Here is a 57671-nt window from a genome sequence, read left to right on the forward strand (position 1 = left end):
GAGGCACGGTGACCACGCGCGCACCGCTCGACGCCTCCGCGGTGTCCGAGAGCGTGCCTGAAGCCCCCTTGAACCTAAGGGAGTTCGAAAGCGTGGCGCGTGGCGTGCTCGACCCGGTGCACTACGACTACGTGGCCGGGGGCGCGGACGACGAGGTGAGCCTGCGGGCCAACGAGGCCGCGTTCGCACGGATCGCGCTGCTGCCGAGGGTGCTGCGCGGCGCCGAGCGACGCGAGACGGGCATCACGCTGTTCGGCCGGCGGGCGAGCCTGCCGGTGGTGTTGTCGCCCACCGCGTTCCACCGCCTGTTCCACAAGGAGGGCGAAGTGGCGACCGCGCGGGCGGCCGCGCGGGCCGGAGTCGTGATGATCACCGGCATGGCGAGCACCGTGGCGGTCGCCGACGTCGTCGAGGCCGCGCGGGCCGCCGCGCCCGACCGCGACCCGGCCGTGTGGTTCCAGCTCTACCTGCAACCCGCGCCCGGTGTCACCGAGGCCCTGGTGCGCCGCGCCACCGAGGCGGGGTGCGCGGCGCTGGTCGTCACCGTCGACTCACCCGTCCTCGGCGCCCACACCCGCAACGCCCGCAACGGTTTCCACGACCTGCCCGAGGGACTGGCCTGCGAGAACCTGCGCGACCTGCTCGACGGCGAGCCGGGCCACGTACGCCAGATCGCCATGTCGCCGACGCTGGACTGGGGCGACTTCGACCGGCTGCGCGCCTCGACGTCCCTGCCGCTGCTGCTCAAGGGCGTGCTGCACCCGGACGACGCGAGGATCGCGCTCGACCGCGGTGCGGACGGGCTGCTGCTGTCCAACCACGGCGGGCGCCAACTCGACACCGTGCCCGCTACGATCGACCTGCTGCCCGAGGTCGCCGCGGCCGTCGCCGGCCGCGTCCCGCTGCTGCTGGACGGCGGAGTGCGGCGCGGTACCGATGTCGTCAAGGCGCTGGCACTGGGCGCCACCGCCGTCGGCATCGGGCGGCCGGTGGTGTGGGGACTGGCGGCCGGCGGCGAGGGCGGGGTGGCGCGGGTACTGGACATCCTGCGCCGCGAACTCGACCACACCCTGGCACTGTGCGGCGCCACCGGAATCGCCGACCTGAGCCCCGCGTCGGTCCGGCCCGCCACGCACTGGGCGGGACCGCGGTGAGCGCCGCCGCGCGGGCCGCCCGCGCCGCCGCCGCTGTCGTCATCCTCGGCTCCCTGCCGTACTGGCTGCCCCCGGCCGTCGTGCGTCTGCGCGTGCGGATCTTCGCCCGGGTCAACGGCGAGGAAGGCGTGCCGGTGCCGGGACCCGAAGTGGGCGCGGAAGCGTTCGAACGCCTCTACGCGCACCCCGCGGCCAACGGGCGCAGCCGGGGCGCCGCGCTGTCTGACCTGTTCTGGTACTGGCTGGCGCCCGGGCCCGAGGTCCACCAGGAACACCTCGAACCCGGGCCGCGCTACGACGCGGTGGCCCGCACCACCCGCCGGGTCCTGACCGCCGTCCGCCGTCAGGAGTGGGAGCGGATCGTGCGCCACCGCGCCCGCGACGTGCTCGAACCGCTCACCGGCGGCGGCACGCGCGCGGTGCGGCTGCGGGACCTCGTGATGCCGTTGTGGGTGGCCGTCCACCACGAGGTGGTCTTCCGCGAACCGTGCCCCGACGACGTGCGCGACCTCATCGTGGGAAACGCCGACGACGTCGTCAGCGCGCTCAAGTGCACCGGAGTACGGCACATGGACCGCCGCGACCGGCTCACCCGCTACCTGCTCGGCCGCGTTCGCGCCGGGGACGTCCCGTTCGAACTGCCCGAGGGCCTGTCCGACCACGAGAGCGCCTGCTACCTGCAAGGGACGTTCTTCAACACCGCCGTCGTCCAGATGTCGGAGGCAACCGCACACGTCCTGCTCGCCATCGCCACCCGCCCCCAGGTCCGCGAACGCCTGCGCCGCGAACCGGTGGACAGCGCCTATCTGGACCACGTGATCGAGGAGACGCTGCGCTACTACCCGCTGTTCGGCGTCGCGCACCGGATCACCACCGACGCCATCACCCTCGACGCGGACGACCCGCAGGACGCGACGCCCGCCACGAAGCTGCCCGCCGGGTCCGTGCTGCTCTTCGACTACGCCCGCTACCATCGCGGCGGCGTTCCGGACGCCGACCGCTTCGATCCCGACCGGTGGGCGCGGCCCCGGCCCTCGGACCTGCGCCACATCCCGTTCGGGGTGGCAGCCAACCGGCCCTGCCCGGCCCGTGGCATCGCGCCGTTGACGCTGCGCACGGCGGTCGAGGAGGTGCTCAAGCGGTTCGAGCCGGTCTCCTCCGCGCGCCACGACCGCTCGATGCCCAACCGGGGGCCCTGCCTGCTCGTCCCGCGCGAGAACCCAACCAGGCGCCGAGGTAGGGCGGTTCGGCTCGCGGCGATGAGAGCGCGCGACCGCTGGGAGGACGTCACGCGCAGTCTGGCCCAACTCGCCTACGGAAGCTGGATGGTGGCGGACGCCCGCAGGCAGCGGCTGTGCGGGAGCTACTTCGAGCCGGCCGCGGAGCCCACCTCAGGGACACAAGGGGGCGGCGGCGCCGCCCGCTGCCCGGTCGCGGGGGAGGGCGGCCGGTGAGCGCCACCTCTCTCGCGCCGGCCTTCCTCGGCGCCGCGATCGTCGTCCTGCTGGCCTGCCGCCTCGTCGCGTGGGCGCTCTCGCGCGCCGGACAGCCGCCCGTGGTGGGCGAGATGATCGCGGGCGTGCTGCTCGGGCCCTCGGTCCTCGGGGCGCTGGCCCCCCGCGCGGAGCACGCCGTGTTCCCCACCGCCCTGCTGCCGCTGCTCTACGTCGCCGGGCAGATCGGCCTCGTCGCGTTCATGTTCCAGGCGGGACACGAGTTCGCCGGGCGGCTCGGCGAGCGGATGGCGGGCACCGCGGCGGCCGTGTCCGCGGTCGGGATCACGCTGCCGCTGGCGCTGGGCGTCGGCGTGACCGTGCTGGCCCGCGGGCACGCGCCGGTCTTCGTGCCCGGCGTCCCGCTCGGCGTGAGCGCCGCGTTCGTGGGCGTCGCCCTCGCCATCACCGCGTTCCCGATGCTCGCCCGGATCATCACGGAACGCGGCCTGTCCGGCACCCGGTACGGGGCGCTGGCGCTGGCCGGCGGGGCGCTCGACGACGTGGTGGCGTGGTGCCTGCTGGCGGCCGTGCTGAGCGCCGCGACCGGCAGGGTCTGGCCGGTGGCCGAGGCGGTCGGCGGAGGCGCGCTGTTCGGCGTGGTCCTGTTCACCGTGGTGCGGCGGGGGCTGGCGCGGGCGATGGCGTACCCGTCGCTGACCGACGAGGGCAGGCTGCTGCTGGTCGTCGTCACGGTGTTCGCCGCCGCCTGGTTCACCGACGAGATCGGCCTGTACGCCGTGTTCGGCGCGTTCTGCGTCGGCGTCGTGATGCCACGAGGGCCGGTCGCGGAACGCACGGTGAGCACCGTCTCCCACGTGCCGAGGGTGGTGTTCCTGCCGATGTTCTTCGCCTACTCCGGCCTCAACACCCGCTTCGGGCTGCTGGGCGACCCGGCGCTGCTGGCGTTCGCGGCGGCGGCGCTGGCGGCGGCGGTCCTGGGCAAGTTCGGCGGCTGCTGGGCGGCGGCCAGACTGCGCGGCGAACCGCCCGCGCTCGCCCTGCGCCTGGGCGCGCTGATGAACGCGCGCGGCCTGATGCAGTTGATCGCCCTCAACGCGGGGCTCCAGGCGGGCATCGTCGACCGGCAGTTGTTCGCAGCCCTCGTCCTGGTGGCACTGGTGACGACGCTGATGACGACACCCGTGCTGTCCTGGCTGGACCGGCGGGCCCCGCTGAAGGACGCCTCACATCCCCCTGCGGCGCTGCCACGCGTCGTCGAGGGCCAGCCAGAAGACCGCGTCGGACGCGGACTGCCCGGGTGACGACGGGACCCGGGTGCGCGGCGGGATCGCCGCGGCCCGGGACCCGCCGGCGCGGCCACCGCGCCGGCGCAGGAAGGCGAGGGCGAGTAACGCGTGAGCACGCATCGTCAGGCCTGCGACGAGCCGAGTTCGAGCACCGCGCGGACCGCGGACTCCAGGGCGTACGTCATGGAGCCGCCGTTCGGCTCGAACGCGGTGTGTTCGCCGGCGAAGTGCACGCGTCCCTCCGGCCGCCTCATGTCGGGCATGAGCGCGGTGTGTCCCACCTCCGGCAGGATGTACGCGCCCTCGATGTACGGCTCGCGGTCCCACGCCACCGACGTGCCCACCTCGAAGTGGTCCTTGGCGCCGGGGAAGATCCGCTCCACCTGCTCCAGGGTGAAGCGCACCCGCTCGTCCGGCGGCATCGCCGTGACCGCCTTCGCCCGCCAGCCCGACATCAGGCATTCCAGAACGGCACGCGGGCCCGGCAGTTGGGGCGTCGCGTCGCGCACCCAGCGGATCGGCAGGTCCGTCGAGACGCTCGCGCGCGGCGAGGTCCAAAAGCGCCGGCGCATCTGGAGGTAGACGCGCACTATCGACACGTACCGCAGGCGGCGGATCGCCGCGTGCTTGGCCGGTGACAGGCCCGCGTTCGACAGGTCGATGCGCCGCATCGCGCTGAACGGCACGGCCAGCACCACCCGGTCGGCCTCCAGCGTGTGGAAGCCGCCCGAGTCGACGAACGTCACCCGGGCCGCCGTGCCGTCCTGGGTGACGCGCACGACGGGCTTGGCGTAGTGGATGCGGTCGCGCAGGCGGTCGGCGAACGCGGCGGGGAAGCGGTCGGTGCCGCCCCGGATCTTGGCCCAGCGGGCGTCGGCCAGGGTGAGCGAGCGCGGGCCCGACTCGTGCCGCAGCCACGACAGCGCGGACGCGGTGTCCAGGTCGCCGCCGCGCATCTCCAGGAACATCGGCTCCAGCAGCGTGATGGCCGCGTCCGAGGCGCCGCGCTCCTTGAGGACCTCTATGACCGAGCGGTCGTCGAACGGCGCGAGCCGGTCGGTGACCTCCCACTCGGGCGTGCCCAGGTCGGGCTGGAGCTCGCGGCACAGCGAGCGGACGTAGCGCTCCATCATCATGCCGACGTCCAGGCCCTTCTCCTCGCCGCTCAACGGCAGCCCGCTGTCCGCGAGGTCGGCGACGTCGGGGCGGACGAAGCGGGAGCCGAGGAAGTAGGAGAAGTCCGCGTCGAGCAGGTCGGAGGGCTCCAGGCCCACACCGAGTTCCTTCAGGTAGTGCGTCACGTAGTGGCAGTGCGGCGTCACCGTCATGGCGCCGGCTTCCGCGTACAGGCCGTCGGCGAACGGCTCGCGCACGGTGTACGCGCGCCCGCCGGCCCGGGTGGAGGCTTCGAGCACCGTGACGTCGCAGCCGAGGCGGGTCAGTTCGTAGGCGGTGCCGAGGCCGGCCAGGCCCGCGCCCACCACGACGACCCTGCCGGGCGGCCTGAGTCCGTCGAGCCCTTGGTCGAGGGCGCGGCGCACCTCGGTCTGAGTGGGCTCACGCATGGTCGGTCTCCTCGTTCGGTTCCGCGCCGCCGCCCCGGAAACGGGCAGCAATGATTTCCCTGCGGAAACCACATTGCATGGACGCCTTAATTACGTCAAGATCTGGCCGGTGCCGAAGTGGCGTGGGCAATGCGGAAGGAATTCCCCTGAGTTGTACCCGGGGTGACGGTTTCCTGTGGAACGCTGCTTCCGTTCAGTCCGGACCGTAAATCGTGATATATTTCTTGCGATTCACCGTTCCGTGATATCGAGCAGACCAGGAGTGAGACGAATGACAACCAGCGGCGAGTCGTCCGTCAAGCGGGCCGGTCTGCGGACCGAGATCGAGGACGCCCTGGCCTACCTGACGTGTTCGCTGGTCGCCCGCAGGACGCGCGCCACACCCGAGCGCGTGACCTGGCAGCAGTACGACGTCCTGGAACTGCTGCGGCTGCGCGGGCCGATGACCCCCTCGGTGCTCAGCGAGTCCCTCGGCGTCTCCCGGCAGACCATGTCGAAGGCCCTGCGCATTCTGAAAGACCAGGAACTCGTGGAACAGTCCGCCCAGAGCGCGGACAAACGCGAGCAGACCACCTCGATCACGATGCGCGGGCACGAGTTCCTGGCCCGCGCGGCCCGGGGGCGCCGGGAAAACGCCAAGGTCGTCGAAGGCGCCCTGTCGGCGGAGGAGCAGGCCGCTTTCGTCGAACTGTGCGGCAAGGTCGCGAACGCCCTGAACGCCGCCCCTCAGCCGTTCCCGGTCCGCGATCTGTGAGCAGACGGACGCCCGCCTGCCACCGGGGCGTCCCCGCGCCGAAGCGGTGGGTCCGCGGCCCGGCGACGCAGCCGCGGACCCACCGCCCGCCTGAGCACACGCCACGACGCGCGCCCTACCAGCTCCAGCCGCGTTCCGCCGGCGGCGTCCAGACGTCCGCCTTCTCCAGGTAGGGGAAGACCTGGCCGATCAGCTCGATGTCCTGCGCCGCGTACAGCGACGGCAGGAACATGAAACCGCGGATGCCGGTCTCGCGGTGCATGTCGAGGATCTGCTCCGCCACCGTGGACGGCGACCCCACCAGCACCTTGCTGCCGCAGGCGATGCCCAGGGTCCGGGCGACGTCGTCGAACTCGCCCTCGTAGTTGGCCTTGTAGGTCTCGCTGCCGCCCATCAGCTCGGTGGCGATGTCGCGCGCGCAGTCCATGTCCAGGGACTCGCGCACCCAGTCGTACTTCTCCTGCGCCTCGCGGTCGGACCGGCCCAGGATGATCCCGGTGGCCCCGGCCATGTTGACCTCCAGCGGCGAGCGGCCGTGCCGTTCCGTGCGTTCGGCCAGGCTTTCCACCATGGCGCGCATCTTGGCGTAGTCGTCCGGCAGCGGGGTGAACGCGAAGTCGCAGGTGTCCGCGATCAGCTCCTGTGCCACCGGTGAGACGCCCGCGTTGAACAGGCACGGTGGGTCCTGGACCGGGTGCGGACTGATCATCTTGCCGTGCAGGCGGAAGAACTCGCCCTCGAAGTCCACCTGTCCGCCCCGGGCTGCCCACAGCCGCTTGACCGCCTCCACCGCCTCGGCCGTGGTGGCGTAGCGGGTCTCGTGGCTGCTGTCGGGCACGGTGATGCCCAGCAGCGACAACTCGTCGGGCTTCCAGCCGGGCACGATGTTCCAGCCCCAGCGGCCGCCGCTGAGCACGTCGAGGTTGGCGCCGAGGCGCGCGATGACCGCCGGTGGGAAGTAGCGGGTGTGGAAGGTGGTGACCACGCCGATGTGCCGGGTGGCGGCCATGACGACCGGCGCGAAGACCGGCGCGGACATGTGGGGTTCGGCGTGGCCGATGCGCCAGCTGTTCTCGCCGTGGGGTATGTAGCCGTCGGCGAAGAAGACGTAGTCGAACCCGGCGTCCTCGACGCGGCGCGCCAGGTCCATCTGCGCGTCCACGTCGAACGGGTCGGGGTTGAGGTCCGCCACCTCCTTCGACGTGGTGGTGGGGGTGGGGGAGCTGAGCCACATCAGTCCGAACCGCATCCTGTCGTCGGCCAGACGCGGCTTGAGCGTGCCTTGGGGCATTCCCGTCCTGTCCTTTCGGAACGTGAGCTGTCGCGGAGCGTGAGCCGTGCGGGCGCGGGGGGAGCCCCCGGCGTTTCACCTGCCCGCTCGGGCGAGGTCCTTCTTGAGGTAGGTGGCGGTGAACGAGTCCTTCGCGTGGGTGAGTTGGCGCGGGGTGCCCTCGAACATCAGGCGGCCGCCGTCGCGCCCCGCGCTCGGGCCGATGTCGATGACCCAGTCGGCCCGCTTGACGACGTCGAGGTCGTGCTCGATCACCACGACCGTGTTGCCCTTGTCCACGATGGTGTCGATCAGGTCGACCAGCCGGTCGACGTCGGCCATGTGCAGGCCGGTGGTGGGCTCGTCGAAGACGAACAGCCCCGACGACTCGTCCAGCCGGTCGGCGAGTTTGATGCGCTGCAACTCACCGCCCGACAGCGTGGACAGCGGCTGGCCGAGCGTGATGTAGGACAGGCCGACGTCGCTGAGCGTGGTGAGCCGGCGGACCACGGACTCCTCCGTGAAGAACTCCAGGGCCTCCTCGACGGTGAGGGCGAGCGTCTCCACGATGTTCCTGCCGTGGAAGCGCAGGTCCAGCACCTCGTCGCGGTAGCGCCGCCCCGAGCACCGCTCGCAGGTCGTGGTCACCGGCTCCATGTAGGCCAGGTCCGTCTGGATCTCGCCGCGGCCCTGGCAAGCGGGGCAGGCGCCCGCCGAGTTGAAGCTGAACATGCCCGGTTCGCTGTGCGTGGCCTTGGCGAACAGCTTCCGCACGGTGTCCATGATGTTGACGTACGTCGCGGGCGTCGAGCGGGCGGAGGAGCCGATCGCGCCCTGGTCGATCACGATGGCCTCGGGGAACTGCGGGATCAGCGCGCCGTGCACGAACGAGCTCTTGCCGGAGCCGGCGACACCGGTCACCACGGTCAGCACGCCCTGCGGGATGTCGACCGAAAGGTCCTTGAGGTTGTGCAGGCTGGTGCGCCGCGTGGTGAGCTTGCCGCGCGGCGTGCGCACCCGCTCCTTGAGGCCGGTCTCGCGGCTCAGCCGGCGCCCGGTGACGGTGTCCGCCTCGCGCAGCTGCTCCGCCGTGCCCTCGAAGACCACCTCGCCGCCGTGCGTACCGGCGCCCGGCCCCATGTCGACCACGTGGTCGGCGATGGCGATCACGTCGCGGGAGTGCTCCACGACCAGCACGGTGTTGCCCTTGTCCCGCAGCGCGAGCAGGAGCTCGTTGAGCCGGTGCACGTCACGAGGGTGCAGGCCGACGCTGGGCTCGTCGAAGATGTACGTCAGGTCCGTGAGGCTGCTGCCCAGGTGGCGGACGATCTTCAGGCGCTGGCCCTCACCGCCGGAGAGCGTCGAGGTCTCCCGGGCGAGGCTCAGGTAGCCGAGTCCCACCGACTCGATGCGCCGCAGCACCGACAGCGCCGCGTCCACCACGGGCTTGGCGGACGGCGCGTCGATGGCCTCCAACTCCGGGACGAGGTCCCCGATCTCCATCGCGGTGAAGTCGGCGATGTTCTTGCCGTTGATCCTCGACTCGCGGGCCGCCTCGTTGAGGCGGGCGCCGCCGCACACGTCGCAGACCCCGGCGCTGACCACCTCCTCGACCTGGCGGCGCTCCTTGTCCTTGAGCCTTTCCAGGCCGTTCTTGAGATAGCGGCGGTTGAAACGGACGACGATTCCCTCGTACTCGTTGGAGTACGTGAGTTTCTTTCCCGGGCGCTCCACCTTGAATCCCTCGCCGTACAGCAGGAGTTCCCGGTCCTTCTTGCTGAATTCCCGCAGCGGCTTGTCCGGGTCGAACAGTCCGGACTGCGCGTACAGCTTCCACTGGAAGCCTCCCACGGCGAACAGCGGCGAGCGGATCGCGCCCTCGTTGAGCGACCTGTCCTCGTCCAGCAGCCGCCCGAGGTCGAGCCGCGCGACCCGGCCGAGCCCCTCGCACTCCGGGCACATCCCGTGCGGGTCGTTGAACGAGTAGGCGCTCGACTCACCGGCCGACGGCCGGCCGTGGCGGGAGAAGAGCACGCGCAGGGCCGGGTTGACCTCGGTCATCGTGCCGACCGTGGAGCGCGAGTTGCCGCCGATGGGGCGCTGGTCCACCACGATCGCGGTGGAGAGGTTCTTGATCACGGCCGCGTCCGGGCGCTCGTACTTCGGCAGGCGGTTGCGGATGAACCAGCTGTACGTCTCGTTGAGCTGGCGCTGCGACTCGACCGCGACGGTCCCGAAGACGACGGAGGACTTCCCGGAACCGGACACGCCGGTGAAGACGGTCAGCTCTCCTTTGGGGATGCTGAGCGAGACGTTCTTGAGATTGTTCTCCCGGGCGCCCCGGATAATGATGCAGTCTTCGGAGCTGCGCTTGCGCTGGCCCGCCATGAAATCGTTCCTCCCGCCGAGGACGGCCGTCCGCCCGGCCCGCGAACACTATGGTTTCCTCTTGGAAACCAAGTTAACATCCGGCGGTTCAGCGAGCCACCGCGTACGCCTGTTCGCCGCGCGGACTCGCGGCGCCGAAGACCAGGCCGTCGCCGGTCCTGCCGGTGGCGCAGACCTTCCCCAGCGAGCGCTCCGGGGCGATCCGCACGACGTGGCCGCGACGGCGCAGCTCGTCCACGACCTCGTCGGGGCAGCCCTTCTCCACGACGACGCTGCCGGGGATGGCGACGTGCGGGGTGAAGGACGAGGGCACCGCGTCGGTGTGGAACGCCGGCGCCTCCACCGCCTCCTGCGCACCCGCCCCGAAGTCCACGTGGCGCAGGAAGAAGTTGAGCGTCCACTGGTCCTGCTGGTCGCCGCCGGGCGTGCCGAACGCCATGTACGGCTCGCCGTCGCGCAGCACGAGGGTGGGGGACAAGGTGGTGCGCGGGCGCTTGCCGGGCGCGACGGCGTTGGGGTGGCCGGGGAAGAGGTTCGCCATCTGGCCCCGGGTGCCCAGCGGGAAGCCCAGTCCCGGCACGACCGGGGAACTCTTGAGCCAGCCGCCGCTGGGCGTGGCGACCACCATGTTGCCCTCGCTGTCCGTGGCGCTGACGCAGCAGGTGTCGCCCTTGGCCTGGGTGAGCCGCACGATCGCCGGGATGCCGTCGCCCAACTGCCGCATCCACTCCGGGCCTTCGCCCGTGTCCGGCTCGGACACGTCAGGCATCACCGGCACCCGGCCGTGCGGCGACCCGGGCCGCAGCTCCATCGCCGCCCGGTCGCCCACGAGCGCCCGCCGCCGGTCCGCGTACCCGGCGCTCAGCAGCGTCTCCAACGGCACGTCGGTGTGGTCCGGGTCGCCGTACCACGCCTCGCGGTCGGCGAACGCCAGCTTCGCGCACTCCACCACCGTGTGCAGGTGGTCGGCACCGCCCGGCCGCATGCCGGACAGCTCGAACCCTTCCAGCAGGACGAGTTGCTGGAGGAAGACCGGGCCCTGCGACCACGGGCCGCACTTGTGCACCGTGTGGCCGCGGTACTCGCCCACCACCGGGCGCTCCACCGTCGCCCGCCAGGACGCCAGGTCCTCACCGGTCAGCAGGCCCGCGTTGTGGTGCCCGGTGGCGTCCAGCATCGGGGTGCCGGTGACGAACTTGTCGATCGCCTCGGCCACGAAGCCCTCGTGGAAGGCGGTCACCGCCGCGTCGATCCGCCGCTCACGGTCACCGCCGGCCGCCTCGGACTCCTCGACCAGCAGCCGGAAGGTCCTGGCCAGGTCGGGGTTGTCCAGGCGCGCCCCGGCCGCCGGCGCCCTGCCGTCCCGCAGGTAGGTGCGGCCGGACTCGGTCCACTCCTCACGGAACAACGGCGCCAGCACGTCGATCATCTCGGCGGCCTTCGGCAGGACCGGGTAGCCCTTCTCGGCATAGCCGATGGCCGGCGCCAGCACCTGCGCCGGTGTCATCCGCCCGTGGTCCCGCAGCAGCCGCATCCACGCCCCGAACGCGCCGGGCACGCAGGCGGCCAGCAGGCCGGAGCCCGGTATCGCGTCGAGCCCGCGGTCGCGGAAGGCCTCGACGGTGGCCGCCCGTGGCATCGGCCCCTGCCCGCAGACCACGTCCACACGGGCGGTACGGGCGTCGTAGGCCAGGATCGGCACGTCCCCGGCCGGGCCGTTGAGGTGGGGTTCGACGACCTGGGTGACGAAGGCGGCGGCGACGGCCGCGTCGAAGGCGTTGCCCCCCTGCGACAGCATGTCCATACCGGCCGCCGCGGCGAGCCAGTGGGTGGCGGCGACGGCCCCTCGGGTGCCGCGCAGTTCGGGTCGGCTGAGCATGGTGTTCCTTTCCTCGGGGCAACGGGGCAACGGGGCAACGGGGCAACGGCCGCGGGCGGAGCCCCGGCCGCGGGTCAGCGGGAGAGCGCCGCGTCGGGCTCGGGGACGACCTCGCCGGAGACCGTGGCCGTGGGGTCGCCGCCGTCGTACGTGGTGAGCGTGCAGGTCAGCAGTGATCGGCGGGCCGTCCCCACGCCCTGCCTCACCTGGAACCGGTGCGTCGCGGGCTGCGCCGGGAGCAGCCCGTTGTGCAGCAGCCACAGGCCCAGGGCGAGCGCCGCGGAGGAGCAGGCGGGGTCCTCGGGGATGCCGTAACCGGGCGCGAACATCCTGGCGTCCGCCCGGAGTCGGTCCGCATCCCAGTGCAGCAGGAAGACGTCCTTGAAGCCCGCGCCGAGCAGCACGTCAGGGTGGGGTGAGGCCTCGCCCAGGGCCTCGGGGCGCACCGGAAGGAAGTGGAAGTGGGGGCCGAAGCCCGCCCGGCCCGCCTCGCCCGCACTGTCGACGGCCAGTGCCGACCGGGGAAGCCCGGCCCCGGCCAGCAGGGGAGCCGGATCGACGGCGGAGGTCCTCAGGGGGTCGCGGGCGCTGATGGTGCCGTGCCGCGCGTCCACGGTGAGGGGGAGCAGCCTGGCCCCGCACTGCTGGACCACGGGCCCGGGCGCGATCACACCGAGGCGGGCCAGTGTGACCGCGGTACCGAGACTCGGGTGGCCGCCGAAGGGGGACTCCGCCTCCGGTGTGAACACACGGACGCGGTAGTCGGCCGAGGGATCGGTGGGCGGCAGGACGAACACCGTCTCCAACGTGCCGGTCTCCCGGGCGAGGGCCTGCATCTGATCGGGCGTCAGATGCGATGCGTCCGGTACGACACCCAGGAGCCCGCCGGAGCCGGGCTGTCCGTCGGCGAACATGCTCACGATCTCGACGTCAGACATCCGGCCCTCCCACGGTGAACGCCTCCCCGGCTTCGCCCTTCCGCGTGGCGGCCGCCTGGGCCGCGGCGCGGTCGGGCAGCAGCACCTCCCGCGCGATCTCCTCCAGCACCTCAGGCCGCCCCTCGTACGGGAACGACGGGCGTGGCCAGTGCACCACCACGTCCGTGAAGCCCAGCTCCGCGAACCGCCCGGTGGCGTCCCGGAACGCCTCGACGGAATCCAGTACGCCGCCGACCGCGGCGCCGGTCACCAGCAGCCGGTCCAGGGTCGCCGGATCGCGGCCGGTCGCGGCGCACGCCTTCTCCACCGCGTCCACCTGCTTCCCGAGGTCGGGCAGCACGCGGTCGTAGCGCGCCGCGTCGAAGCGCCCGGGCGGCCCCGCCGTGATCCAGGTGTCGGCGAACCGCGCCGCGAGCCGCATGGAACGCGGACCCGTGGCCGCCACCGCCAGCGGCATCCTGGGCCTCCGCGCGCATCCCGGCCGCATGTGCACGGCCTCGGCGGTGTAGTGGCGGCCGTGGTAGGTGGTCTCCGGCTGCCGCAGCAGCAGGTCGGTGAGCTCCAGGAACTCCGCGAAGCGGCCGACCCGCTCGCCCGGCGTCAACCGCGGGCCACCGAGCGCCAGTTCGTCGTAGCCGCCGGCGCCCGATCCCATGCCGCACACGATCCGGCCGCCGGAGACGTCGTCCAGCGCCATCAGGTCCTTCGCCAGCGTCACCGGGTGGCGGAACCCGGGAGTGGCGACCAGGGTGCCCAGCATGACGCGCGAGGTGACCGTCGCGGCGGCGGTCAGCGTCGGCACGCAGCCGAACCACGTCTCCTCGCGCAGCCACCGCCACATCAGGTGGTCGTACGTCCAGGCGTGGTCGAAGCCGTACTCCTCCGCCAGGCTCCACCGGCGCGCCGCGTCCCGCCACCGCTCCTCGGGCAGGATGACGATCCCGTGGCGCATGGTCACCCGCCCGCCCGCACGGGCGCGGAACGCGTCGCCTCCCGCGCCACGTCCGAGACGATGGCGAGGAACTCGCGCTCGTGGGCGGCCACTTCTGGACGCAGCAGCTCCTCCGGCAGTTCGCCTTCGGCCTCCCGGCCGTCCGGATAGAGCGCGTTGTCCTTGACGTCCAGGGCGATCGCGGTCAGGCGCCGCAGCAGTTGTGCCACGACGTCCCGGGACGAGGGGCGCGAGCGCAGCGTCATGAAGTAGTTGTCGTAGACCACGCCGAGCACGTCCGGGTGCTGCACCCCGCTGGGCACCGAGGCCTCCTGGAGGAGGCTGCGGCCACTGGGCACCATCCGCGCGGCGATACCGGAGTGGATGACCTGGTAGACGCGCACGGCGGCGGCCAGCTCGGCGCACTCGCGCACGCAGTCCAGCTTCCTGCCCCGGAACAGCGACTGCACCGGGCGGTGGTCGGGTGCCCAGGTGCCGCTGAACCCGGGGTGCTGGAGGAACATGCTGGGCCGGATGACGTCGTGGTACACGGCGCGCGGCATCGAGCCGGTGTAGAGCAGCATCGCGCAGTAGCCGCGCACGTACCGCGTCATGGCGGCCAGCGCGGCGTCCCGCGCCGGACCCTCCTCGGGCAGGTCGGCCAACTCACGGGAGAGCAACTGCCAGATGATGAAGGTGACCTGATGGCCCGTTATCCAGCGGAACCAGTAGACGCGGTCCGAGGAGTCGGCGGGCTGGACCGGCTCCGCGGGTCCGCCGCCGGCGGCGATGGACGCGATGTGGCGGCAGGTGGGCCCGAACTCGGCCGGGATCGCGCCGGAGTCCGCCCGGAGGCTGCCGGGCTCCGGCAGGGTGAGGGGTTCGAGACCGTAGGGGAAGTCGCCGAAGTCCCAGCGCTCGTGGTCCGGCAGTTCGGTGAGGAGGGCACCGGTGCGGGTGTTCATTCCACACCTTCCGGAAGGTAGGTGAACTCGTACTCCAGGCCGTTGACGTCCAGGACGTAGAGGCTCAGCACGCCGTCCTCGTCCTCCACGACGTCCGTCGGGCCCTCGTCGCGCACGAACGTGTAGCGGCCCGACTCGTACAGCCGCCTCCAGCGCTCGCGCCACTCCTCTATCTCCGCACGGGACCTGGTGGCCAGGCACAGGTGCTGGAACTGCGGCACCTCGGCGACGGGCGTGCGCGCGGCGCCGGCGTCGTCGGGGCGCTCGAAGACGTGGAAGCGCAGGTCGCCGGCGGCGAGTTCGACGAGGCGGGTGATGCCGGGGAGGCGGCTGAGGGTGAGGTCGGAGAACTTCTCCAGCGACCAGTTCTGCTCGGCGCCGAAGAACTCCCGGTACCAGCCGAGCGAGTTGTCCAGGTCGGACGTCTGCACGCCCACGTGGTGGAAGCGGAAGGCGGGCTCGGGCGGCGCGCCCGGCGAGGCCTCACGGGTGATGGTGTTCCGCACTTTCGTCCTCTCGTTTCGTCGGATCGCGTCGTTCGTGGAGCGCGTCGCTCGTCGGATCGCGTCGTTCGCCGGCTGCGTCGTTCACCGGATCGCGGGAGGGAATTCATCTTCCGGATTCACGCGCCGGGGAAACGCTCTTGCGAGGGGCGGCAGTTGGGGGTTCGTGTCGAGACTACGGTGGTTTCCATTCGTTAATCAAGGGGTGTTCAGGCTTCTTATTGCATCCGCGCGGTCCGGTGCGGTAGACCCTTTGACGAACCGGAGCGGATCAAAGGGAGGAGCACGATGGAAGAGCAGTGGGCGGCCATCGACACCTACGCGAACGGCCTTCTGGTGCGGCAGGACGAGGCGCTGCGGAACGCCGCGGGAGCCAGTCGCGAGGCCGGGCTCCCGGAAATCGCCGTGTCGCCGGGGCAGGGCAAATTCCTGCATCTGCTGGCGCTGACCAACAAGGCCCGCAGGATCCTGGAGATCGGGACGTTCGGCGGTTACAGCACCATATGGCTGGCGCGGGCGCTGCCGCCGGACGGGCTCCTGGTGACCTGCGAACGCGAGGAGGACTTCGCCAAGAAGGCCTGGGCCCGCATCGAGGCCGCCGGAGTGGCCGACCGCGTCGACCTGAGGACCGGCAAGGCGCTGGAGACGCTGCCCGCCCTCCAGGCCGAGGGGCTCGGGCCGTTCGACCTGGTCTTCGTCGACGCCGACAAGGCCGGCATCCCCGACTACTTCACCTGGGCCCTGAAGCTCTCCCGGCCCGGCACCGTGATCATCGTGGACAACGTGGTGCTGGAGGGCGCGGTGACGGACGCCACCAGCCCCAACCCGGCGGTGCGGGGCGTGCGCCGGTTCCACGAGATGGTCGCGGCGGAGCCGAGGGTGAGCGCGACGACGGTGCAGACGGTGGGCGTACGCGGCCACGACGGGTTCACCTACGTGCTCGTCACGGGCTGACCCGGCCGCCGGGGCGGTCGCGGGCACCGGGTGCGGTGCCCGCGACCGCCCTTGCGCGTACGGACCGGCGCGCGGTCCGCGCCGCCTCGATCAGACATCGGGATTGATCAGGTCGGGCGCCCGCCAGCCGTCCAGGTCGTATTCCGCCATGCATTCCTCCGCGAATCCCTTGTACTGGTCGACGAGACCGGACGCCTGCTGGGCGACCAGCAATTCGGTGCGGACGTTCTCGTGGTTGCCCGAGTAGTTCCGCTCGTACAGCTCGTGCCGGCCCGCGAACTCCGTTCCGACGGAATCCCAGATCAGTTTCATGAGTTTGACCCGTTCCACCGCGTCGGCACCGGAGGAGCCGCGTACGTACCTGTCGAGATACGGGCGCAGTTCCGGCTGCTGGAAGTCCTTGGCGTGCGAGTTGAGGTAGATCAGCGCGCTGCCGAGATCCTGGTGGATGATCTCGCGGACCCGCGGGTACCCCAGCGTCATGAACCAGCGGTACGCCATGCCGTAGTCGAGGTTCGGCATCACCGCGCCGTTCCGCCAGGGGTGCGGGTTGTGCGCCATGGCGTCGCTGAGCCCCCAGAAGAGGTTGCGCCAGGCCAGCACCTCGCCGACCCGGGTCTGGATGCCGCGGAAGTCCTTGGTGCCGGTCATCTCGACGCCCTTGAGCAGCAGACCGGCCAGGAAGTCCAACTTCACCGCGAGCCGTGTGACGCCGTGGAACGTCGAGCGGTGCAGGAAGCCGGACGCGGCCAGGAACGTCGCCGCCTTCGCCTGGTCGCCGTAGACGAACACGTTCTCCCACGGCACCTTCACCTTGTCCAGGACGAAGATCGCGTCGTTCTCGTCCATCCTGCTGGAGAGCGGGTAGTCGAAGGGGCTGCCGACCCGGTCGGCCGTCATGGAGTACGAGGGCCGGCAGATCAGCTTCACCCCCGGCGCGTCCATCGGCAGCGTGCACACCAGCGCGAACTCCCGCTTGCGCACGGGCAGTCCGTAGTGCGCCAGGAAGTTGTAGTGGGTGAGGGCCGATCCCGTGGCGACCACCTTGGCGCCGCTGACGATCAGGCCGTCGTCGCGTTCCCGCTCGACGTGCACGAAGACGTCGCCCACCTCGTCGGGTGCCTTGGCGCGGTCGACCGGGGGGTTGATGATCGCGTGGTTCCAGAAGCTGACCCGCTCCTGTGCCTCGGCGTACCAGCGCCGGGCGTTGCCCGCGAAGTCCCCGTAGGTCTCCGGGTCGATGCCGAGGGTGGCGAGGAAGCCCGCCTTGTAGTCCGGGCTGCGGCCGAGCCACCCGTAACTCATCCTGGCCCAGGCCGCGATGGCGTCCCGGTCGCCCACCAGGTCCTCAGCGGTGCGCGGGACCCGGAAGAAGCGGTGGGTGAATCCGCCGTTGCCGGTGTCGGTCGGCGCGGTGAGCACCGGGGCGCGCTCCGGGTCGTGCAGCGCGTCGTACAGGCGGGCCGTCATGCGCGCGGTGTTGCGGAACGCCGCGTGCTTCGTGACGTCGTCCACCCGCTCGCCGTACGCCCAGATCTCCCGGCCGTCGCGGATGCTCTCCAGGTACTCGTCGCCGGTGTAGGGCCTGCGTGCCGGGGCGCCCGGCCGCTGTCCGGCCCCCGGTTCGAGCTGCTCGGCTGTCATGTCTGCCTTTCGGTGGGTTGCTCAGTCGAGGGCGGCGAACTGCGGCCCGCTGGTGGGATCGTCGAGCGACCAGGCCCAGGCGGTGTCGCCGGGCTGCCCGGCGAGGCGGGGGAACGCGCCGCGGAAGAACAGCAGCGGCCTGCCCCGGCGCGCCTCGAACTCCCGCACCCTTCCCACGACCAGCAGGTGGTCGCCGCCGTCGTAGGTGCGCCACGGCTCGCAGCGCAGGTGCCCCACGCCGCCGCCCAGCCGGGGCGCCTCGGTGTCCTCGTCGATCCACGGCACCGTGGCCGGTGTCGTCGAGCCGGCGAAGTGCGTCGCCAGGTCCCGCTGGCCGTCGGCCAGGATGTTGATGGTGTACGGGCCGCTGCCCAGGTGCCCGGCGCTGCGGGTGCGGCGGTCGAGCGCGACCAGGACCAGTGGCGGGTCGAGCGAGACCGAGGTGAAGGAGTTGACGGTGGCGCCGTTGAGGAAGTCGCCCCGCCGGTAGGTCACCACGGTCACCCCGGTGGCGAAGTTTCCCAGGAACGTGCGCAGGGCGCGCGGGGCGACCGCGTTCCGCGCGGCGCCGTCCGCGGTGCGTGTGCTGCTAGCGGCTGCCATGGGCGAACTCTTCCTCGTGCGTGTCGTCTTCCGTGCCGTCGTGCGTGGGGTGCCGGTGCCGGGCGTCGTCCTTCGTGGACAGCGCGTCGGCGAGCAGGCCGCGCAGGATGCCGGGTCCGTCGTCGGTCAGGAAGGACTCGGGGTGGAACTGGAGCGTGGCCAGGCCCCGGCCGGTCAGGCCGATCACCTCCTCGTCGGTGCCGTGCGCGACGCGCACCGGACCGCGGCCGAAGACCGGGTCCTCGACGGCGTCCCGCGGCGTGAAGGCGGTGTAGCTGTTGTAGAAGCCTGCCTCGTACCACCGGCCGCGCAGCGAGATGCGGCGCCTGCGGCCCTGGTTGGGGCGGGGCAGCCGTTCGAGGGGCAGCCCGAGCAGGTGGCACACCAACTGGTGCCCGAGGCAGACGGCGGCCACGGGCAGTCCGGGGCGGGCGAGCAGGGCGCGGGCGGTCTCCCGCAGCCGGGTGATCTTCTCTCCGCACGGGTCGGTGGGATCGCCCGGTCCGGGGCCCAGCAGCACCAGGTCGTGCCCGATCCCCACGTCCGCCCGGGCCAGTTGGGCGGCCTCCCGCCAGGGGACGACGGTCACCCGGTTGCCCAGGGCGCGCAACTGGTAGCCCAGCATGGCGGTGAAGGCGTCCTCGCCGTCCACGATCAGGACCGAGCGGGGAGCGTCGGTGTCGCGGTGGCGCCCCTCGTGGGTCCCGAGCCAGAACGACGACACGCCGGTGTTGCGTTCCCTCAACTCCCGCTGCACAGCCGGGGATTCGGCGAAGCCGGCCGGGGCGCGACCGGCGGGCCGATGGTCGTCCTTTCGTGCGCCGGCGAACTGGGCCAGCAGGGACGCCGCCTTGGCCGAGGTCTCGGCGGTCTCCGCCTGGGGGCGGGAGTCGCGCACCACGGTCGCCCCGGCCGCCAGCCGCATCGTGCCGTCGGCCGAGATGTCGGCGGTCCTGATGAGGATGGCGGAGTCCAGGGCGCGTTCGCCGCGCTCGTCGGTGGAGGCCAGCGCGATGACGCCGCTGTAGTAGCCGCGTCCCTCCGGCTCGTACCGGGCGATGACCCGGCAGGCGTTCTCCAGCGGGCTGCCCGTCACCGTCGGTGCGAACATCGTGGTGCGCAGGATGTCGGCGAGCGGGCGGCGGGAGCGGCCCCGCAGCACGTACTCGGTGTGCGCGACGCGGGACATGCGGCGTAGCGCGGGCCCGGACACCCGCACGTCGTCGTGGCACAGCGCGGCCATCATCTTCAGTTCCTCGTCGACCACCATGTACAGCTCGTCGGCCTCCTTGGGGTCCTTCAGGAACGTCAGCAGCCCGTCCTCGTCGGGGCCGTGCTCCGCGTAGCGGTAGGTGCCGCTGATGGGGTTCATCCGCACGGTGTCCCCGTCGACGCGCACGTGCTGTTCCGGGGTGCTGCCGATCAGGTAGCGGTCGCCGGTGTGGACCAGGAAGGTCCAGTACGCGCCGGTCTCGCCGGTCAGCAGCCTGCGCAGCACCGCGCGGGCCGCGTCGTCGCCGAATCCGTCAAGGCGGGCCCGCAGGCTGCGCGCCAGGACGAAGTTGGCGCCCTCGCCCGTGCCGATCTCGTCCCGCACGATCCGCTCGACGGTGCGCGCGTACGCGTCGTCGTCGCGGTCGAAGTCCAGGGCGCCGATCGCGGGCGGTTCGCCGGGCAGGTCTTCGAGCAGCGTGGCGAGCGGGATCGTGGTGTGCTCGGCGACGTCCATCACCAGCAGCGGTTCGCCGTCGTCCGGGCAGGCGTAGCCGCGTTCCGCGATCTGGCGGTACGGCATCAGCACGAGGCGTTCGCGGCCGTCGCCCTCCAGCGTCACCCGCTCCAGGCCTTCCGCCGCGCGCATCGGGCCGGTCAGCACCTCGACCCGGTCGCCGCCACCGCTGCCCGGCCGGTGCAGCAGGGCGTAGGGCGTACCCGGGGGCGGCAGGTACGGCGCGCCGGTCATGTCGTTCCCCCGTCGTCCTCGGCGTTCCCGGCGTCCACGGCGTCCCTGCCGTCCCCGGCGTCCAGGGCGTCCAGCACCGCGCGGGCCGACGGGACGACGGCGCAGGTGCGCGCGGCCTGCCACAGCGCGATGTGGTGCTCGTCCGGGCCGAAATCGGCCACCGCGTCGCCGACGAGGAACACCTCGATGTCGTGGGTGAACGCCTCGACGGCGGTGGCGAGGCAGCCCACGTGCGCGTACACCCCGCAGATCACCAGCTGGTCGCGGCCCGCGGCGCGCAGCCGGCCCAGCAGGTCGCTGCGGAAGAACGCGCTGTAGCGCCACTTCGTCAGCACGGTGTCGTCGGCCGAGGGCGCCAACTCCTCGGCGATGGCGCGCTGTTCGGCCGTGGCGTCCATGCCGGGGCCCCACACGTCCGCCAGCAGTCCGCGGTCGTCCGGGGTCATCGCGCCGGGCTGCGCGGTGTAGAACACCGGCATCCGATGACGGACCGCGGCGTCCCTGAGCGCGGTGGCGTTGGCCAGCAAAGTGCGGTAGGGGTCGGCGGCGTGGTCGTAGAAGTCCAGGAAGTAACGCTGCATGTCGTGGACGAGCAGGGCGGCACGGTCGGGGGAGACCCGCCAGTGCGCCCGGCTGCCGGGCAGCAGGGACGGCGTGGGCATCGAGTAGGACCGCACGGAGATTCCTCGCGGGGCGGCGGTGGTCGCGGTCATGCCGCACCCAGTGCCGCGCCGCCGTCCACGGCCACCGTCGCCAGGGTGATGTGCGACGCCTCGGGCGACAGCAGGAACGCCACCGTGTGCGCGATGTCGTCCGGCACCGCCACCTTGCCCAGCGGTATGCCGACCCGGAAGGCCGCAGGATCGCCTTCGAGGGTGGCCGCCCGGTCCTGCTCGCCGGACCACATCGACCGCAGCATCGGGGTGTCGGTGGACCCGGGTGCGACGACGTTGCAGCGGATGCCCAGCGGGCCGAGTTCGAGGCCCAGGGTGAGCGTGAGGCTCTGCGAGGCCGCCTTCGACGCGGCGTACGCGCCCATGTGAGCCCTCGGCACCCGCGCGGCGTTCGAGGCGATGGTGACGATCGCGCCGCAGCGGCGCTCCCGCATGCGGCGGGCCACGGCACGGCTGGCGAGGAAGACGCCGGTGGTGTTCACCGCGAAGGTGCGGTGCCACGCCTCGTCGTCGTAGTCCGTCAGATCACCGGTGTGCAGCACGCCGGCCGCGTTCACCAGCGAGGCCACCGGACCCTGGTGCTCCTCGACCACGCGGACCGCCTCCTCCACCTCGTCGCGCGACGCCACGTCGGCGACGTGCACGGAGCAGGCGCCGTCCGCTGTGGCGCGGCCGGACGCGGGCGGCTCGTCGTGGCCGAGTGCCTTGGCGGCCAGTTCGAGGCCCTTGGGGTCCCGGTCGAGCAGGGCCACCCGGTCGCCCCGGGCGGCCAGCCGGGCGGCGACGGCGGCGCCCATGCCACCGGCCGCACCGGTGATCAGCGTCACCCCATCGTGTCGAGCTTGGTGTCGCACCGTCGGTCCTCCTTCGCTGTCCTGGTCGCCGACGTCCTGGGTTGCCAGTGCGCGCACGCGGCGACGGCCTGCATCAGGTTGAGCCGCGGGTCGCACAGGGTCTGGTAGGCGCCGTCCTGGCCGGGCACGATGCCCGCGCCGTCGCACTCGGATATGTCGTTGGGCGAGGTCTCGATGTGCAGCCCCGCGCACACCCCGCCGCCCGCCTCGACCACGGAGACGAACAGCCGTATCTCGTCCATGATCTCGTCGAGCCTGCGGACCTTCAGGCCGCCCGCGCCACGCGTGGTGTTGCCGTGCATGGGATCGCACATCCACAACACCGGGTAGCCGGCTTCGCGCACGGCGCGCACCAGCGGCTCCAGCCGTTCGACCCGGCGGGCCCCGAAGCGCGCGGTGAACGTGAGGCGGCCCGGCGTGCGGTCGGGGTCCAGCACCGAGCACAGCCGCAGCACGTCGTCCACCGAGGCGTCCGAACTCACCTTGCAGGCGACCGGGTTGCGCAACGAGGCCAGCAACCGCACGTGCGCGCCGTCCGGTTGACGGGTGCGCTCGCCGATCCACGGCCAGTGCGTCGACGCCAGATAGTGGCCGCCGTCCCCGGTGGGACGCACCAGCGGCACCTCGTAGTCGAGGACCAGCGCCTCGTGGCTGGTCCAGATCCGCTCGGTGTCCGCGGCCCGGTCGCCGCGTCCGAGCCGGTCGACGGCGGACAGCACGCCGAGCGCCAGGTCCCGGCAGCGCACCAGGCGGCGGGGGTCGGGCACCCGCGCGGCGGCGTACGGCTCGGGGCTGTTGACCATCGTGCCGCGGTACACCGGCAGTGTGTGGCCCCCATGTTCCTCGTAGCGATTGGAGCGGGGCTTGGCGAACTGCCCGGCCATCCGGCCGACGGTGAGCACCGGGCGCCCGGATCCCACGCGCATGATGTCGGCGAGGACGTCGAGCATCTCCACCTTGCGCTCCACGTCGTCCGCGCCGCACTCGGCCGGGTCCTCCGCGCAGTCCCCCGCCTGGAGGACGCAGAACTGACCGGTCGCGGCGCGGGCCAGCAGGTCGCCGAGGCGGCGCACGCCGTCCCAGCCGACGAGGGCGGGTCCCGCGCGCACCTCCTCGCGCGCCGCGGCCAGCCGTACGGGATCCGGCCACTGCGGCTGTTGCGCGGCCGGCCGCTCGGTGGCGTCCAGGACGGCGGCACCGGCGGTGGGGAACTGACGGAATGCTTCCATGACGAGCCTTTGCCGTAGGGGGTGTTCCGAGCCGGGTGAGGACGGCGGTGAGCCGGGAGCCGGTCAGCCGCTCAGCTCACCCGTGACCTGGAAGTACGAGATCATCGACCGGAAGTAGGCGGCCGTGATCCGCGGATAGCGCAGTCCGGCGCGCTCCAGCAGCGCCGTCGTGCGCGCGTTGTCGTAGGTGTTGTCGCCGAGTTCCAGCGCGCCTTCGCGCAGCAAGGGCACGGCGGCGGCCAGGGCGTTGTCACCGCCGGTGAGCGCCGCGTCCTCCAGGGCGCGCACCCACTCGTCGGCGGCCACGTCCAGCAACGGGTATCCACTGTCCCGGATCGCGGTGTGGATCACGTCGAAGGGCACTCCGTCCGGGTGGAACAGGTGCCGTACGCCACCGGTGGCCGTGGGATCGAGGGAGAGGGCGACGACCGCCTTCGCCACGAAGTCCACCGGCAGCAACTCGCTTGCCGTCTCCTTGGGTTCGGGGGCGCGGCCCAGCTGGATGAAGCTCTTGATCTGCCGCCACAGGAAGTCCTCGGTCTGGCAGGCACCGGTGGCGCTGTCGGCGCTGATGCGGCCGATGCGGTGGACGGTGACCGGCAGTCCGCGCTCCCGGGCGCTCAGCGCGAGGCGTTCGGCGACCCACTTGCTCTGGGTGTAGCCGATGCTCAGCGCCTCGTGCTCGCGCGGCACGCTGTCCTCCGTGATGACACCGGGATGCCCGGCGGGGGAGAACACGGCCAGGGTCGACATGTGGTGCACGGGTTTGACCCGGCCGCGCGTCGCGAACTGCAGGACGTTGAGCACGCCGCCCACGTTGTCCGGCTTCACCGAGGCGTAGGGGGCGACGAAGTTGATGCGCGCCGCGGCGTGATAGACGGCGCCGACGCGGGCCGCCAGGGCGTCGTGGGCCTCGGCGGTCAGACCGAACCGGGCACGGGCCACGTCTGCGGGGACGGCCGTCACCCGGTCCGCGGTCAGCGCGTCCGCGAAGCCGTACGCCGTCGCGGTGGCACGCAGCCGTTCCCACGCGGCGGCCTCGTCGGCGGCGCGCACGAGGCAGTGGACGCGGTAGGGCGTCGCGGTGAGCAACTCCCGCAGCAGGTAGGCGCCGAGGAAACCGGTGGCGCCGGTCAGCAGGACCTCCCGGACCTCCCCGACGTCCACGGGCTCGACGTGATCCGGCGGCCTGATGTGATCGGGCAGGACCGCGTCGGCCGCCAGGTCGGGCAGGGACAGCGCGGAAGGCGCGGTGGCGTCGTCCCCGTCGAGCAGCCGGTCGATCCTGGCCGCCATGCCGCGGACCGTGGGGTCCTCGAAGAGCGCCCGCATCGGCACCTCGATCCCGTACGTCCTGCGCAGCCGGTAGGTGAGCGCGGTCGCGAGGATGGAGTGCCCGCCGAGAGCGAAGAAGTCGTCGTCGGCGCCGACCCGGTCCCGCTTGAGGACGTCCGCCCACTCGCGGGCGATCTCCCGCTCGCGCCCGGTGGCCGGTTCGCGCCCGGCCGCAGACGGCTTGTCCGGGGTGAACAGCGCCGGGAGCGCCTTGCGGTCGATCTTGCCGCTCGGGGTCGTGGGCATGCGGTCGAGACGCACCAGCGCGGCCGGGAGCATGTAGTCCGGCAGGCCGCCGCCGAGAGCACGCCGCACGGTGGCGACGTCCAGCGGCTCGTCGCACACCACGAATCCCACCAGCCTCGTGTCGCCGGGGCCGTAGGTGATGGGCACGACGGCCGCTGCGGTGACCGGCTCGAGGGTGGTGAGCGCCGACTCGACCTCGGCCGGCTCCACGCGGTAACCGCGGATCTTGATCTGGCCGTCCGTCCGCCCGAGGTACTCCAGCTCGCGGTCCCGCGTGACGCGCACCAGGTCGCCGGTCCGGTAGAGCCTGCCGTGCCCCGCCGGGTCGAAGGGGTCGGCGAGGTAGCGGCCCTCGGTCTCCTCGGGGCGGTTGTGGTAGCCGGGAGAGATCACGTCACCACCGATGTACAGCTCACCGGGCACGCCCTCGGGCACGAGGTTCATCCGCTCGTCGAGGACGAGCAGCTTCAGGCCGGGGACGCCGGCGCCGATCGGGGGCGCGTCCGGCCACTCCCGCGGGCACGAGGGCAGTTCGTGGGACGTGGCGAGATGGGTCTCCGAGGGGCCGTACATGTTGAGCAGCCGGGCACCGGTGTGACGGGAGAAGAACTCGCGGATCTGCGGTGTCACGACGAGTTGTTCGCCGACCGAGGCCACCTCGACCAGCGCGTCGAACCTCCGGTCCGACCCGGCGGTGACCGCCGCGAGCTGGTGCACGGCGATGTACGGCAGGTACATCCGGCCGATGCGCTCTCGGGCCACGAAGTCCGCCAACCGGTCCAGGTCGGTGCGCAGTTCCTCCGGGACCAGCACGAGCGTCCCGCCCGCGCACAGCGTGCCGAAGATCTCCATCAGTGAGACGTCGAACGACAACGACATGTACTGCGACGTCCGCGTCCACGCCCCGCAGGGGGACAGCGCCGCCTGCACGGCCACGAGGTTGGCGATGGTGGCGTCGTTGATCACGACACCCTTCGGCAGGCCGGTGGAGCCCGAGGTGTAGATGAGGTAGATCTCGTCACCGGTGGACTTGCGGCGCCCCAGGTCGCGTTCGTCCTCGGGGCCGCCCGGGCCGGACGCCACGTCGCGGCCCACCACGAACCGCTCCACACCGGACGGCAGCCGGGGCGCTTCGTCACCGGTCACCACGAGCCGCACGTCGGCGTCGTCGAGCATGAAGGCGACGCGGTCGGCCGGGTAGTGCGGGTCGAGCGGCACGTAGGAGGCGCCGGTCTTGAGCACGCCCAGCAGCACGGCGATCTGGTCGGTGGAGCGGTCGAGATGGAGGGCGACGCGGCGTCCCGGCCCCGCGCCGTGGGCGATCAGCGCGCGAGCCATCCGGTTCGCCCGGGCGTTGAGTTGACGGTACGTCAGCACCTCGCCGTCGAACTCCAGCGCCGGCGCGTCCGGCGTACGGGCCACCTGCGCCTCGAACAGCTCGCTCACCGTCCGGTCGGCCCGCGTCCCGGCGGTGCGGTCGCACCGGTCGAGCATCCGGCGGCGTTCGGCCCCGTCCAGCAGCCCGATGTCCCCGACCGGGGCGCCGGGGCGCTCCACGAGGGCGTCGAGCACGTGCAGGAAGTGGCGGCTCATCGCCCGCACGGTGTCCCGGTCGAACAACGCGGTGTCGAACTCGAAGACGCCCCGCAGCCCCGCGCCGTCCCGCTCCACGAGCAGCGTCAGGTCGTACTTGGCACTCTGGCTCGGGTACAGGTCCACGTCGATGTCGAGCCCGAGCCCTTCCACAGGCCCGAGGCCGGAACTCGGCATCACGAACGTCGTCTGGAACAGCGGCGAGCAGCTCTGGCTGCGCGGCGGGTCCACCCGCTCCACCACCTTGTCGAACGGCGCGTCCCGGTGCGCCAGCGCTCCCGACACCTCCCGCGCGACCTGCCGCAGCAGTTCCCTGCCGGTCATGTCGTCGTCCACCTGGTGCCGGGTGGCGACCATGTTGACGTAGTAGCCGACGGCGTGCCGGGTCTCCGCAGAATCCCGCAACGAGACCGGCGTGCCCACGCAGATGTCGTCCTGGCGCGCGTACTTGTGCAGGAAGACGGCGTACGCGGCCATCAGCAGCATGAACGGCGTGACGCCCTCCCGCGCCGCCCGTGCCACGAGCCGCTCGCTCAGTTCCGTGGGAACGGCGAAGCGCAGCACCTCCCCATCGTGGGACTGGACGGCCGGGCGCGGCCGGTCGAGCGGCAGGTCCAGCAGGGGCAGCGGGCCGCGCAGCCGCTCCTGCCAGTAGGCCAGGTGCTCCTCCAGGACGGCGGGGGTGATAGCCGCGCGCTGCCGCCGGACGAACTCCCGGTACTGCGCGGGCTCCGGCACGGCATCGGGCGCCCTGCCGGTGGCCGCCTCGCGGTAGGCGCCCAGCCAGTCGGTGAGGAAGACGCCGGCGGAGGCCGCGTCGAAGACGATGTGGTGGACGTTGCACACCACGTGGGTGGTGCCGTCGTGGTGGCGCACGCAGCAGACCCGCAGCAGCGGTCCCCGTGCCAGGTCGAACGAGGTCTCCGTCACCTCGCGCACCAGCTCCCGCAACCGGTCGTCGTCCTCGCTGTCGCACACCGAGAAGTCGAACCGCGCGGTGTCGTCGACGAGTTGGCGCACCCTGCCGTCCTCGACGGTGAAGGTCGTCCGCAGCGCCTCGTGCCGCAGCACCACCATGCGCAGGCTCTGCCGCAGCAGTTCGGTGTCCAGCGGACCGTTGAACCGCACCACGAAGGGCGCGTTGTACGCCGACGGCTTGGCGGAGAACTGGTCGAGGAACCAGATGGCGGCCTGCCCGTGCGAGGCGGGCAGGGAGTCCGGCGATCCGCCATCGTGCGTCCCGGTCGTGCCCCGGTCCTCGGCCGCCGTGTCCTCGTGCCCACCCGCCGCCTGCGTCCGGCGTGCTTCCCGCTCCCGTTCGACGAACGCCGCGACCCCGCGCACGTCGCCGTGGCGCAGCACGTCGCGCGGCGTCACATCGAGGGCGAACACCGCCCGCAGCGTGTCGGCGAACCGGGCGAGTCCGGGCGAGGAGGAGGTGTGCCCGGTGAAGGGGGCGGACACCGTGCTGTCGGCGTCACCCGTGACGTCCTGCCAGATCCGCAGGACCACACCCTCCAGGATGGTGTCCATCAAGTCGAGCCTTCCGGATGTCTGAGTGAAGCGGGATGCGGCGGGGAGGGCCGGTCAGCGAGGCAGGCCAGAGGCGCGCTTGTCCTCGATGTGTGCGGCGAGTTTGCGCACGTCGCCGTTCCGGAAGATCTCCTCGGCGGTCACCTTGACCGCGAGGACCTTCTCCAGGGTCGAGGCGAGTTGCACGAAGTGCAGTGAGTTGCCGCCGTGGCCGAGGAAGGGGTCGTCCACCGCCACCTCGGGGTCCCCGATGATGTCCCGCCAGACCTGCAGGACCACGCCTTCCAACGGATTCGCCATGGGATTCGCACGCTTCCTTTCCTGGACGTCGTCCGGCTCGGTGAGCGCGGACCGGTCGGTCTTGCCGTTGACGGTGGTGGGCATCCGGTCGAGGTGTTGGTACGTGGACGGCACCATGTAGTCCGGCAGTTCGGCCATGAGCGCCGTGCTCACCGCGACGGCGTCCAGCGCCTCGCCGTCGCGTGTGGTGCAGAAGGCGACGAGCCGTGCCTCGCCGTCGCTGTCGCGGAACGGTTTCACCACGGCCTGGTCGATCGGCTCGACCGCCCTGAGGGCCAGTTCCACGGCGCCGGTCTCCACGCGGTAGCCGCGCACCTTGACCTGGCCGTCGCCGCGGCCGGTCACCACGATGTCCCCGTCGGCGGTGACGTACGCGCGGTCCCCGGTCCGGTACAGCCTCGCCCCGGTCCGAGGTGACGTGACGAACCTGCCCTCGCCGAGCGCCGCGTCCACGTACCCCAGGGCGAGTCCGGCACCGGAGATCACCAGTTCACCGGGCTGCCCGGGCGGGCAGGCGGTCAGCCGCTCGTCCACCACCGCCATTCCCACCAGTGGCAGTGGCCTTCCCACCGGCACGGGGTCGGAGTCGGTGAGGGCGTCGGCGTCCACGGGGAAGAGCGCCGAGATCGCGGAGTTCTCCGTGCAGCCGTAGCCGTTGAAGATCCGCACGGACGTCTCGCGGGCCGCGCGCCGCAGATGGCGCGGCGAGGGGAAGTCGCCGCTGACGAACACCGCACGCAGCTTCGCGAGCGCGTCCAGTTCGTTGTCGACCAGGAGGTTGAACAGGCCGCACGGCAGGCTCAGTACGGTGACGCCGTGCTCCTCGATGATCTGGCGCACGCCGCTCAGCGAGGGCAGCCCGGGCGGCAGGACCGCCAGCTTCGCACCGGCCAGGAACGCCAGCCACACCTCGTTCATCGAGGCGGCGAAGGAAGGCGCCGCCTGTTGCAGTAGGCAGTCCCCCTCGGTCAGCGCCAGGCCCGGCACGGGCAGGACGAGCCGGGCGAGTCCCCGGTGCGCGATCCGCGTGCCCTTCGGCCTGCCGGTGGAACCGGAGGTGTACAGCACGAAGGCGGTGTCCTCGGGCCCCGTCACGGGTTCGAGGTCGTGGTCTTCCAACTGGCTAGCCCGTTGCAGCAGTTCACCCGCCGTGACGGCGTCGGTGCCGGGATGTCCCGCCGCGCCGCCGTGGTGGACGACGAGGCGGACGCGGGCCTCGGTGACGATGTGATCGATCATGCGGTGCGGATGCGCCGGGTTGAGCGGCACGACGTGGCCGCCGGCCTTGAGGACGGCGAGCATGACCACGTACAGCTCGGGCGAACGGTCGAGGTGGAGACCGACGGCGGTGCCCCACTCGATGCCGTGGCTGCGCCGCAGTTCTCTGGCGGCCTGGTTCGCGAGGGAGTTGAGCCGGGCATACGTCAGCGACGCCCCCTCGCGGGCGAGCGGTGCGCCCTGTGGCGGTGCCTCGGCGACGAGGGCGGTGCGGCCGCCGTGCCGTGACACGGTCCGCTCGAACAGCGTGGGCAGCGATTCGAGCGGTTCCAGCGCTTCATCTGCGGACATGCGAGACGCCCTCCATCGACCCGCACGGAGGGCGGCGGCGAACGCGGTCCCCCGTTGGTGTAAGAAGCGGAATCAGTGCCCGCGCCCCGGCGGAGGCGCCCTGGCAACCATGATGATTTCCGAACAGAAATCATCATGGGCGTCCAAAAAAAGAGCTGTCAAGCAGAGGAATATGAACAGGGGGTGCCGCTTATGTCCGTTTCTGCGTGCGGCGCGGACGCCGGGGGGCGGCGGCGGGCGGAGCGGTGTGCGGGAGTGGGCCGGCTCAGGGCGGGGTGTGGCATCCGGCCTGGTGGCGTGGCGCGCGGCCCGGTCGCGGTCGCGCGGCTGGTCCGGCCTGCGAACGGGGTGGGGCCGGCGCCGCGGGGGAGGGCGGCGCGCCGCCCGACGGCCACCTGGTGGTCCTTGGGGAACCGCCACCCTCCCTGAATCCGCGGCGACTTGACGGAGAGGCAAAGATTTCCGGATGGAAACCGGTTGGCCGCAACGGCGTGAGGAGTGTGGTGCGACCCGCGAGGGTCTCCGGCCCCGCCCCCGGCAGGGACGAGGGCGGAGGCCCCCGCGAGGGCCGAGGGCGGAGGCCGGAGACACTGCCGACACCGGCGGCCTGCGCGGCCGCGCCGGGTCACTGCGCCGCGTCGCTGCGCGCCTCCACCTGCGTGGCGAAGTCGCTCCAGACGCCCGCGCACGCGCGTGCCGCCTCGGCGATGGCCTCCGCGCAGTGGGCGGGGACGCTGGCCGCCGCCCGGTCCAGCTCGGTGGCGCCGGCGCAGTTGGTGTCCAGGAGCCGCAACAGGACGCGTCCCACCTCGCTGTGGCGCAGCGACGGGTCCCTGCGCAGCTTCTCCAGCGTCGAGGCGGGGATTCCCGAGGGCCGTCCCGTTCTGAACGGCCGCGTCGCCCGTCCGGTCCTCACCCGCTCGCGCGTCCCCGTCGCGGTCGCCGCCCCCGCCTCCTGCTCCAGGCCCACGGTTGAACGGCGGGTGACGAGGGGGGAGTCGGGGCTGGTCGGGCGCGGCGCGGTCCCCGCACGGGGCCCTCGTCGGCGCTGCGGGACCGGGTCCTGATTGCTGGCCAGGCGTTTGCGCACGTCGCGAGCGGTGCCCAGGGAGATTCCCGCCTCCCGGGAGATCTGCCGCAAGGAGGCGTCCGGGTGGGCGGCGATCACACTGACGGCGCGTCTTCTGCCTTCCGTCGGATCGATCGGGCGCACCCGGCCGTCCCGGCCGACGCGGGCGTTCGACTGGGGAACGTCCGCGGTTGAACGGCGGCGGATCCGGGCGACCGTCTTCGTCGCCAGTCCGGTGGCCGCCGCGATGGCCCGGTCCGACCACTGCGGGTGCGTGGCGAGGATCCGGGTGGCCGCGGCCGCGCGGTCGCCGCGGGACAGAGGCAGTCCGTGGGTCGCGTTGAGGCGGACGGCGAGTACGAACGCGTCGTGCTCCGTGCCGTCGAAGTACCGGACCGCGATGGTGCTCTCACCGCGCAGGGCGGTGGCTCTGAGGCGGTGCATGCCGTCGATGACCCGCATGGTCTGCCGGTGCACGACGATGGGGGTGAACGGCTCTGGTGATTCGGCGAGGAGCAGTATACGTTCTCTGTCCTCGCCTCCGAGCCTGGGGGAATCGCCGGGTAATAAGTCGGCGAGGGGAACGGTTTCCGATTCGGTGCTGACCGTTATACAATCCGTTTGGTTCACGGCTTCGCCCATCATAAAGCCTCCCTGTCAGGATCGAAGGGAATCTCTGGAATAGGGAATTCCGCTGTACGGGACGTGGCGCTCGTCGGTCGGGGGAGTGAAACCCCGGGAAAATTCCAGCAGTTGGAATGGCGGCCACTGTACAGGCCGTTCACAGACTCTGGAAGGATACTTAACGATCGCCGTCCTTCCGGCGCCGCTGCGGCGTCGGCGGAGGCCGTGAGCAGGGGAGCGCCGGCCACGGGACGGCGCGGCACCCGCCGCCCCCGAGGGCTGCGTCCATGGCCTCGCCGCCTCTCCGTCTCCCCGCCACGGTCCCGAGGACGTGGCGGCCTCCGGTCCCTCCAACGCGTTGACCGGCCGTCAAGTTCCCACCCCTACAAGGTAATGGATCGGTGGGGGAGTCCCGCGTTCCCGGTGAAGGGGCGTGCCGCGTGTCAGCCGGTGAAGCCGTGCTCGCCGAGGGCCTTCTCGACGTGGGCGCGGTGCCGCGTCTCCCACTCGTCCAGGGTTTCCCCCGCCTCCTTCTCCAGCTTGGCGCGCGCCGTGCCGAACACCTCGTCCTTCCTGGCGGCGGGCGTGACGACGACGCCTTCCTCGTCGGCGACCACGATGTCGCCGGGGTGCACCACGACGCCTCCGCAGCGCGCCGGTCCGCCGAGGGAGCCGATCGCCTTCTTGGTGCCGGGGATCGGGATCACACCGCGTCCGAAGACCGGGAAGCCCGCCTCGCGCACCTCCGCCAGGTCGCGGATGAGCCCGTCGACCACGAAGCCCGCGACCCCGTGTCGCCGCGCGACGGCGCACACGTTGCCACCGGCGAGCGCGTGGTCCAGGTCACCCGACTCCACCACGATCACCGAGCCCGGCGCCGCGCGGTAGATCGCCGCGTGCAGCATGAGGTTGTCGCCCGGCTCGCACCGCACGGTGTACGCGGGACCCGCGAGCCGCGGCACCGGGGTCCACAGCGGGCGGACGCCGATGTCCATGACCTGAGCGCGGCCCAGGACGTCGGCGAGGGTGGTGGTCGGGACGTCCCGGTAGGAACTGCTGTCGTTCATCGAATCTCCCCGCTCCCGCCGCACCTCGCCTCTGCCGGCCGGCGGCTCGTCGCCGTGAGAGCGCGTGCCCGGTGCGACGCGATCAACCGGCCTTCCAGGAAGCGACCTTACAACCGGCGTGGCGCGGCGGGACGGCCGCCGTCACGTCCCCCGGGCCACCATCGTCCACGGTTCGGGGCGGGCCAGCGCGAGGCGCGGTTTGCGGTCGGCCCAGTGGCGGACCGCGCCGGCCATCGCCGTGGCGGGGTCCTCGACGGTGCGGGTCGGCTCGAACGGGCGGCTCATGCTCGTGTAACTCTGGAACATCGCCAGCAGTTTGACCGCCTCGTGCTGGAACGGGGACAGATAGCGTTCCGCCAGCGGCAGGAAGAAGCGGTTCCAGCTGTCGGTGGCGACGATGGGGGGCCGTTCGAGGGGATCGACGCCGTGCGCGGCGCGGTACTCGTTGAGCGTCCCGCACGTCACGTCCAGCAGCTCGCCGAGGCGGAGGCTGCCCGCGCCGCCCGCCACGACCTCGGTGCGAGGGTGTTCGGGGGGAGCGCCGAGCGCCGCGTCCACCACGGCCGCCGCGACCTCGTCGACCGGGCTGATCTCCGCGTAGCCTTCCGGATCGCCGACGACCACCGCCGCCAGACCCGACGCCAGTGCGTGCAGCAGCGTGTACGGGCCCGAGAAGCGCGCGATCCCGCCGTCGCCGCGCCGTCCCACGATCAACGGAGGCCGCACCACGGTCAGCGGACCCCGGTGCTCCGCCCGGGCCACCTCCTCGCACCGTGCCTTCGACCACTCGTACCCGTTGCGGTACCCCTCGAACTCCTCACCGCGCAGATCCTCCGGATTGCGCACACCGCCCACGTACGCCGTGGAGACGTGCACCAGGTGTGTGCCGGAGTCCGCCAACCCCAGTACCGCACGCAGTGGTTCGACGTTGGCGGTGAACGCCTCCTCGCGGCTGAGCGTCCAGCGGGTGGAGGCCGCGGTGTGCACGATGACGTCCCAGGGGCCGTCCAGCGCCGCGGGTACGGGACGCTCGCCGATGGGCCAGCTCACCACGGAGGCGTCCGGGGCGCGCCGCGCGGTGCGCGTGACCGACGGCGCGCCGCCGTCCGCCGCCCCGCGCAGGGCGGCCACCACCTCGGTCCCGACCACGCCGGTGGCACCGGTGACAAGGATGCGCATGGGATCCGTTCCGTAGGGTTCGTGGGATGGGCGAAGGGTTCAGGACAGGCCTCGTGCCGACCGCTCAGCTCGGTGGGGTCAGCACCAGGCACGCGTTGTGGCCGCCGAAACCGAAGGAGTTGGACAGCACCGGGCCCACCGGGACCGCTCGCGGCGCGCCCGTCACCAGATCGACCAGATGGGCTTCCGGGCTCGTCGTGGTGTTGGCGACCGGCGGCACCACGCCCGCGCTCGCGCAGGTCAGCGCCAGCACCGCCTCCACCGCGCCCGAGCCGCCGATGAGATGACCGGTGACGCCCTTGACGGCGGTCAGCGGCGGCGAGGCCCCCGCGAAGCAGCGGTCGACGGCGAGCGCCTCCGCGCGGTCGTTGAGCAGCGTCGAGGTGCCGTGCGCGTTGACGTGGACGATGTCGGCGGGACGCAGCCCCGCGTCCGCTATGGCGCGGCGCATGCACGCGGCCGCCACCGTGCCGTCCTCGTGCGGTGCCACGATGTGGAACGCGTCGCAGTTCTCCGCGAACCCGCTCACCTCGCCGTACACCCGGGCGCCGCGCGCCACCGCCGCGTCCCACCGCTCCAGCACCACCACCGCGGCGCCCTCGCCCATCACGAAGCCGTCCCGCTCCGCGTCGAACGGGCGGCTGGCCAGGTGGGGCGCGTCGGTGCGGGTGGACAGCGCGCGCATGCGGGCGAAGCCGCCCATGACCACCTTGGTCACCGCGGCGTCCACACCGCCCGCCACGGCCGCGTCCAGCTCGCCCGTCCTGATCCTGCGGGCCGCCTCGCCGATCGCCGTGGTGCCGCTGGCGCACGCGGTGGAGTACGTCGAGCACGGGCCCCGGAAGCCGTAGCGCATCGCGATGCGGGAGGCGGGCGCGTTGGACATGGAACGCGGGACGGTGTGCACGGGCATGTCGAACGGCCGGTCACCGTGGTCCAGTGCGGCCCTCTCCATGCTGGGCAGTCCGCCGATGCCGGTGCCGATCTGCACGCCCACCCGGTCGCGCGACAGCTCGGCGGGGAGCGCGGCTCCGGCCACCGCGTCGGCCGCCGCGCACAGTGCGAGCGTGGTGGCCCGGTCGATCTGCCGTGCCTCCCGCCGGCTGACGTAGGCCTCCTCGTCGAACGGCGGCACCAGGCAGGCGAACGGCACCGGCAGGTCGGCCTCGACGAGGTGTCCCACGACGGCGGCGGTGGACTTCGCCGCGAGCACCGTCTCGTGGGCCTCGGACAAGGTGGTGCCGGCCGGGCACTTCACACCGATGCCGGTGACGGCGACGCGCACCCGGCGCGAGCCGTCCCGTGCGGTCACGACCGCTCCCTGAGGCGTTCGTCCAGCAGGTCGACCGCGTGGCCAACCGTTTCGGCGAGGGTGAGGTCGCGGACCTCGATGCGCACCTCCAGCGCCTTCTCCAGGCGTGCCCCGATGTCCATGAGTTCGAGGCTGTCGACGCCGTAGTCGGCGACCAGGCTCACGTCGTCGCCGATCTCCTCCGGCTCGGTGCCGATGACGTCGGCGATGGCGGTCCTGACGGTGTGGGCGATCTCGTCACGGGTGCGAGTGGGGGTGGACATGTGCGTTCTTCCTCCGGTACGTGCTGGGGCTCGCGGGGTGCCTCGCGGGGGCGGGCAGGGTGCGCTCCGCCGCGGTCAGGGCGGCGTCGAGGATGTCGATGGCCCGCCCGATGTCCTCCTGCGCGCAGGCCAGTGAGGGCAGCAGACGGATGGTGGTGGGGCTGCTCAGGCAGGGCGACACCAGCAGTCCCGCGTCGGCGAGTTCGACGACGGCGGTTCCGGCGGCGGGACGCGAGACGAGGTCGACGCCGCGCAGCAGGCCCCGGCCCCGCACGGACGCCACCACGCGCGGATGCCGCTCGCGCAGCCCGGTCAGGCCCGCGTCGAGCAGGGAGGCCAACCGGGCGCCGTGCGGGGCGAGTCGCTCGATGGCGCGAAGCGCCGCGGGCAGCGCCGCGCAGCCGAGCGGCTGGCCGCCGAACGTCGCCGAGTGCAGGAACGGGTCGGCCGCCAGCGGCGCGTACAACCGCTCGGAACACACCACCGCCGACAACGGCACCACACCGCCGCCCAGCGGCTTCCCCACCAGCACCGCGTCGACCGGCAGCCCCTCGGCGAGCGCCACCGACCGCTGTCCGCAGCGCCGCAGACCGCACTGGATCTCGTCCGCGATCACGAACGCGCCGTGCCGGTGGGCGTCCTCGCACCACTGGCGCAGGACCTCGGTGCGCAACGCCACGGCGCCGTTCTCGCCCTGCACCGGCTCGAAGACCACGGCGGCCGGGGCGCGTTCCGCCGCCGCCTTCGCCACCGCGTCCGGGTCGTCCGGGTCCACGTGGACCACGTCGGCGGTCACGCCGCTCAACCCGGCCCGGAACAGCGGGTTGTGGGTGAGCGCGAGCGCCCCCAGGGACTTGCCGTGGAAACCGCCGCGCACGGCGACGATCCCACCGCGTCCGGTGGCCAGACGCGCCAGTTTGATCGCCACCTCGACGGCGTCGGCGCCATTGAGACCGAAGTACACCTTCGGCAGCACGTCACCGAAGTACCCCGACAGGCAGGCGGCGGCCCGTGCCGTGACCGGGTTGGACAGACTGCGGGTGGACGTGGGCATGGTGTCCAGCGCGGCGTGCACGGCCTCCACCACGGCGGGGTGGCGGTGACCGAGCAGGGTGACCGCGTAACTGCCGAAGTCGAGCACCTCGCGTCCGTCGGAGAGCGTCACCCGGCAGCCCTCGGCCGACACCTCGACCGCGCCGTGCCCGGCGAACGTCCCGGTCAGCGCCAGCTTGGGGGAGAAGTGGCGGCGGATCAGGTCGAAGGCCCGCTCGGCGCGGACCGGCCCCGGGTCGGGCACGCCCTCCACCGGCCACGGGTTCGGCACACCGCCTGCCGGCAGGCGGTCGCGCACGCCGTCCGCCCCCGCGTCCAGCGGCCCGCTCACCGCACCGCTCCGTGCCGCGGGCGCGCTCCGGCCGCCGCCAGGCGCCGGTCCAGCGCGGTCAGCATCTGCGCCGCGTTCTCCCGCAGGGCGTCGGCGGCCACCCCGTCCAGCATCTCGGCCAGCAACGGGATGCCGATGTCGAAGTCGACGTGCAGCGACACCGTGCTGCCCCCGGCGGAACCCGGGACGACGGCCCAATGGCCGGTGAACTCGCCCAGGTCGCCAGCGACTTGACGGAAGTCGAACCTGCGGGCGTCCGGATCGATGACCTCCTCCTCGGTCCAGCGCAGCACCGACCCCTTCAGACGCACCGACCACGCGGTGGTCCGATGTCGGTCGTCGGCCTGGTCGACGAGTTCCACGGACTCCACGTTGTCCATGCAGTCCGGGTACGACCGCACGTCGACCACCGCGGCCCACGCCTCGTCGACCGGGGCGGCGATGCTCAGTTCCACGTCAACTCGTGGCACGGATCAGACTCCTTCGTCGGTTGTGGCGGAAGCGGGCCTGCCGTCGGGGTGGTTCGTCGGGGAGGCCGGTGCGTCGTCGAGCAGCGCCGCGTGCGGGCCGAGGGTGTCCGCCAGGGCGGTGGACAACGCGGCGGGCAGCACCCTGCGCAGCAGCGCCCGGACCGTCGGCCGGACGTGGGTGACGGCGTAGGTCTGCGGTATCAGATCACAGCCGAACTCGACCTTCGGCGTGTACGCGGTCTGCGCGAAGCGGATGTGCGCGCATCCCGACTCCAGCGCCAGCCGGATCGCCGCGTAGTGCACGACGTGGTAGAGCCGTGCCTCGTGCGCGAGCCGGTAGTCCAGGCCGATGCGTGCCCCGGTGGCGCCCTTGCCGGAGAACAGGCACAGCAGGAACGCCACCAGCCGCTCGCCCTCGAAGCAGGCGACCAACCGGCGGCGCGGCTGCCCGCTCGCCTCGACGGCGGCCAGGAACGTGGGATCGAGGGAGTCGAGCGTCTGGTCCGCGCGGTCCATGACCTGCCGGTACAGCTCGAAGACCTGCGGCAGCAGCGCGGCGAAGTCGTCCAGCACCTGAACGCGCAGGTCGCCGTGGGCCTCGAACTTGCGCGTCTTGGAGCGCAGATTGCGGCGCGGCTTCGCGGGCAGCGACGCCACGTACTCCTCGAACGAGCCGTGACCGAGGGTGAGTTGGGTGTCCGGCATGCTCGGCACGAAGAAGAAGCCGGCACGCGACAACTCTCCACGCAAGGGTGCGAGTTCCGCGGGAGCGAAGTCCTTGAAGACCACCGTCCCCAGCCGCTCGTGCCGGGCGAAGCCCAGCACCGCCTCCACCATCAGCCGCACCACCTCACGCGGCGGCGGCCCGGCGCTCAGCAGATGCCCCTGTCCCAGCAGGTTGCCGCACAACAGCATGGGAATGCGCAGCAGCCGGGGGCACACCTTCCGCACCGGAGCCAGGAACCGCCGCTCCCTCGGCCCCACGACGTCGTCCAGCCGCAGGTCCCGGAAGAGGCACAGCGGCAGCACGGCCACCACGTCCTCGCCGCGACGGGCCACCAGGTACGCGTAGCCCTCGGGGCCGATCGCGCCGCGTTCCATCGAGGCGAACAGCCCGCGCGACCACATGGGGTCGTCCGGCGGTGCCAGCGCCTCCCACACGGCCTCCGGCAGCGCGGCCACACCGCGTACCACCTCGACGCGGTACGCGCCCGCCCGTATCGCGGTGTCCTCGCGTTCCGTCACCGAATCCTCCGTCCGCCCCGTGGTCGTGTTCCGTCCGCCATCGCCCGTCCCCTCACCCGATGCGCAACCGGGCGCCGTCGAGGTACTCGCGCAGCGGTGCGGCCATACGCGAGCGGGACGGCGGATGGAAGGCCAGCCCGGCGGCGGCCGAGGCGAGGTACGCGCCGTCCGGCGAGCCGATGAACGCCATCCCGCCCAGCGCCTCGACACACGCCCGGGTGGTGCGGGTGATGGCGTCCTGCGCCGCGTACCGCGCGGTCAGCGCGCTCACCAGGAGCGTGTCGTCCCACGCGCTGTCGTCCATGGCCCGGGCGACCGCCTCCACCGCGAGCATCGCCGCGTCCACGTCCACCATGAACCGCGCCGGGTCGTCACCGGGGCCGCCGGTGCGCTCCAGCACCCGTTCGACCAGAGCGCCGGCGATGCCGATGTACCCGGCGGTCAGCAGGAGTTCGAACCACAGGAAGCCGGCGACGTTGAGCGAGTCCGGCACGGCGTCGGCGGTCACCTCGGTCGCCACCACCATCTGCGGGTCGAGCTCGACGTCGGTCAGCACCACCTCGTCGCTCTCCGCGCCCGCCAGGACAGGGGTGTTCCAGAAGGGCCGCACCGAAAGGCCCGGTGTCTTCGCGGGGACGATGGCCACCGCGAGCCGGTCGGTGCCGTCCTCGTCGGCGAGCACCACGGACGCGGTCAGCAGGTCCATCGAACGCGACAGGCTGCACGGCTTCTTGCTGCCGTTGAGCACCACGCGGTCGCCGCGACGCCGCGCGGTGATGTGCGGACGCAGGATGTTCTGGCCGGTGTTGCCCTCGGCGAAGCCGGACGCCAGCAGCATGCGGTTCTTGGCGATGGCCTCCAGCAGCAGGCCTTCCAGGCCCGTGCCCGCCTTCGCCGACTCGACCAGTCCGGCCACCGAGAAGTGGTGCATGGTGGTCGCCACCGCGAGTGAGGGGCAGCGCGCGCCGACGGCCCGCTGCACCCGCACCGCCTGCAAGGGGCTCGCCCCGGCGCCCGCGTTCTCCTCGGGCACGAGCAGGCCGGGCCCGCCCGCGTCGCGGAACGCGGTGATCGCCGGGCTGGGCGCGCGCTCCAGCTCCTCCAGCGGATGGCCGGCCAGGGCCTGGTCGAGGCCGGGTACCAGCTCCTCCAGGGTCGCGCGCTCGACGTTCAGGAAGTTCACGGGCGATGCCTCTCTCACGCAGGAGTTCACGCCGGAATTCACGCTGGGGCTCACACGCAACGACACGCTCGGCGTTCGGCGCGTGGGCGCCAACAACCCGTGTGACGCGCGGAGTTGGCGCCGGTCGCCGGGCCGGTCACCGGACGGCGAGCGCGAGTCGGTCGAACGCGCGCAGACTGATGCTGTCGCGGCGCACCGGCGGCTCCGCCTCGTACAGGCCGGGGAAACGCGTCAGCAGCCCCCGGATCGCCGTCGCGCCCTCCATCCGGGCCAGCGCCGCGCCCAGGCAGAAGTGCGCGCCCGCGCTGAAGCTGAGCACCCGCACGTCGGGGCGGCGCACCAGGAAGGGGTCGGGGTCCGGATGGCGGGCCGGGTCGCGGTTGGCGGCGGCGAGCACCGTGGTGACGTTGGCGCCCTCGGGGACGTCCACCCCTCCGATCCGGGCCGGGCGGGAGGCGATGCGTTCGGTCATGCGGACCGGGGTGTCCCAGCGCAGCGACTCCTCGACCGCGTCCCGGGCCAGCGCGGGGTCGTCGCGGACCAGGGTCAACTGGTCCGGGTGGGACAGCAGCGCGTGCACGGTCAGCCCCAGCAGGCTCGTCGTGGTCTCGAACCCGGCGACGAAGACCAGCAGCAGGTTGTCCACCAACTCCCGCTGCGTCAGCCGCCCGTCGTCGGCGTCGCGCACCTGGAGCAGCGCGGTCGCCAGGTCGTCGGCGGGCTCGCAGCGGCGGCGCTCCAGCAGTTCGGCGAAGTACTCGCGCAGCGACTCCACGGCGTGGTCGGCGCGCTTGAAGTCCTCGTCGGTGCGCACCGGCTCCAGCAGCCGCCCGGCGTCCTGCCCGTAGCCGCGGAACCGCTCCTGGTCGGGGCGCGGCACGCCGATGAGGTCGCCGACCACCGCCACCGGCAGCGGGTAGCCGACGAGTTCCTGGAAGTCGGCGTGGCCGCCGTCGCCGGTGGCGTCCGCGAACCGGTCCAGCAGGTCCGAGACGGTCTCCTCGACCGGACCGGACAGCGCCGCGACCCGCCGCGCGCTGAACGCGCCACCGACCAGCCGCCGGACCCGCGCGTGGTCGTCGCCGTTGGCCCGCAGCATGGAGGAGTAGAAGAACTCCGCCCCCGCGTGCTCGCGCCAGTCCGGCATCTCCCGCTCGCACCACTGCAGATCGGGCGTGCGGAAGCCGGGGTCGGTCAGGACGGCCTGGCAGTCGTCGAAGCGGGTGAGGAAATAGGTGTCCAGCGTCTCGTTGCGGTAAACGGGCGCCACGGCGCGCAGGCGGGCCAGCGCGGGATGCGGGTTCTCCCTGCCCTCCGGGGTGAACATCGAGAAGAGAAGTGTTTCGGGATCCACTGGCGCAGGCCCTTCCGCCCGTAGGGGCGTGCCAAGTCCGTACGACGTTCCGCCAAACAGGAATTGACGTGCCGTCAGGTGAACTGCTGGGTGTCACGGATGGAGGAGACGAGGGGTGATTGCTCGGAAGCGACGTCCGTTCAAGTATCTACCGTTCGCGCAGGACGGGGCCGGGGAAGAAAGCGCGAGGCCAATAATGGTCCCCGCCTGGCCGGAAAACGACCGGCGTATTCGCGGAGTCCGGAAAGGCGCCCTTTCGCGCCGTGTGGAGATGAGGTAGGGGTGCGCATGGGGGTGTGCGAACGCACGTGTTTTGCGTTCGGCGGATCATCGTAAATGAATGTGATGACCCGTCATTGAGGTGCCTTTTGGCTTTTCTTTGTGTGCGATTACCGGGTGTGGCCGCCTGGACGCCGCCGCGTAATCCGGTGGTCCTTTCCTGGCCTCGGCGCGGCTCCCGGTCAGGCCATCAGGCCCGCCGCCAGATGGTCGGCGCCCGGGCCGAAGCCGGGCAGGGCGAAGAAGTAGCCGCCGCCGGTGGGCTGGACGTAGTCCACGAGCGGCTCGCCGGCCAGCCGGCGCTGCACGGCCTCGAACTGCCGCCGCACGTCCTGCTGGTAGCAGCAGAAGACCAGGCCCACGTCCAGGTCGCCGACCGCGTCGAGCCCCCGGTCGTAGGAGTAGCCGCGGCGCAGGATGCGCTGGGACGCGGCGGCCGGGGTGCGCGGGTTGGCCAGCCGGATGTGGGAGTCGAGCGGGGTGATCAGCCCGTGCGGGTCGGCCGCGAAGTCCGGCGGGTCCGATTCGCGGGTGCCGTCGAGCGGTGCGCCGGAGTCGCGGCGGCGCCCGATCATGGTCTCCTGCTCCTGGAGCGAGACCCGGTCCCAGAACTCCACGAGCATCCGGATGATCCGGATCACCTGGTACGAGCCGTCCCGCGCCCACGCGCTCCCGCCCGTTTCGGCGCTTCCGGTCCAGATCAGCGCGTCCGCCACCTGCGGATCGGCCACGTCGGGCTGCGAGGTGCCGTCCTTGAAACCGAGTTGATTGCGTGGCGCGCCGTCCGGCCTGGGCGGGGGCAGGAAGCCGTCCGCCTTCCACACCGCCTGCATCGCGCCCCGGGTGTGCTTGGTGATGTCGCGCAGCGCGTGCATCACCGTGTCGCGGGAGTCGGCGCAGATCTGGAGCGAGATGTCGCCGTGCAGTTCGGCCGAACCGGCGACGTGGTCGTCGGGGAAGACCGGCATGGTGGTCAGCCCGGCGGGTCTGCGACCGGCCAGCCCGAACCGTTCGTCGAACAGCGACGCGCCGACGCCGACGGTCACCGTCAGCCCGTCGGCCGGCAGCGCGTCGCCGAGCAGGCCGCTGTCGGCGGGAGGCGAGACCAGGTCGGTCGCGGGCACCGGGCCGCCCGCGGTGAGCGCCCGCACCCGGTCGGTCAGCGTGCGGAACAACGCGGTCAGTCCGGCCCGGTCGGACGCGATTACGTCGAACGCGGCGAAGGTGGCGGCGGCCTGCTGCGGGGTCGTGATGCCGGCCTGGTGCCGCCCCTCGCAGGGAAGGCGGCGTCCCGAGGCGGCGGTGGACGGGGGAGCGGCGGCCAGCGCGCCGGTGGCGGCGGCGGCGGCCGCCGCCGCGCTCGCGGTGGCGCCGCGCAGGAAGGCGCGCCGCCCGGGCGCGGCGGTCACGCGGACGTCCTCGGCGCGAGGAGCCCGGGAACCTCGGCCAGTTGCTCCAGCAGGCCGCCCAACGCCCCTTCGAGTACGCGGCGTTGACCGGGGGGCAGTTGCCCGGCCGCGATCCACGTCCCGTTCGCCGCACGGCAGGACCGCATCCTCGCCTGCACCGCCGACAGCTCACGTGTCAGCGAGGACGCCAATTCCGGGTCACGGGGACGCAGCAGCGGGGCGAGGACGCCCAGCACCTCACGGGTGCCGTCGAGGTTCGCGTCCAGGGTGGCGAGCGTGGTGCCGCTGCCGTAGTCGGCGGACCCGGTGAGCTGGAACTCCATCGCGTTCTCCAGGATCTCGTGGGAGCGCAGCGGCAGGTCGCCCGGATCGATGTCCTCGCTGGGGAAGTCCCGGATCAGCCCGGTGACGTCGGAGACCAGCCGGGTGGTGAGCGGGCGCAGTTCGGCGGCCGGGCGCCCGCGCCACAGGTCGTACTCGATCCGGTGGAAGCCGGTCCAGCCGGGCGAGTCGACGCCCTGCGGCAGCCCGTCGGCCCGCCCGTCGATGGTGTCGCCGAAGTCGCCGAAGGCGGTGTACGCGGCGCCCAGCCGCTCGTAGTCGAGATGGGCGGTCAGCCAGCGGGACTTCGCCGCCGCCAGGTCGCCGCGCGCCACGGCGGCGTCCAGGTCGCGAGCGGCGGTCAGCAGGCCGGGCAGTGCCGCGGCGACCCAGGCCCGGTAGGCGTCGACCGGCGCCGTCATGGCCAGGTCCGGCACCGGGCGGTACCCGGCCACCGCGTCGTCCGTGCGGCCGGTGACGGTCATCGGGCGCGAGGCGCGCACCGTGCCGTCGGAGAAGACGCAGCGGAACGCGTAACTCCCGGCGCTCAGCGCGGTGTCGAGTGCGACGGCGTGCCCCGGCGCTATCCACGGGATCTCGGCGTAGACCTCGGCACCGCCCGGCGAGGTGAGGTAGACCGTGGCGTACGGCGTCGCCCGGTCGGTCACCGTGAACGACAGCCGCCCGGCGGGCAGACGGCCGCCCGGCGCACCGCACCGCGTGGCGTCCACCCCGAACGCGCCGCCGGGCGCCGCCGCCCCGGTCCCCGCCCCGGCCGCCGAGCCCGCGCAGACGGCGGCCACGACGACCGCCGCCGCCCCCGCCCCGGCCCGCCGCCACCGTGGCCTCCGGCTGCCTTCGCGTTCGGGCGCCGGGTCGTGGGCGGGGTCGGGCATGGCGGAGGCGGGTCCTCTCGGGCGCGGCGGACGGGCGACTCGGGGTGGGGGCGACTCGGGTGAGGGGCGCTCAGTCCCAGATGTCGGTGATCGGGGTCGCGTCGGCGCTCTGGCCGACCGGTTCGAGACCGTACAGCTGCTCCAGCGTGGCGAGCAGGTCGTAGTGGTCGACGTCCTCGCTGTAGTGACCGGTCTTGACGTGGTCACCGACGATGATCGTGGGGATCTGGTTGTCCTCGGTGTAGTCGTCCTCGTCCCACGTGACGATCAGCAGGCTGTTGTTGGCCTTCGCCCAGGTCGCGTACGCGGACAGGTTCTTGTTCAGCCAGGTGTCGGCCTGGTTGATGGTGCCGTCGTGCATGTCGTCGTCGAGGTTCGGGATGACGAACGACAGCGTGGGGAGCGTGGAGTAGTCGGTGGGGAACGACGAGAACGGGACCGAGTCGGAGGACGGCACGTTGCTGAAGTTGATCCACGGGGAGTGCTTGCGCGCGTAACTGCCCGAGGAGCAGCTGGTCGAGCCGGTCTTCGGCAGGCCTTCCGAGTACCCCTTGAACGTCCGCCCGGCGGCGAGGAGTTCGGAACCGAGGTTCGCGGCGGAGCCCTCGTTCACCGGGCAGCTGTCGGCGGTCAGGCCGTAGGTGCTGCCGCTGAACAGCGCCATGTAGTTGGGCTCGCTCGGGTGGGTCACGGCGAACGACGAGGTGAGCAACGCCCCTTGTGAGGCGAGGGAGTTGAAGTACGGGGCCTGCGAGGTGTTGCCGATGATGTCGGAGTAGGAGTGGTTCTCCTCCATCACCACGACGACGTGCGAGGGCGTCGGGACGGTGTCGGCGGCCGCCTTGACGGGGGTGGCCGGAGCGGTGGCGCCGTGCGGTGCGAGCGTCGCGGCGAGGACGGCGCCGGTCGCGGCGGCGACGGCGAACGGCACGGTGAAGCGCGGCCTGGGGCGCATGGGGGCCTCCAACGGGTGGGGGGCGGACGGGACGGGCCGTACAGGGCGGGCCGGTCGCGCGGCCCGCGGCGGTGCGCGGTGCGTGCCGCCCGCGCGAGCGCGCGGAAGCAGGCGTTCGGGATCCTGCGCCCCCGTGATGGCGTGGACAGGACAAACTGGGGGCGCGGGGGTGAACTCCGGGCGAGGAACCCGCCTGCCTCCGTCGCGCGCCTCACCCCGTCGCGTCGGCCCACCGCAGGACCGGCGCGAACGGCGTCCCGACGGCACCGGTCGCGACTGCGATCCACAGGGCCCGGTATCCGCGCCCGGCCACCGCTGGGCCGACCCATCGGGACGGGCCTTCCGGCACGGTGCGTGTCTCCGCACGGTGACCGGGTGTCCGTCGGGCCGAGCGAGTGACGCGGTGCCTCGCGGGGGAGCCCGCGCCCGCCGGGCCACCAGCGGTACCCGCGGGCCACCAGCGGCAAGCAACGCCCCCCGGCGTCGCAGGCGGTCGCGGCACCCCGCCACCGTGGCGTGCACGCGCGCCGTGACCGCTTGCGGCCGCCCGGATGACGCGCCGGTACCGCCGTGGCTCACGCCTTGCCGATGTCGCGCGGCAGTTCCAGGCCGAGCCACCGGTCGGCGAAGAGGAACGTCTCGAACTTCGCGCCATCCGCCACCTGCGGATCCGCCGCAAGACGCCGCAGCGCGGCGAGCGCGGCCGGGCTGTCGAGGCCGTCGTGGAAGGCGGCCACCACCTCCTTGGCGCTGACCGCGTGCACGGGCTGCGACGTGGCCCGAGCCCAGTGCGCCACCCGCTCCCGCCAGCCGGTCAGCTCCGCCGCGGCGGCCTCCAGGGCGGCGGGGGACAGGCCGGCGGTCCGGTCGTAGGGCGTGCCGAGCAGCGCCAGACGCACGGCCATGGGGTCGGCGGCCTCCGGGTCGGCGTCGGCGCCGGGGGCCCGGGCGCCCGGCCAGGTCGGCGCGGGGGCCACCGCGACGCGTACGCCGTCGTCGTCCCTCGGCGGGTCCGCCGCCGCCGCGACCACGTGCACGTCGACCGGGCCGCCCAGCGCGTACCGCACGCCGGACGGCTCGGTGCGCACCGTCGCCGGGTGGATGCCCGCGCGGGCCCCGGCCCCGGCCAGCTCGCGGTCGTGGTCCTCGCAGGAGGCGTCGCCCGCGGTCCACGCGGACACCACTTGGAGCCCGTCGAGTTCCACGGTGCGGGTCAGCACGTCAGCGATCAGGAGCGCGCGCAGATCGCCCTGGTCGTGCGGGGTCCCGGTGGCCGACGTGTGCACGCACACCCGCAGCAGGCCGCCCCGCGGGCGGCGCAGGTCACGGAGCCCGCCGGTGCGGGCGTCCCGGATGCGCACGGAAGACCACCTGACTCTCGCATCGCGGCCGGTCACATCACCCCCCGTGACGACATGGCCCTCACTGTCGGGATACCCGTGCGGCACGTGTGTCACACCGGACGGTGACACAACGGTGTGAAGCGGGGCGATCCCGTCAGCGCCCCGGCGCCGGTGCCACCGGTGGCACCGGTGGGGCCCGCGTCCCGTCGGCACGCACCGCGCCGGGGCGGACGGACCCGACGCGGGCGCGGACTGCCCGGCCGCCCAAGTCTGCCGCCCTTCAGGCCGGTTCGGCCCGGGGAGGGCGAAGTCGCGGCCGTGACAGGCGTCGACGACCTCACCGGCGAGGTGGCCGACGGCTCCGCGCACGCCTGAGGGCGGGCGGTGCGGGCCGTTCGGTCACGTGTACGCGGGGACGGGACGGAGTGTTCAGCGGGCGGGAAAGACGGCCGCCTGCACGCCTCCCACCTGGACGGATGTACAGAACTTAAAGACGGCGTGGGGGCATTGGGGAGGTCGTGAGGATTCCCCGGTACGGTGTGCGGCAGTCGATCGCCGGTTCATGGCGCGATCGTTGATCACCAGAGGGGGCCTATGCCCATGTCACGCCTGCGCATAAGACACCGCGGCCGCAGACTCGCCCGGGTCGCCGGTGCCGCGGGTCTGGTTGCCGCAGTCATGGGGGCCGGGATCGCCCCGGCCAACGCCAGCACCAAGCCCGGCGGCGACAACCACGGCGGCCTGGTCAACATGGACGCCACACCCACCGGGGGGAAGGCGGCCGCCCACGCCACCCGTGGCGCCACCACCGTGTCGATGCCGGCGCCCACCGGCCCGTACAAGGTGGGAACGGTCAGCCTGCACCTGAAGGACACCTCGCGTACCGACCCGTACGTTCCCGGTCACCAGGCCCGTGAGCTGATGGTCTCGCTGTGGTACCCGGCGGGCAGCACCACGGGCCACTCCCTGGCGCCGTGGATGCCGTCGCTGACCGCCGCGCACTACCTGGCCGGTCTCGGCGTGCGGGCCGGTTCGCTGAACCTGCCCACCACCGCCGGGCACGTCCTGGCCCCGGTGGACACCAAGGCGGGCAAGCTGCCGGTGCTGCTGTACTCCACCGGTCTGCACTCGGACCGCGCCATGGGCACCGCACTCGTCGAGGACCTGGCCAGCCGCGGCTACCTGGTCGTCGCCGTGGACCACACCCACGACGCCAACGAGGTCGAGTTCCCCGGCGGCCGGCTGGAGACGGACACCATGCCGTCCAACGCCCACTCCTCCGACACGCTCGCGGTGCGCGCGGCCGACGTCAAGTTCGTCATCAACGAACTGGGCCAGATCGAGGACGGCAAGAACCCGGACGTCGACAAGGCCAAGCTGCCCACCGGGCTGCTGCGCAACGTCGACATGAGCAAGATCGGCATGTTCGGCTGGTCGCTCGGCGGGGCCGCCGTGGCCACGTCCATGCAGCTCGACTCCCGCATCGACGCGGGCGCCGACCTGGACGGCACCTTCTACGGTTCGGCGACCTCCGAGAACCTCAGCCGTCCGTTCATGCTCTTCAGCTCCGCGACGCACAACCGCAACGACGACTCCAGCTGGGCCACCTTCTGGTCCCACCTGAAGGGCGTGCGCTACGACCTGAAGATGGCCGGTTCGCAGCACCTGACCTTCAGCGACAACGAGGTGCTGCTGCCCCAGGCGGCGAACCAGCTCGGCCTGTCGCAGGCGCAGGTGCAGCAGACCCTCGGCACGATCGCGCCCAACCGCGCGATCCAGGTCGAACGCACCTACCTGGCGGCCTACTTCGGCCAGGAGCTGCTGAAGGAGAAGAGCAGCCTGCTGAGCGGTACCTCCTCGTCGTATCCGGAGATCAGCTTCGTGAAGTGACGTGGCGGAACCCGCGTCACGCGGCACCGCCGGGGCCGGTTCCGGATCACGGGACCGGCCCTCTTCCCTTCGCGGCGGCTGCGCGGGGCCCTCGGTGAAGTCCACCGGCACCACCCGCTCCCCGGTGCGCGCCCGCAGTCCCTCGCACGTCAGGCAGGAAGGTCTTCGTCCGGGTCGAGTCGGGGCGCCTGAAGGGCGAACCGGGCGACGGGGGAGGCCGGGTCCGGCTCCGCGAGGCCGGTCGCGGCCAGCAGCGTCACGCGGTCCGCGGAGGACGCGCGTAGAAGGTGGTGCTGCCGTGGTCGCCGATGACCACATCACAGGCGACCGTGGCGGCCCGCCACCCTCCTGCGCGGAGACGAGCATCAGCCCCGCGTCCAGCGCGACGGCCAGCCGGCTGCGCACCCCCAACTCGCCCACCCGCGCCCACACGCTGTCAGCTCGCCCAGTTCGCGCGTGCGGTTGACGAACGTGCCGATCCGCGACGGCAGCTGACGCGGCGGGGAGGGCGGTGGTCCCGTGCCTGATGGGTGGTCAGCCCTTCGACGCACTCGGCCTGGAGCACGGTGCCGTGCACCGAGGCGTGGCCGCCCAGACTGTTGCGCGTCCCATGCCGACCGTCCGGTCCGCTCTGCCCGTCCACCTCGGCCCCCTCCTACCGCGACCGGCGCCCCGGGCCGGCTCCACTCCGGGGACAGAGTGTGGCCTGCGCGCGACGCGAGGGCGGCAACGCGGTGGCGTGATCGGCGGTCCGGTGCCGAGTCCGGCCCCCGCGGCGGGCGACACGCCGACCCGTACGATGTGTTGTGCCGATCGGATCGCGATGGCGCATCGAGGCGCGACGGAAGTGGGGACCGCAGATGGGGGCGGCGGAATGAGGGCCGGGCGGGCGGACATCTCCGATCCGTGGTTCCACCGGCACCCGGCCGACTCCCCGGCCGTGCGGCTCGTGTGCTGCCCGCACGCGGGGGGCACCGCCGCCGCCTACGCCGGCTGGCCGAAGCGGCTGCCGGACCACGTCGAGGTGCTGGCCGTGCAGTACCCCGGCCGGCAGAACCGCTTCCACGAGCCGTGCGCCGAGTCGATGGGCGAGCTGGCCGACGCGCTGGCGATCGCCCTCAAGCCCCATCTCGGGCTGCCGCTCGTGCTGTTCGGCCACAGCATGGGCTCGGCCGTCGCCTACGAGGTCGCGGTGCGCCTGGAGCGCGAGGGAGCGGACGTGAGCCGGCTGCTGGTCTCCGGACGCGGCGCGCCGCACCGCGCGTACGCCACCGCGCGGATGCCGGGACTCGACGACGCCTCGCTCCTGGAGAACGTACGGCGCCTGGCCGGTCCTGACGCCGCCGTCTACGACCACCCCGAGTTGCGCGAGGTGCTGATGCCGCCGCTGCGCGCCGACTACCGCCTGCTGGACGCCTACCAGCCCGCCGGGGCACCGGCCGTGCTGCGCGCCCCGGTCGCGGCCTACGGCGGCGACGACGACCCGGCCTGCCCGGTCGCGGAACTGGACACCTGGGCCGAGGTCAGCGGCTCGCCCCTGCGCAAGCGGCTCTTCCCCGGCGGCCACTTCTACCTGCGCGCCCACGAGGACGCGCTGCTGGACGACGTGGCACGTCTCCTGCCCCGACCCTGAAACCCCCTGTCCGGGACGCCACTTGCCGCCTCGCTCCGGCTGATCCGGCTTCCCCGGCGGCGCCTCAGGGCGTGTCGATGGGCTGCTCGGTCCAGATCGTCTTGCCGCTCGCCCCGTAGCGGCTCCCCCAGCGGCTGGTGAGGTTGGCGACCAGGAACAGCCCGCGTCCCCCCTCGTCGGTGGTGCGGGCACGGCGCAGCCGCGGCTGGCTGTTGCTGGTGTCGCTCACCTCGCAGATCAGGCTCTGGCCGCGGATCAGCCGCAGCCCGACGGCCTCACCTGCGTACCGGATGGCGTTGGTGACCAGCTCGCTGACGATCAGTTCGGTGGTGAACGCCAGCTCCGCCAGCCCCCAGTCGTCCAGTTGCCGCAGCACCTCGCGCCGCGCGTCGGCCACCGCCGCCGGATCCGACGGCAGCCGCCACGCCGCCGTGTCGCCGGGCGGGATCTCCCGGACCCTGGCCAGCAGCAGCGTCACGTCGTCGGCGGGCGCCGGACCCCGGTCCGCGTCCACGATCTCCCGGCCGACGTCGTGCAGGTCCCGGTCGGGGCGGCAGACGGCGGCCAGTTGCTTGGCGAGCACGTCCTCGTCGCCCGCGCGGGCGTAGCCGTCCAGCCGGGTCAGGCCGTCGCTGTGCAGGGCCAGCACGCTGCCGGGCTCCAGCTCCAGTTCCACCGCCTCGAACGGCAGGCCGCCCACGCCCAGCGGCGGCCCCGGCACCACGTCCACCCGCCGCACCGTGCCGTCGGGGCGCACGACGAGCGGCGCGGGGTGCCCGGCGGCGGCGAACTGGCAGCGCCGGGTGACCGGGTCGTACACCCCGTACAGGCAGGTCGCCCCGATCGGCTGCGAGGACGGCGACTCCTCGGCGATCCGCAGCACCACGTCGTCCAGCCGCACCAGCAGGTCGTCCGGCGGCAGGTCGAGGTCGGCCAGCGTCTGCACGGCGGTGCGCAGCCGGGCCATCGTGGCCGTCGCCTGAAGGCCGTGGCCGACCACGTCGCCGACGACCAGGGCGATCCGCTGGGAGGAGAGCGGGATCGCGTCGAACCAGTCGCCGCCCACGCTCGCGGTGCCGCTGGCCGGACGGTAGACGCCCGCGGTCTGCGCGGCCGCGGTGTCGGTCGACCCCTGCGGCAGCAGGCTGCGCTGGAGGTGCACGGAGACCTGGTGCTCCCGGGTGAAGCGGCGGGCGTTGTCCACGCCGAGCGCGGCCCGGGTGGCGATCTCCCGCAGCAGCCGGGCGTCGGCCGCGGTGAACGGCCTGGTGTCCAGGGTGCGGTGCACCGTCACGTATCCGAGCACCATCCCGCGGGCGTACAGCGGCGCGCCGAGAGAGGCGCGCATGTCGTCGGGGAGCATCAGGTCCATCAGCAGCGGGTCGTGTCCGAGCAGCCGCTCGGCGTCGCGCCGGGTGGCCGTCATCACCGAGCGGCCGCACTCCGTGCCCGCCATCTCCGGCCGCTCCGGTATCGGCGGCAGCCACGAGCCGGGCTGGACCATGCCCGGCGGCCAGGGACCGTGCGCGTGGCGTACCGCGATGCGCCTCATGACGTTCTCCGGGTGGCCGCCCGTGTAGCGGGGCGGCTCGCCGCCGCGCAGCACGTCGTCGGGGATCTCCACCGAGGCCATGTCACCGAGCACCGGGACCAGCAGGCCGACCAGTTCCTGGGCGGTACGGGTGATGTCCAGCGAACCGCCGAGCCGTTTGGACGCCTCGTGGACGATTTCCAGGTGGCGCCAGATCTCGTAGCCGTCGCTGATGTCCACGGTGACGGCCAGCACGCCGGCGGGGTGCGGCGCGGTGCCGAGCCGGGCGGAGGTGAGCGCGATGATGCGGTCGCGGTCCGGCGAGCCCGCGTCCCGCAGCATCCGGTCGGTGCCGGTGACCGCGGCGCCGGTGGCCAGCACCTCGCGGACCGTCTCGGCGCCGGTGCCCTGGCCCTCCTCGACCGGCTGCAGGTCGTCGAGCCGCAGCGCGGCGGCCGGCCCGCTCCCGTCGCCGGGCTCGGCGGTCCGGTTGGCGCCGACCGGCCGCAGGTGACGGTCGTAGACGGCGACGGCCATCCGCTCCTGGTCGAACAGCCCCCGGCCCACCGCCTCGTGCATCGCCCGCGTCGCCTCGGCGCCCGCCGGGACCCCGAGCACCACCGCACCCTGCGCGCCACCCAGCGGCAGCACGCGCACCGCCAGGTCGAGCCGGTGCCCGGCGCGGTGGCGCACGGTGCGCACCGGTCCCGGGTACGTGTGCGCCCGGACGCGTTCGGGGGACAGCAGGCCGCGCAGCGAACGGCCCCGGGCCTCACCCGCCGGGTAGCCCAGCAACCGCTCGGCGCCGCCGGACCAGTCGCGCACCGTGCCCGAGCGGTCCACGACCACCGCGACGACGTCGTCGGCGGCGTGCCCGCCGGGAGGGAGGCCCGGGGCCTCGGACGGTGCATTCATGACGCTCCCCTGGACCGGACCGCCGTGCCGGCACGATCGCGCCGGCCCTTCCCAGCATGGCGTCTTCCGGCGAGGTCCGCCAAAGAGCCCGCAGGGCGCGCGGGGCGGAGGCGTCCGGCAGGAGCCGCGGTGCCGTGGCCGACGGCGGCGCGGAGCGGGCCGTGAAGGACGGCGCCCCGGCCGGTCGCGGAGGAACGCGACCGGCCGGGACGCCGTGCGCCACGCGGGCGTCCGAGCCGTTCCGCGCGCGGCGGCCCGTGCCGTCGGTGGTCAGCGCAGGCCCGTGCCGCGGCCCGGCTCGGTGCCCCGGTCCTTGCCGGGGAGTTCGGCGTCGATGCGCTCCTTGCGGACCTGGTCGCGCACCGTCTTCTGCTCGATGTGCTCCTCGGTGGCCAGCCGTACCCGCTCCACCGGCACGGTCTCCTTCTCGACGACGGCGCGCTCCTCGTGCAGCACGATCTCCTGGTCGGCCTCGCTGAACTGGGTGCCCGACATCGCCTCGCGGCGCCCGGTCTCAGTGATCGGCTCGCGGACCACCCGGACCTCCTCGTGCCGCAGCGGCACGGTCTCCTGGACCTCCTCGGTCACCACGTAGCGGTGCAACCGGGCGCGGCCCGCCTCGGTGCGCTCGACGTTGACGTGCAGCCGTTCCTCGGAACGGGTCATCGCCCGCTCCTCGTCGATCCCGCCGGTCGCGCCCCGCTCCGGGACGCCGGCCGTTCGGCCGCGCTCGTCCGCGGTGCCGCCGGACCGCCACTCGCCGGTCGGGGTGCGGCCGGTCGCGTCGGCGTCCGCGGCGCTCCTGCGCTCGCGTCCGGCACCCATCGCGCCCGCGGCACCGGCCGTTCCGGCGGCGCCTGCCGTGCCCATGGTGTCCGACGTGCGCGTGGCGTCGGGGCCGCCCACGCCGCCCGCGCGGTGCCTGCCGCCGCCGTCGGACATGCCGTAGTACTCGTACAGTTGGCGTTCCTCACCCGCGGACAGGTGGCCGCCGTTGTCGATGTCGACCTTGGGCGCGTCCTTGATCCGGCTCTTGTCGAAGGGGACCTCCAAGTGGTCGCCGACCAGATTGGCGTCCTTGATCGGGACGAACGACTCGCTGGAGCCGAACAGCCCCGTCTTCACGCTCACCCATTCCGGGCGGCCGGTGGCGTCGTCGAGGAACACGTGCCCGGCGCTGCCTATCTTGCTTCCCTCGCTGTCGTAGACGGGGTGGCCCAGTACCGCGGGGATCTGCTTCTGGGTGATCATGCGGTCCTCCTTGTCGTCCGTCAGGCCGAGGCCCATCACTCTCGTGGGTAGCCGTCCGTAATCACACCAAACAAGTCATATATGATGTTGTTAGTCCTTACGTTCCACAGGTGTTTTGTTGTGCAGGCATAAGAGAATTAGTGTGTGGTTTAGGACTTTCGAGTGTCATATGCCCCAACTGGCGTATCCGGGGAACATCTCCTCAGTTGAACAGGCAATGGAGCCAAGGGAGATGTGGAACCGCAACAACGTTCTGGCGGAGGCTTTCTGTCGCAGCGACGAGCACGTCAGAGACGCCCAGGGGCTGCTCGACGAGGCGCAGGCGGACCGCGTCCGGCTGCTGGCCGCCTTCTCCATCTCGGTGGGCAGTGACGGTGCCGTCGCGGACATGCTGGGGCTGGCGGAGCGCGAGGTGAGGGTGGCCCGGCGCACCGTCGGCAAGGACAACGCCCGCGCTGTCGCCGAGGAACTGCTCGCCGGCGCCCCTACGCCGCCCCCGGGGCCCGCCGCCCCGGCCGACGCGCCACCACCCCCGCCATCGGCGGCCCAGTCACCGGCCCAGACGCCGGGCGCGGCGTCCGCCACGCCGCCCGGCCCCGCGTCCACCCCGCCCGCCGACTGGACCGCGCAGGCCCCGGGGGCAGCGGTGCCGGTGCCTGCCGACCCGTTCCCGGTGGACGCGGACCAGGTCGCGCAGGGGGCGGTGTGGACGCCGGTGCTCGACACCGTGCTGATCAACAGCTGGAACGCGGAAGTGGACCTGGAGACGCTCTCCGCGCAGTTCGGCATGGACCTCACGCACATCGTCAAGCGCGTCCAGCACCTGTTCGCCCACGGACTGCTTGCGCCGCCGCCGGGGGAGGGCGGCCGGGCGGGGCGTCACCGGCGCTCCGGCGCGGTCCCTGCCGCCGAGCCCGAACCGACCTTCCCCGCCGGGACGGGCACCGCGTGGATCTCGTCTGAAGAAACGATGCAGTCGAGGGAGTGGCCCCCCTACCCGCCCCATCCCGCGTCCCCGCAGGGATGGGACGGCGTCCTGACCGCGTGGGCCGGCGGGGCGCCCGGCGCGTACTCGGGGATCCCGCACCAGGAGCTGTGGCCGCAGGGGTGACTCCCGCCGCGCGGTGGCCGTGGACGCCGGAGCCCTGCGGCTTTCGGCGTCCACCCTCCCGGGGGCGCCCGCGCACGCATGTTCCGGCAGGTGAGGGCGGGGGGTGGCCGCACCCCGGGGCAGGGGGGAGGCGTTAGCAGGACGTGGTGGACGAGGAACGGTGCGAGGGGGCCGCGGTGGCGCCGCCTCTCGTGACGGGGACGGTGCGGGGGCCGGGGACGCGCGCGTGGGCCGTCTCGCGGGCGGGGATCGCGGAACCGGCCGGGTCCTTCCCGCCGTCGTGCGCGCCGGACGGCGGCGGCGAGCCGTCGGACCGCGCCGCCCACCCGGGCACCACCGTTCGGGAATCCGATCGCGTCACGCCGCGGTGAGGGGGACGCGCCCACGCGGTCGGCGGGGGACCCGGGCAGAATCGGCGGACAGTGGTTCGAAGGCGAAGGTTCGAACGCGGTCCGAAGGAGAACGCCGGTGCCCGAAGTCGCCAACCAGCCCCGGCGCCGTTACGCGGGCAAGTCGGCCGCCGAACGGCGCGCGGAACGGCGGGAACGGCTGCTGGAGGCAGGGCTCCAGCTGTTCGGCGGCGGCCCCGGCTACCGCGCGGCCTCGGTCAGCGCGTTGTGCGAGACCGCCGGGCTGTCGACCCGGCAGTTCTACCAGGAGTTCCACAACCTCGAAGAGGTCCTGGCGGTCCTGCACGGCCGGGTCAACGACCTCGCCGAGCAGGCCGCCGTCGAAGCGCTCACCCGCACCGCGGGCCAGGACATCGAACGCCGGGCGACCGCCGCGTTCCGCGCGTACGCGGCCTCGGTCACCGCCGACCCGCGCCGGGTGCGGCTCGCGTTCGTCGAAGTGGTCGGCGTCAGCCCGCAGATGGAGCGCCGCAGGCTGGAGCGCAGGACCCGCTGGGCGGAGCTCATCCACGCCGAACTGATGGCGGTCAGCGGCGGGGGCGAGGCGGCCTCGCGCGCCTACCGGGTGGCCACCACCGCCTTCGTCGGCGCGGTCAACGGCCTGGTGCACGACTGGTCCGCCGGGTACGTGGACGCCACGCTGGACGAGATGGCCGCGGCGCTGGTGAACATGCTCGTCAACATCCCGCGCGAGCCGCCGTCGCGGTGACACGCCGCCGGACTGACCCGGCGGCCGACTGGGCAGGAGAGCAGACGTGACGGAACAGGGACTGGGACGCGACCCGATACAGGCACCCGAGGACGAGTCGACCGGGCTGGACGCGCTGACCGACGACGAACTCCGTACCCACGTGCGCATCATGCTGGAGGGCCACGGCCACCGGGGCCCGCGCGACTGGCCGCTGGACGGCCTGGAGGACGACGTCTACCGGGAGATCGAGCGCCGCTCGCCGGCCCTCGCCGAGCTGCGGACACGCCAGGACGAGCTGCTGCAGGCCGACCTGCGCCGCCGGCTGCGCGAGGACCCGACCACCCCCGACGTCGACGCCTACGTGGACAGCGGTCTGCCCTGGGCCGACCGCGACGCGGAACGGGACTACGACGAGGCGCGCGAGGAGTGGCGGCGGCTGATGACGGCCTGGGTGAACGGCAGCGTCTGAAGGGGGCACCGGTCCGGCGGCACGCCAGCGGATGAGCGGAACGATCGCCTCCGCCGAGGGGATGATGGACGGGCGCTCCCGCTCCCCACCCCAGCCGTCGACGGGATGACATGAGCACTGGCCCGACACCGCCACCGCGCAGGCCCACCACCGGCCACGGCGGCCACCCGGCGACCGACCGCATGCTGCGCATCCTGCTGCGCCGCCGCAAGCGGTCGCTCAGCCTGGAGGACGTCACGGTCACCGACCGGCCGGCGGTGCGCCGCGCCATCTCGGCCGCCGCCATGGGCAACACCATGGAGTGGTTCGACTTCGGCGTCTACGCCTACGTCGCCACCACCCTCGGCAAGGTCTTCTTCCCGTCCAGTTCGCCCGGCGCCCAGGTGGTCTCCACCTTCGCCACCTTCGCCGCGGCCTTCCTGGTGCGTCCGCTGGGCGGGCTGGTGTTCGGCCCGCTGGGCGACCGCATCGGACGGCAGCGGGTGCTGGCCGCCACGATGATCATGATGGCGGTCTCCACCTTCGCGGTCGGCTTCCTGCCCTCCTACGCCTCGATCGGCTTCGCGGCGCCCGTCCTGCTGCTGGTGTGCCGCCTGGTGCAGGGCTTCTCCACCGGCGGCGAGTACGCGGGCGCCACCACGTACATCGCGGAGTACGCCCCGGACACCCGGCGCGGCTTCCTCGGCAGCTGGCTGGACTTCGGCACCTTCATCGGCTATTCGCTCGGCTCCGGCCTGGTCACCGGCCTGACGGCGGCGCTCGGCACCGACGGGATGACGCACTACGGCTGGCGCATCCCGTTCTTCGTGGCGGGCCCGATCGGCATCGTCGGGCTCTACCTGCGGCTGCGGCTGGAGGAGACCCCCGCGTTCCAGCGGGAGGCCGAGCAGGCGCACGCCGAGGCCGAGGCGCTGCGCTCCCAGGAGGGCGGCACCGACCCGGTCGAGGAGGCGCGGCAGTCCGGCCGCGGGCGCCTGAAGGAGATCTTCACCGAGCACTGGCGGGCCGTGCTGATCTGCATGGGACTGGTGCTGCTCTACAACGTCACCAACTACATGGTGACGTCCTACCTGCCGACCTACATGACCTCCACCCTCGGCCAGGGCGACACCACGGCCCAACTGCTCGTGCTGGGCACCATGGTCGTGGTGGCGCTGACCATCACCACGGTCGGGCGCTCCTCCGACCGCTGGGGCCGCAGGCCGGTCTTCCTGTTCGGCAGCGCCGCGCTGATCGCGCTGTCCGTGCCCTCGTTCGCGCTGATCCGGCTGAACGGCATCCTCTACCCGGCGATCGGCTGCCTGATCCTGGGCCTGCTGCTGGTCTGCTTCGCGGGCACCTCGGCCGCGACCCTGCCCGCGCTCTTCCCGACCCGCATCCGCTACGGCGCCCTGTCGATCTCCTTCAACGTCTCCGTCTCGCTCTTCGGCGGCACCACCCCGCTGGTCGCCTCCGCACTGGTGGACGCCACCGGCGACCGGATGGTCCCGGCGTACTACCTGATGGGCGCCGGAGCGGTGGGCCTGGTCTCGGCGGTGCTGCTGCACGAGACCGCGGGCAAGCCGCTGATGGGATCCGGGCCGATGGTGGAGACCCCCGAGCAGGCCCACAGGCTGGTCGCCCGCAGCCGGGTGGCCGCGGGGCGCCGGGCCCGCGACGTGTGGATCCGGGTCCGCCATCCGCGCGCCCGCGACCACTCCGGGCGCTGAGGCGCCCTACGCCCACCGCCGTACCCGCGCCGTCGTACGGGACAGGCGGCCGGGATCGCCCGCGCCGGAGGGTCGGCGCGGACCGCGCCCGAGGTCGTACCGTGACCGCGCCCGTCCGCGC

Annotated in this window: 44 protein-coding genes (1 of these 44 only partly in view); 12 read left to right on the plus strand and 32 right to left on the minus strand. The window is 72.8% G+C overall.

Annotated features, from left to right (window positions below; genetic code table 11):
- From CK485_RS22570 to CK485_RS22585, 4 genes are all read left to right on the plus strand, one after another.
- Nucleotides 1–12, plus strand: partial view of an NAD(P)-binding domain-containing protein gene (locus CK485_RS22570; protein WP_109454341.1) — the 3' end only. The gene continues 1614 nt to the left of window position 1, outside the view; the window shows 12 of its 1626 coding nt (coding positions 1615–1626); its start codon lies beyond the left edge, outside the window; it ends in the stop codon at nt 10–12.
- Between the two features lie 80 nt (nt 13–92).
- Nucleotides 93–1154, plus strand: coding sequence for an alpha-hydroxy acid oxidase (locus CK485_RS22575; RefSeq protein WP_241968534.1), 1062 nt, complete (start codon nt 93–95; stop codon nt 1152–1154).
- Nucleotides 1151–2608, plus strand: a complete 1458-nt coding sequence (locus CK485_RS22580) for a cytochrome P450 (RefSeq protein ID WP_199239479.1) — start codon at nt 1151–1153, stop codon at nt 2606–2608. The genes CK485_RS22575 and CK485_RS22580 overlap by 4 nt, the downstream gene beginning before the upstream one ends.
- Nucleotides 2605–3912 (plus strand): cation:proton antiporter, encoded by a 1308-nt coding sequence (locus CK485_RS22585; RefSeq protein WP_109453693.1) that lies wholly within the window; start codon nt 2605–2607, stop codon nt 3910–3912. Before CK485_RS22580 ends, CK485_RS22585 begins: the two co-directional genes overlap by 4 nt.
- 107 nt (nt 3913–4019) lie before the next feature.
- Here the strand turns inward: CK485_RS22585 and CK485_RS22590 are convergent, their stop codons facing one another.
- The gene (locus CK485_RS22590; protein ID WP_109453694.1) at nt 4020–5462 is read right to left on the minus strand and encodes an NAD(P)/FAD-dependent oxidoreductase; all 1443 of its coding nucleotides are present in this window, start codon (nt 5460–5462) and stop codon (nt 4020–4022) included.
- Nucleotides 5463–5733: 271 nt separating this feature from the next.
- Here CK485_RS22590 and CK485_RS22595 point away from each other — a divergent pair, with 271 nt between their 5' ends.
- Nucleotides 5734–6216 carry a MarR family transcriptional regulator gene (locus tag CK485_RS22595; RefSeq protein WP_199239480.1) on the plus strand — a complete coding sequence of 161 codons (483 nt, stop codon included), beginning with the start codon at nt 5734–5736 and terminating at the stop codon, nt 6214–6216.
- Nucleotides 6217–6331: 115 nt separating this feature from the next.
- Here CK485_RS22595 and CK485_RS22600 read toward each other — a convergent pair whose 3' ends face one another.
- The 7 genes from CK485_RS22600 to CK485_RS22630 form a co-directional block, all read right to left on the minus strand.
- Entirely contained in the window at nt 6332–7507 is a 1176-nt protein-coding gene (locus CK485_RS22600; RefSeq protein ID WP_109453695.1) for an LLM class flavin-dependent oxidoreductase, read from the minus strand.
- Between the two features lie 75 nt (nt 7508–7582).
- Nucleotides 7583–9874, minus strand: coding sequence for an excinuclease ABC subunit UvrA (locus tag CK485_RS22605; RefSeq protein WP_109453696.1), 2292 nt, complete (start codon nt 9872–9874; stop codon nt 7583–7585).
- Between the two features lie 88 nt (nt 9875–9962).
- Nucleotides 9963–11753, minus strand: a complete 1791-nt coding sequence (locus tag CK485_RS22610) for a gamma-glutamyltransferase (protein WP_109453697.1) — start codon at nt 11751–11753, stop codon at nt 9963–9965.
- Between the two features lie 74 nt (nt 11754–11827).
- Nucleotides 11828–12691 carry a PhzF family phenazine biosynthesis protein gene (locus CK485_RS22615; RefSeq protein ID WP_109453698.1) on the minus strand — a complete coding sequence of 288 codons (864 nt, stop codon included), beginning with the start codon at nt 12689–12691 and terminating at the stop codon, nt 11828–11830.
- The gene (locus CK485_RS22620; protein WP_109454345.1) at nt 12684–13643 is read right to left on the minus strand and encodes an LLM class flavin-dependent oxidoreductase; all 960 of its coding nucleotides are present in this window, start codon (nt 13641–13643) and stop codon (nt 12684–12686) included. Before CK485_RS22620 ends, CK485_RS22615 begins: the two co-directional genes overlap by 8 nt.
- 2 nt (nt 13644–13645) lie before the next feature.
- Nucleotides 13646–14587: a hypothetical protein gene (locus CK485_RS22625; protein WP_109453699.1), complete on the minus strand. Its 942-nt coding sequence runs from the start codon at nt 14585–14587 to the stop codon at nt 13646–13648.
- Nucleotides 14584–15093, minus strand: a complete 510-nt coding sequence (locus CK485_RS22630; RefSeq protein ID WP_241968535.1) for a VOC family protein — start codon at nt 15091–15093, stop codon at nt 14584–14586. Before CK485_RS22630 ends, CK485_RS22625 begins: the two co-directional genes overlap by 4 nt.
- Nucleotides 15094–15378: 285 nt before the next feature.
- On the opposite strand from CK485_RS22630, the gene CK485_RS22635 reads away from it, so the two are divergent.
- Complete coding sequence (locus CK485_RS22635; RefSeq protein WP_109453700.1) at nt 15379–16044, plus strand: O-methyltransferase; 666 nt, start codon at nt 15379–15381, stop codon at nt 16042–16044.
- 90 nt (nt 16045–16134) lie between these two features.
- On the opposite strand, the gene CK485_RS22640 is transcribed toward CK485_RS22635, so the two are convergent.
- The 22 genes from CK485_RS22640 to CK485_RS22745 all read right to left on the minus strand — a co-directional run bounded on the left by CK485_RS22640 (nt 16135) and on the right by CK485_RS22745 (nt 45958).
- Nucleotides 16135–17688, minus strand: a complete 1554-nt coding sequence (locus tag CK485_RS22640) for a 4-hydroxyphenylacetate 3-hydroxylase N-terminal domain-containing protein (RefSeq protein ID WP_109453701.1) — start codon at nt 17686–17688, stop codon at nt 16135–16137.
- 21 nt (nt 17689–17709) lie between these two features.
- A complete protein-coding gene (locus CK485_RS22645) occupies nt 17710–18291 on the minus strand; it encodes a flavin reductase family protein (RefSeq protein ID WP_109453702.1) in 582 nt (193 codons plus the stop codon).
- Nucleotides 18278–20254, minus strand: coding sequence for an anthranilate synthase family protein (locus CK485_RS22650; protein WP_109453703.1), 1977 nt, complete (start codon nt 20252–20254; stop codon nt 18278–18280). Before CK485_RS22650 ends, CK485_RS22645 begins: the two co-directional genes overlap by 14 nt.
- Nucleotides 20251–20916, minus strand: coding sequence for an isochorismatase family protein (locus CK485_RS22655; RefSeq protein WP_241968600.1), 666 nt, complete (start codon nt 20914–20916; stop codon nt 20251–20253). Before CK485_RS22655 ends, CK485_RS22650 begins: the two co-directional genes overlap by 4 nt.
- Before the next feature lie 47 nt (nt 20917–20963).
- On the minus strand, nt 20964–21755 hold the full coding sequence (locus tag CK485_RS22660; RefSeq protein ID WP_275124657.1) for an SDR family NAD(P)-dependent oxidoreductase: 792 nt from the start codon (nt 21753–21755) through the stop codon (nt 20964–20966).
- Nucleotides 21752–23011, minus strand: a complete 1260-nt coding sequence (locus tag CK485_RS22665) for a 3-deoxy-7-phosphoheptulonate synthase (RefSeq protein WP_109453705.1) — start codon at nt 23009–23011, stop codon at nt 21752–21754. The genes CK485_RS22660 and CK485_RS22665 overlap by 4 nt, the downstream gene beginning before the upstream one ends.
- Before the next feature lie 63 nt (nt 23012–23074).
- Nucleotides 23075–27718, minus strand: coding sequence for a non-ribosomal peptide synthetase (locus CK485_RS22670; RefSeq protein ID WP_109453706.1), 4644 nt, complete (start codon nt 27716–27718; stop codon nt 23075–23077).
- A 54-nt stretch (nt 27719–27772) separates the two neighbouring features.
- Nucleotides 27773–29587: a non-ribosomal peptide synthetase gene (locus tag CK485_RS22675; protein ID WP_109453707.1), complete on the minus strand. Its 1815-nt coding sequence runs from the start codon at nt 29585–29587 to the stop codon at nt 27773–27775.
- A gap of 625 nt (nt 29588–30212) precedes the next feature.
- Entirely contained in the window at nt 30213–31133 is a 921-nt protein-coding gene (locus CK485_RS22680; protein ID WP_241968536.1) for a streptomycin biosynthesis protein, read from the minus strand.
- Nucleotides 31134–31723: 590 nt separating this feature from the next.
- Nucleotides 31724–32347, minus strand: a complete 624-nt coding sequence (locus CK485_RS22685) for a diguanylate cyclase (RefSeq protein ID WP_109453708.1) — start codon at nt 32345–32347, stop codon at nt 31724–31726.
- A gap of 141 nt (nt 32348–32488) precedes the next feature.
- Entirely contained in the window at nt 32489–33526 is a 1038-nt protein-coding gene (locus tag CK485_RS22690) for an SDR family oxidoreductase (RefSeq protein ID WP_109453709.1), read from the minus strand.
- Nucleotides 33527–33590: 64 nt separating this feature from the next.
- Nucleotides 33591–34838, minus strand: coding sequence for a beta-ketoacyl-[acyl-carrier-protein] synthase family protein (locus CK485_RS22695; RefSeq protein ID WP_109453710.1), 1248 nt, complete (start codon nt 34836–34838; stop codon nt 33591–33593).
- A complete protein-coding gene (locus CK485_RS22700; protein ID WP_109453711.1) occupies nt 34835–35101 on the minus strand; it encodes an acyl carrier protein in 267 nt (88 codons plus the stop codon). Before CK485_RS22700 ends, CK485_RS22695 begins: the two co-directional genes overlap by 4 nt.
- Nucleotides 35076–36485: an aspartate aminotransferase family protein gene (locus CK485_RS22705; RefSeq protein ID WP_241968537.1), complete on the minus strand. Its 1410-nt coding sequence runs from the start codon at nt 36483–36485 to the stop codon at nt 35076–35078. The genes CK485_RS22700 and CK485_RS22705 overlap by 26 nt, the downstream gene beginning before the upstream one ends.
- The gene (locus tag CK485_RS22710) at nt 36482–36955 is read right to left on the minus strand and encodes an SRPBCC family protein (protein WP_109453712.1); all 474 of its coding nucleotides are present in this window, start codon (nt 36953–36955) and stop codon (nt 36482–36484) included. The genes CK485_RS22705 and CK485_RS22710 overlap by 4 nt, the downstream gene beginning before the upstream one ends.
- A gap of 3 nt (nt 36956–36958) precedes the next feature.
- Nucleotides 36959–38200 carry a GNAT family N-acetyltransferase gene (locus tag CK485_RS22715; RefSeq protein WP_241968538.1) on the minus strand — a complete coding sequence of 414 codons (1242 nt, stop codon included), beginning with the start codon at nt 38198–38200 and terminating at the stop codon, nt 36959–36961.
- Nucleotides 38201–38252: 52 nt separating this feature from the next.
- A complete protein-coding gene (locus tag CK485_RS22720; protein WP_109453713.1) occupies nt 38253–39383 on the minus strand; it encodes an acyl-CoA dehydrogenase family protein in 1131 nt (376 codons plus the stop codon).
- A gap of 136 nt (nt 39384–39519) precedes the next feature.
- Nucleotides 39520–40737 carry a cytochrome P450 gene (locus CK485_RS22725; protein ID WP_146214574.1) on the minus strand — a complete coding sequence of 406 codons (1218 nt, stop codon included), beginning with the start codon at nt 40735–40737 and terminating at the stop codon, nt 39520–39522.
- A gap of 461 nt (nt 40738–41198) precedes the next feature.
- Nucleotides 41199–42425 carry an iron uptake transporter deferrochelatase/peroxidase subunit gene (gene efeB, locus CK485_RS22730; RefSeq protein WP_109453715.1) on the minus strand — a complete coding sequence of 409 codons (1227 nt, stop codon included), beginning with the start codon at nt 42423–42425 and terminating at the stop codon, nt 41199–41201.
- The gene (locus CK485_RS22735; RefSeq protein ID WP_109453716.1) at nt 42422–43642 is read right to left on the minus strand and encodes an EfeM/EfeO family lipoprotein; all 1221 of its coding nucleotides are present in this window, start codon (nt 43640–43642) and stop codon (nt 42422–42424) included. The genes efeB and CK485_RS22735 overlap by 4 nt, the downstream gene beginning before the upstream one ends.
- A 70-nt stretch (nt 43643–43712) precedes the next feature.
- Nucleotides 43713–44597, minus strand: a complete 885-nt coding sequence (locus CK485_RS22740) for an alkaline phosphatase family protein (protein ID WP_109453717.1) — start codon at nt 44595–44597, stop codon at nt 43713–43715.
- Nucleotides 44598–45172: 575 nt separating this feature from the next.
- A complete protein-coding gene (locus CK485_RS22745) occupies nt 45173–45958 on the minus strand; it encodes a hypothetical protein (protein WP_109453718.1) in 786 nt (261 codons plus the stop codon).
- 660 nt (nt 45959–46618) lie between these two features.
- Between CK485_RS22745 and CK485_RS22750 the strand changes: the two genes are divergently transcribed.
- Together CK485_RS22750 and CK485_RS22755 are read left to right on the plus strand one after the other, a co-directional pair.
- Nucleotides 46619–47830: a hydrolase gene (locus CK485_RS22750; protein WP_109453719.1), complete on the plus strand. Its 1212-nt coding sequence runs from the start codon at nt 46619–46621 to the stop codon at nt 47828–47830.
- Nucleotides 47831–48704: 874 nt separating this feature from the next.
- On the plus strand, nt 48705–49463 hold the full coding sequence (locus CK485_RS22755) for an alpha/beta fold hydrolase (protein ID WP_109453720.1): 759 nt from the start codon (nt 48705–48707) through the stop codon (nt 49461–49463).
- A gap of 64 nt (nt 49464–49527) precedes the next feature.
- Here the strand turns inward: CK485_RS22755 and CK485_RS22760 are convergent, their stop codons facing one another.
- A complete protein-coding gene (locus CK485_RS22760) occupies nt 49528–51909 on the minus strand; it encodes a SpoIIE family protein phosphatase (protein ID WP_109453721.1) in 2382 nt (793 codons plus the stop codon).
- Nucleotides 51910–52179: 270 nt separating this feature from the next.
- On the minus strand, nt 52180–53160 hold the full coding sequence (locus CK485_RS22765; RefSeq protein ID WP_109454351.1) for a PRC and DUF2382 domain-containing protein: 981 nt from the start codon (nt 53158–53160) through the stop codon (nt 52180–52182).
- A gap of 232 nt (nt 53161–53392) precedes the next feature.
- Between CK485_RS22765 and CK485_RS22770 the strand changes: the two genes are divergently transcribed.
- The 4 genes from CK485_RS22770 (at nt 53393) to proP (ending at nt 57550) form a co-directional block, all read left to right on the plus strand.
- A complete protein-coding gene (locus tag CK485_RS22770; protein ID WP_109453722.1) occupies nt 53393–54271 on the plus strand; it encodes a hypothetical protein in 879 nt (292 codons plus the stop codon).
- 468 nt (nt 54272–54739) lie between these two features.
- Complete coding sequence (locus tag CK485_RS22780; RefSeq protein ID WP_109453724.1) at nt 54740–55390, plus strand: TetR/AcrR family transcriptional regulator; 651 nt, start codon at nt 54740–54742, stop codon at nt 55388–55390.
- A 46-nt stretch (nt 55391–55436) separates the two neighbouring features.
- Nucleotides 55437–55841, plus strand: coding sequence for a hypothetical protein (locus tag CK485_RS22785; RefSeq protein ID WP_241968539.1), 405 nt, complete (start codon nt 55437–55439; stop codon nt 55839–55841).
- Nucleotides 55842–56023: 182 nt separating this feature from the next.
- Nucleotides 56024–57550, plus strand: coding sequence for a glycine betaine/L-proline transporter ProP (gene proP, locus CK485_RS22790; protein ID WP_199239515.1), 1527 nt, complete (start codon nt 56024–56026; stop codon nt 57548–57550).
- Nucleotides 57551–57671: the final 121 nt, after the last annotated feature.

It is taken from the genome of Streptomyces sp. ICBB 8177 (assembly GCF_003144095.1).
Lineage (GTDB): Bacteria > Actinomycetota > Actinomycetes > Streptomycetales > Streptomycetaceae > Streptantibioticus_D.

Coding starts and splice junctions, on each gene's coding strand:
- CK485_RS22590 (WP_109453694.1), bottom strand. CDS start 5,462: ATGCGTGAGCCCACTCAGACCGAGGTGCGCCGCGCCCTCGACCAAGGG.
- CK485_RS22595 (WP_199239480.1), top strand. CDS start 5,734: ATGACAACCAGCGGCGAGTCGTCCGTCAAGCGGGCCGGTCTGCGGACC.
- CK485_RS22600 (WP_109453695.1), bottom strand. CDS start 7,507: ATGCCCCAAGGCACGCTCAAGCCGCGTCTGGCCGACGACAGGATGCGG.
- CK485_RS22605 (WP_109453696.1), bottom strand. CDS start 9,874: ATGGCGGGCCAGCGCAAGCGCAGCTCCGAAGACTGCATCATTATCCGG.
- CK485_RS22610 (WP_109453697.1), bottom strand. CDS start 11,753: ATGCTCAGCCGACCCGAACTGCGCGGCACCCGAGGGGCCGTCGCCGCC.
- CK485_RS22615 (WP_109453698.1), bottom strand. CDS start 12,691: ATGTCTGACGTCGAGATCGTGAGCATGTTCGCCGACGGACAGCCCGGC.
- CK485_RS22620 (WP_109454345.1), bottom strand. CDS start 13,643: ATGCGCCACGGGATCGTCATCCTGCCCGAGGAGCGGTGGCGGGACGCG.
- CK485_RS22625 (WP_109453699.1), bottom strand. CDS start 14,587: ATGAACACCCGCACCGGTGCCCTCCTCACCGAACTGCCGGACCACGAG.
- CK485_RS22635 (WP_109453700.1), top strand. CDS start 15,379: ATGGAAGAGCAGTGGGCGGCCATCGACACCTACGCGAACGGCCTTCTG.
- CK485_RS22640 (WP_109453701.1), bottom strand. CDS start 17,688: ATGACAGCCGAGCAGCTCGAACCGGGGGCCGGACAGCGGCCGGGCGCC.
- CK485_RS22645 (WP_109453702.1), bottom strand. CDS start 18,291: ATGGCAGCCGCTAGCAGCACACGCACCGCGGACGGCGCCGCGCGGAAC.
- CK485_RS22650 (WP_109453703.1), bottom strand. CDS start 20,254: ATGACCGGCGCGCCGTACCTGCCGCCCCCGGGTACGCCCTACGCCCTG.
- CK485_RS22655 (WP_241968600.1), bottom strand. CDS start 20,916: ATGCCCACGCCGTCCCTGCTGCCCGGCAGCCGGGCGCACTGGCGGGTC.
- CK485_RS22665 (WP_109453705.1), bottom strand. CDS start 23,011: ATGGAAGCATTCCGTCAGTTCCCCACCGCCGGTGCCGCCGTCCTGGAC.
- CK485_RS22670 (WP_109453706.1), bottom strand. CDS start 27,718: ATGGACACCATCCTGGAGGGTGTGGTCCTGCGGATCTGGCAGGACGTC.
- CK485_RS22675 (WP_109453707.1), bottom strand. CDS start 29,587: ATGTCCGCAGATGAAGCGCTGGAACCGCTCGAATCGCTGCCCACGCTG.
- CK485_RS22685 (WP_109453708.1), bottom strand. CDS start 32,347: ATGAACGACAGCAGTTCCTACCGGGACGTCCCGACCACCACCCTCGCC.
- CK485_RS22690 (WP_109453709.1), bottom strand. CDS start 33,526: ATGCGCATCCTTGTCACCGGTGCCACCGGCGTGGTCGGGACCGAGGTG.
- CK485_RS22700 (WP_109453711.1), bottom strand. CDS start 35,101: ATGTCCACCCCCACTCGCACCCGTGACGAGATCGCCCACACCGTCAGG.
- CK485_RS22735 (WP_109453716.1), bottom strand. CDS start 43,642: ATGCCCGACCCCGCCCACGACCCGGCGCCCGAACGCGAAGGCAGCCGG.
- CK485_RS22740 (WP_109453717.1), bottom strand. CDS start 44,597: ATGCGCCCCAGGCCGCGCTTCACCGTGCCGTTCGCCGTCGCCGCCGCG.
- CK485_RS22750 (WP_109453719.1), top strand. CDS start 46,619: ATGGGGGCCGGGATCGCCCCGGCCAACGCCAGCACCAAGCCCGGCGGC.
- CK485_RS22755 (WP_109453720.1), top strand. CDS start 48,705: ATGAGGGCCGGGCGGGCGGACATCTCCGATCCGTGGTTCCACCGGCAC.
- CK485_RS22760 (WP_109453721.1), bottom strand. CDS start 51,909: ATGAATGCACCGTCCGAGGCCCCGGGCCTCCCTCCCGGCGGGCACGCC.
- CK485_RS22765 (WP_109454351.1), bottom strand. CDS start 53,160: ATGATCACCCAGAAGCAGATCCCCGCGGTACTGGGCCACCCCGTCTAC.
- CK485_RS22770 (WP_109453722.1), top strand. CDS start 53,393: ATGTGGAACCGCAACAACGTTCTGGCGGAGGCTTTCTGTCGCAGCGAC.
- proP (WP_199239515.1), top strand. CDS start 56,024: ATGCTGCGCATCCTGCTGCGCCGCCGCAAGCGGTCGCTCAGCCTGGAG.